This window comes from Nocardia sp. NPDC051463 (genome assembly GCF_040681975.1).
Lineage (GTDB): Bacteria > Actinomycetota > Actinomycetes > Mycobacteriales > Mycobacteriaceae > Nocardia.
On sequence record NZ_JBFBAB010000014.1, the window covers coordinates 55742 to 111796 of the forward strand.

The 56055-nt window shown below is 66.4% G+C and carries 61 protein-coding genes, 1 pseudogene and 1 riboswitch (1 of these 63 running past the window's edge); of the genes and pseudogenes, 21 read left to right on the forward strand and 41 right to left on the reverse strand.

Annotated features, from left to right (window positions below; all coding sequences use genetic code 11):
• Positions 1 to 80 precede the first annotated feature (80 nt).
• Positions 81 to 527 carry an NUDIX domain-containing protein gene (locus tag AB0M74_RS19530; RefSeq protein ID WP_366527668.1) on the reverse strand — a complete coding sequence of 149 codons (447 nt, stop codon included), beginning with the start codon at positions 525 to 527 and terminating at the stop codon, positions 81 to 83.
• A gap of 37 nt (positions 528 to 564) precedes the next feature.
• Here AB0M74_RS19530 and AB0M74_RS19535 point away from each other — a divergent pair, with 37 nt between their 5' ends.
• Both AB0M74_RS19535 and AB0M74_RS19540 read left to right on the forward strand, forming a co-directional pair.
• Entirely contained in the window at positions 565 to 777 is a 213-nt protein-coding gene (locus tag AB0M74_RS19535) for a hypothetical protein (protein WP_366527669.1), read from the forward strand.
• On the forward strand, positions 774 to 1211 hold the full coding sequence (locus AB0M74_RS19540) for a PIN domain-containing protein (protein WP_366527670.1): 438 nt from the start codon (positions 774 to 776) through the stop codon (positions 1209 to 1211). The genes AB0M74_RS19535 and AB0M74_RS19540 overlap by 4 nt, the downstream gene beginning before the upstream one ends.
• Before the next feature lie 95 nt (positions 1212 to 1306).
• Here the strand turns inward: AB0M74_RS19540 and AB0M74_RS19545 are convergent, their stop codons facing one another.
• The 6 genes from AB0M74_RS19545 to AB0M74_RS19570 all read right to left on the reverse strand — a co-directional run bounded on the left by AB0M74_RS19545 (position 1307) and on the right by AB0M74_RS19570 (position 8353).
• On the reverse strand, positions 1307 to 2485 hold the full coding sequence (locus AB0M74_RS19545) for a lipid-transfer protein (RefSeq protein ID WP_366527671.1): 1179 nt from the start codon (positions 2483 to 2485) through the stop codon (positions 1307 to 1309).
• The gene (locus AB0M74_RS19550) at positions 2478 to 2879 is read right to left on the reverse strand and encodes a MaoC family dehydratase (RefSeq protein WP_366527672.1); all 402 of its coding nucleotides are present in this window, start codon (positions 2877 to 2879) and stop codon (positions 2478 to 2480) included. The genes AB0M74_RS19545 and AB0M74_RS19550 overlap by 8 nt, the downstream gene beginning before the upstream one ends.
• A complete protein-coding gene (locus AB0M74_RS19555; protein WP_366527761.1) occupies positions 2876 to 3802 on the reverse strand; it encodes a bifunctional MaoC family dehydratase N-terminal/OB-fold nucleic acid binding domain-containing protein in 927 nt (308 codons plus the stop codon). The genes AB0M74_RS19550 and AB0M74_RS19555 overlap by 4 nt, the downstream gene beginning before the upstream one ends.
• A gap of 34 nt (positions 3803 to 3836) precedes the next feature.
• Positions 3837 to 4997, reverse strand: a complete 1161-nt coding sequence (locus AB0M74_RS19560) for an acyl-CoA dehydrogenase family protein (RefSeq protein ID WP_366527673.1) — start codon at positions 4995 to 4997, stop codon at positions 3837 to 3839.
• Positions 4982 to 6046, reverse strand: a complete 1065-nt coding sequence (locus tag AB0M74_RS19565; RefSeq protein WP_366527674.1) for an acyl-CoA dehydrogenase family protein — start codon at positions 6044 to 6046, stop codon at positions 4982 to 4984. Before AB0M74_RS19565 ends, AB0M74_RS19560 begins: the two co-directional genes overlap by 16 nt.
• A gap of 78 nt (positions 6047 to 6124) precedes the next feature.
• Entirely contained in the window at positions 6125 to 8353 is a 2229-nt protein-coding gene (locus AB0M74_RS19570) for an acyl-CoA dehydrogenase (RefSeq protein ID WP_366527675.1), read from the reverse strand.
• 162 nt (positions 8354 to 8515) lie between these two features.
• Between AB0M74_RS19570 and kstR the strand changes: the two genes are divergently transcribed.
• The 7 genes from kstR (at position 8516) to AB0M74_RS19605 (ending at position 17688) form a co-directional block, all read left to right on the forward strand.
• Positions 8516 to 9244, forward strand: coding sequence for a cholesterol catabolism transcriptional regulator KstR (kstR, locus tag AB0M74_RS19575; RefSeq protein ID WP_366527676.1), 729 nt, complete (start codon positions 8516 to 8518; stop codon positions 9242 to 9244).
• 282 nt (positions 9245 to 9526) lie between these two features.
• Entirely contained in the window at positions 9527 to 12097 is a 2571-nt protein-coding gene (gene otsB / locus AB0M74_RS19580; protein WP_366527677.1) for a trehalose-phosphatase, read from the forward strand.
• 245 nt (positions 12098 to 12342) lie between these two features.
• Complete coding sequence (locus AB0M74_RS19585; protein ID WP_366527762.1) at positions 12343 to 13206, forward strand: zinc ABC transporter substrate-binding protein; 864 nt, start codon at positions 12343 to 12345, stop codon at positions 13204 to 13206.
• 180 nt (positions 13207 to 13386) lie between these two features.
• Positions 13387 to 14274: an ATP-binding cassette domain-containing protein gene (locus AB0M74_RS19590; RefSeq protein WP_366527763.1), complete on the forward strand. Its 888-nt coding sequence runs from the start codon at positions 13387 to 13389 to the stop codon at positions 14272 to 14274.
• A complete protein-coding gene (locus AB0M74_RS19595; protein ID WP_366527678.1) occupies positions 14271 to 15140 on the forward strand; it encodes a metal ABC transporter permease in 870 nt (289 codons plus the stop codon). The genes AB0M74_RS19590 and AB0M74_RS19595 overlap by 4 nt, the downstream gene beginning before the upstream one ends.
• 421 nt (positions 15141 to 15561) lie before the next feature.
• Positions 15562 to 16737, forward strand: a complete 1176-nt coding sequence (locus AB0M74_RS19600; RefSeq protein WP_366527679.1) for an acyl-CoA dehydrogenase family protein — start codon at positions 15562 to 15564, stop codon at positions 16735 to 16737.
• 141 nt (positions 16738 to 16878) lie between these two features.
• Positions 16879 to 17688 (forward strand): enoyl-CoA hydratase-related protein, encoded by an 810-nt coding sequence (locus tag AB0M74_RS19605; RefSeq protein ID WP_366527680.1) that lies wholly within the window; start codon positions 16879 to 16881, stop codon positions 17686 to 17688.
• A 3-nt stretch (positions 17689 to 17691) separates the two neighbouring features.
• Here AB0M74_RS19605 and AB0M74_RS19610 read toward each other — a convergent pair whose 3' ends face one another.
• The 6 genes from AB0M74_RS19610 to carD form a co-directional block, all read right to left on the reverse strand.
• Positions 17692 to 17970 (reverse strand): DUF4190 domain-containing protein, encoded by a 279-nt coding sequence (locus AB0M74_RS19610; protein WP_366527681.1) that lies wholly within the window; start codon positions 17968 to 17970, stop codon positions 17692 to 17694.
• 79 nt (positions 17971 to 18049) lie between these two features.
• Positions 18050 to 19030 (reverse strand): 23S rRNA (guanosine(2251)-2'-O)-methyltransferase RlmB, encoded by a 981-nt coding sequence (rlmB, locus tag AB0M74_RS19615; protein WP_366527682.1) that lies wholly within the window; start codon positions 19028 to 19030, stop codon positions 18050 to 18052.
• On the reverse strand, positions 19030 to 20457 hold the full coding sequence (gene cysS / locus AB0M74_RS19620; protein ID WP_366527683.1) for a cysteine--tRNA ligase: 1428 nt from the start codon (positions 20455 to 20457) through the stop codon (positions 19030 to 19032). Before cysS ends, rlmB begins: the two co-directional genes overlap by 1 nt.
• Before the next feature lie 66 nt (positions 20458 to 20523).
• Positions 20524 to 20991, reverse strand: coding sequence for a 2-C-methyl-D-erythritol 2,4-cyclodiphosphate synthase (gene ispF / locus AB0M74_RS19625; RefSeq protein ID WP_366527764.1), 468 nt, complete (start codon positions 20989 to 20991; stop codon positions 20524 to 20526).
• Between the two features lie 2 nt (positions 20992 to 20993).
• On the reverse strand, positions 20994 to 21692 hold the full coding sequence (ispD, locus tag AB0M74_RS19630; protein WP_366527684.1) for a 2-C-methyl-D-erythritol 4-phosphate cytidylyltransferase: 699 nt from the start codon (positions 21690 to 21692) through the stop codon (positions 20994 to 20996).
• Positions 21693 to 21694: 2 nt separating this feature from the next.
• Positions 21695 to 22183 carry an RNA polymerase-binding transcription factor CarD gene (gene carD / locus AB0M74_RS19635; protein WP_011206964.1) on the reverse strand — a complete coding sequence of 163 codons (489 nt, stop codon included), beginning with the start codon at positions 22181 to 22183 and terminating at the stop codon, positions 21695 to 21697.
• Positions 22184 to 22525: 342 nt separating this feature from the next.
• Here carD and AB0M74_RS19640 point away from each other — a divergent pair, with 342 nt between their 5' ends.
• Entirely contained in the window at positions 22526 to 23212 is a 687-nt protein-coding gene (locus AB0M74_RS19640) for a hypothetical protein (RefSeq protein WP_366527685.1), read from the forward strand.
• 112 nt (positions 23213 to 23324) lie between these two features.
• A complete protein-coding gene (gene radA / locus AB0M74_RS19645) occupies positions 23325 to 24731 on the forward strand; it encodes a DNA repair protein RadA (protein WP_366527686.1) in 1407 nt (468 codons plus the stop codon).
• A gap of 341 nt (positions 24732 to 25072) precedes the next feature.
• Here radA and AB0M74_RS19650 read toward each other — a convergent pair whose 3' ends face one another.
• Both AB0M74_RS19650 and AB0M74_RS19655 read right to left on the reverse strand, forming a co-directional pair.
• Positions 25073 to 25747 carry a hypothetical protein gene (locus AB0M74_RS19650; RefSeq protein WP_366527687.1) on the reverse strand — a complete coding sequence of 225 codons (675 nt, stop codon included), beginning with the start codon at positions 25745 to 25747 and terminating at the stop codon, positions 25073 to 25075.
• Between the two features lie 122 nt (positions 25748 to 25869).
• On the reverse strand, positions 25870 to 26493 hold the full coding sequence (locus AB0M74_RS19655; protein ID WP_366527688.1) for a carbonic anhydrase: 624 nt from the start codon (positions 26491 to 26493) through the stop codon (positions 25870 to 25872).
• A 156-nt stretch (positions 26494 to 26649) separates the two neighbouring features.
• On the opposite strand from AB0M74_RS19655, the gene AB0M74_RS19660 reads away from it, so the two are divergent.
• Positions 26650 to 27540: an A/G-specific adenine glycosylase gene (locus AB0M74_RS19660; protein ID WP_366527765.1), complete on the forward strand. Its 891-nt coding sequence runs from the start codon at positions 26650 to 26652 to the stop codon at positions 27538 to 27540.
• Positions 27541 to 27543: 3 nt separating this feature from the next.
• Here the strand turns inward: AB0M74_RS19660 and AB0M74_RS19665 are convergent, their stop codons facing one another.
• Positions 27544 to 28287 (reverse strand): alpha/beta hydrolase, encoded by a 744-nt coding sequence (locus AB0M74_RS19665; RefSeq protein WP_366527689.1) that lies wholly within the window; start codon positions 28285 to 28287, stop codon positions 27544 to 27546.
• 98 nt (positions 28288 to 28385) lie between these two features.
• Between AB0M74_RS19665 and mhuD the strand changes: the two genes are divergently transcribed.
• The 4 genes from mhuD to AB0M74_RS19685 all read left to right on the forward strand — a co-directional run bounded on the left by mhuD (position 28386) and on the right by AB0M74_RS19685 (position 30512).
• Positions 28386 to 28700, forward strand: a complete 315-nt coding sequence (mhuD, locus tag AB0M74_RS19670) for a mycobilin-forming heme oxygenase MhuD (RefSeq protein WP_366527690.1) — start codon at positions 28386 to 28388, stop codon at positions 28698 to 28700.
• A gap of 67 nt (positions 28701 to 28767) precedes the next feature.
• Positions 28768 to 28935, forward strand: a riboswitch (cobalamin riboswitch).
• A gap of 30 nt (positions 28936 to 28965) precedes the next feature.
• Entirely contained in the window at positions 28966 to 29160 is a 195-nt protein-coding gene (locus AB0M74_RS19675) for a CbtB-domain containing protein (protein ID WP_328408545.1), read from the forward strand.
• Positions 29151 to 29975 carry a CbtA family protein gene (locus AB0M74_RS19680; protein WP_366527691.1) on the forward strand — a complete coding sequence of 275 codons (825 nt, stop codon included), beginning with the start codon at positions 29151 to 29153 and terminating at the stop codon, positions 29973 to 29975. Before AB0M74_RS19675 ends, AB0M74_RS19680 begins: the two co-directional genes overlap by 10 nt.
• A 36-nt stretch (positions 29976 to 30011) precedes the next feature.
• Positions 30012 to 30512: a hypothetical protein gene (locus AB0M74_RS19685; protein WP_366527692.1), complete on the forward strand. Its 501-nt coding sequence runs from the start codon at positions 30012 to 30014 to the stop codon at positions 30510 to 30512.
• A gap of 65 nt (positions 30513 to 30577) precedes the next feature.
• Here the strand turns inward: AB0M74_RS19685 and AB0M74_RS19690 are convergent, their stop codons facing one another.
• From AB0M74_RS19690 to AB0M74_RS19705, 4 genes and pseudogenes are all read right to left on the reverse strand, one after another.
• Complete coding sequence (locus AB0M74_RS19690) at positions 30578 to 31018, reverse strand: OsmC family peroxiredoxin (protein ID WP_366527693.1); 441 nt, start codon at positions 31016 to 31018, stop codon at positions 30578 to 30580.
• Positions 31019 to 31560: 542 nt separating this feature from the next.
• Positions 31561 to 31703: pseudogene (locus AB0M74_RS19695) on the reverse strand (transposase); the annotation flags it as partial.
• Positions 31704 to 31767: 64 nt separating this feature from the next.
• On the reverse strand, positions 31768 to 32088 hold the full coding sequence (locus tag AB0M74_RS19700) for a multidrug efflux SMR transporter (protein ID WP_366527694.1): 321 nt from the start codon (positions 32086 to 32088) through the stop codon (positions 31768 to 31770).
• A complete protein-coding gene (locus tag AB0M74_RS19705; protein WP_366527695.1) occupies positions 32088 to 32735 on the reverse strand; it encodes an NAD(P)H-dependent oxidoreductase in 648 nt (215 codons plus the stop codon). The genes AB0M74_RS19700 and AB0M74_RS19705 overlap by 1 nt, the downstream gene beginning before the upstream one ends.
• 110 nt (positions 32736 to 32845) lie before the next feature.
• On the opposite strand from AB0M74_RS19705, the gene AB0M74_RS19710 reads away from it, so the two are divergent.
• A complete protein-coding gene (locus tag AB0M74_RS19710; protein ID WP_366527696.1) occupies positions 32846 to 33481 on the forward strand; it encodes a helix-turn-helix domain-containing protein in 636 nt (211 codons plus the stop codon).
• Positions 33482 to 33577: 96 nt separating this feature from the next.
• Here the strand turns inward: AB0M74_RS19710 and AB0M74_RS19715 are convergent, their stop codons facing one another.
• On the reverse strand, positions 33578 to 34441 hold the full coding sequence (locus AB0M74_RS19715; RefSeq protein WP_366527697.1) for an ABC transporter permease: 864 nt from the start codon (positions 34439 to 34441) through the stop codon (positions 33578 to 33580).
• Positions 34438 to 35340, reverse strand: coding sequence for an ABC transporter ATP-binding protein (locus tag AB0M74_RS19720; RefSeq protein WP_366527698.1), 903 nt, complete (start codon positions 35338 to 35340; stop codon positions 34438 to 34440). The genes AB0M74_RS19715 and AB0M74_RS19720 overlap by 4 nt, the downstream gene beginning before the upstream one ends.
• Positions 35341 to 35487: 147 nt before the next feature.
• On the opposite strand from AB0M74_RS19720, the gene AB0M74_RS19725 reads away from it, so the two are divergent.
• From AB0M74_RS19725 to AB0M74_RS19740, 4 genes are all read left to right on the forward strand, one after another.
• Entirely contained in the window at positions 35488 to 36852 is a 1365-nt protein-coding gene (locus AB0M74_RS19725) for a histidine kinase (RefSeq protein WP_366527699.1), read from the forward strand.
• Positions 36852 to 37538, forward strand: a complete 687-nt coding sequence (locus AB0M74_RS19730; RefSeq protein WP_366527700.1) for a response regulator transcription factor — start codon at positions 36852 to 36854, stop codon at positions 37536 to 37538. Before AB0M74_RS19725 ends, AB0M74_RS19730 begins: the two co-directional genes overlap by 1 nt.
• A gap of 168 nt (positions 37539 to 37706) precedes the next feature.
• A complete protein-coding gene (locus tag AB0M74_RS19735) occupies positions 37707 to 37976 on the forward strand; it encodes a hypothetical protein (protein ID WP_366527701.1) in 270 nt (89 codons plus the stop codon).
• 29 nt (positions 37977 to 38005) lie between these two features.
• Entirely contained in the window at positions 38006 to 38803 is a 798-nt protein-coding gene (locus tag AB0M74_RS19740; RefSeq protein ID WP_366527702.1) for an LLM class flavin-dependent oxidoreductase, read from the forward strand.
• Between the two features lie 64 nt (positions 38804 to 38867).
• Here the strand turns inward: AB0M74_RS19740 and AB0M74_RS19745 are convergent, their stop codons facing one another.
• The 19 genes from AB0M74_RS19745 to ftsH all read right to left on the reverse strand — a co-directional run.
• Entirely contained in the window at positions 38868 to 41432 is a 2565-nt protein-coding gene (locus tag AB0M74_RS19745) for an ATP-dependent Clp protease ATP-binding subunit (protein ID WP_366527703.1), read from the reverse strand.
• 269 nt (positions 41433 to 41701) lie between these two features.
• A complete protein-coding gene (locus AB0M74_RS19750; protein ID WP_366527704.1) occupies positions 41702 to 42643 on the reverse strand; it encodes an alpha/beta fold hydrolase in 942 nt (313 codons plus the stop codon).
• A 75-nt stretch (positions 42644 to 42718) separates the two neighbouring features.
• On the reverse strand, positions 42719 to 43390 hold the full coding sequence (locus AB0M74_RS19755; RefSeq protein ID WP_366527705.1) for an anthrone oxygenase family protein: 672 nt from the start codon (positions 43388 to 43390) through the stop codon (positions 42719 to 42721).
• 173 nt (positions 43391 to 43563) lie between these two features.
• Entirely contained in the window at positions 43564 to 44124 is a 561-nt protein-coding gene (locus AB0M74_RS19760; RefSeq protein WP_366527766.1) for an FHA domain-containing protein, read from the reverse strand.
• Between the two features lie 277 nt (positions 44125 to 44401).
• Positions 44402 to 44761, reverse strand: a complete 360-nt coding sequence (locus AB0M74_RS19765; RefSeq protein WP_366527706.1) for an Lsr2 family protein — start codon at positions 44759 to 44761, stop codon at positions 44402 to 44404.
• 116 nt (positions 44762 to 44877) lie between these two features.
• Positions 44878 to 46344, reverse strand: a complete 1467-nt coding sequence (gene lysS, locus AB0M74_RS19770; RefSeq protein ID WP_366527767.1) for a lysine--tRNA ligase — start codon at positions 46342 to 46344, stop codon at positions 44878 to 44880.
• Positions 46345 to 46641: 297 nt separating this feature from the next.
• Positions 46642 to 47064 (reverse strand): rhodanese-like domain-containing protein, encoded by a 423-nt coding sequence (locus AB0M74_RS19775; protein WP_366527768.1) that lies wholly within the window; start codon positions 47062 to 47064, stop codon positions 46642 to 46644.
• A gap of 8 nt (positions 47065 to 47072) precedes the next feature.
• Entirely contained in the window at positions 47073 to 47693 is a 621-nt protein-coding gene (locus tag AB0M74_RS19780; RefSeq protein ID WP_366527707.1) for a cysteine dioxygenase family protein, read from the reverse strand.
• 183 nt (positions 47694 to 47876) lie between these two features.
• Positions 47877 to 48674, reverse strand: a complete 798-nt coding sequence (locus tag AB0M74_RS19785; RefSeq protein ID WP_366527708.1) for a type III pantothenate kinase — start codon at positions 48672 to 48674, stop codon at positions 47877 to 47879.
• Between the two features lie 5 nt (positions 48675 to 48679).
• Positions 48680 to 49171 carry an aspartate 1-decarboxylase gene (gene panD / locus AB0M74_RS19790; RefSeq protein WP_366527709.1) on the reverse strand — a complete coding sequence of 164 codons (492 nt, stop codon included), beginning with the start codon at positions 49169 to 49171 and terminating at the stop codon, positions 48680 to 48682.
• Positions 49172 to 49186: 15 nt separating this feature from the next.
• The gene (panC, locus tag AB0M74_RS19795) at positions 49187 to 50143 is read right to left on the reverse strand and encodes a pantoate--beta-alanine ligase (RefSeq protein WP_366527769.1); all 957 of its coding nucleotides are present in this window, start codon (positions 50141 to 50143) and stop codon (positions 49187 to 49189) included.
• The gene (locus tag AB0M74_RS19800) at positions 50140 to 51060 is read right to left on the reverse strand and encodes a DUF2520 domain-containing protein (protein ID WP_366527770.1); all 921 of its coding nucleotides are present in this window, start codon (positions 51058 to 51060) and stop codon (positions 50140 to 50142) included. Before AB0M74_RS19800 ends, panC begins: the two co-directional genes overlap by 4 nt.
• Before the next feature lie 197 nt (positions 51061 to 51257).
• Positions 51258 to 52235, reverse strand: a complete 978-nt coding sequence (locus AB0M74_RS19805) for a DUF6779 domain-containing protein (RefSeq protein ID WP_366527710.1) — start codon at positions 52233 to 52235, stop codon at positions 51258 to 51260.
• A gap of 70 nt (positions 52236 to 52305) precedes the next feature.
• A complete protein-coding gene (locus AB0M74_RS19810; RefSeq protein WP_366527711.1) occupies positions 52306 to 52782 on the reverse strand; it encodes a DUF3180 domain-containing protein in 477 nt (158 codons plus the stop codon).
• Positions 52779 to 53324: a 2-amino-4-hydroxy-6-hydroxymethyldihydropteridine diphosphokinase gene (gene folK / locus AB0M74_RS19815; protein ID WP_366527771.1), complete on the reverse strand. Its 546-nt coding sequence runs from the start codon at positions 53322 to 53324 to the stop codon at positions 52779 to 52781. Before folK ends, AB0M74_RS19810 begins: the two co-directional genes overlap by 4 nt.
• Positions 53325 to 53432: 108 nt before the next feature.
• Positions 53433 to 53804, reverse strand: coding sequence for a dihydroneopterin aldolase (gene folB, locus AB0M74_RS19820; protein WP_366527712.1), 372 nt, complete (start codon positions 53802 to 53804; stop codon positions 53433 to 53435).
• Positions 53801 to 54628 (reverse strand): dihydropteroate synthase, encoded by an 828-nt coding sequence (gene folP, locus AB0M74_RS19825; protein ID WP_366527772.1) that lies wholly within the window; start codon positions 54626 to 54628, stop codon positions 53801 to 53803. The genes folB and folP overlap by 4 nt, the downstream gene beginning before the upstream one ends.
• 62 nt (positions 54629 to 54690) lie before the next feature.
• The gene (folE, locus tag AB0M74_RS19830; RefSeq protein ID WP_366527773.1) at positions 54691 to 55272 is read right to left on the reverse strand and encodes a GTP cyclohydrolase I FolE; all 582 of its coding nucleotides are present in this window, start codon (positions 55270 to 55272) and stop codon (positions 54691 to 54693) included.
• 278 nt (positions 55273 to 55550) lie between these two features.
• A protein-coding gene (gene ftsH / locus AB0M74_RS19835) for an ATP-dependent zinc metalloprotease FtsH (RefSeq protein ID WP_366527713.1) crosses the window boundary here: on the reverse strand, positions 55551 to 56055 show its 3' portion. 1901 nt of this gene lie beyond the right edge of the window; only the last 505 of its 2406 coding nucleotides appear in the window; its start codon lies off the right edge, out of view — the gene reads right to left on this strand; the stop codon is at positions 55551 to 55553.

The window sequence follows — 56055 nt, forward strand, 5'->3', positions numbered from 1 at the left end:
GGGCAGGGCTGGTCGCGCCCCGTGCCGCGTGGCGAGTGTGGCCGGCGAAACGGATCGAGCACACCTGGCGGTCGCCGACATCAAGACCGGTGGTTCCAGCCGCGCTCGCTGTAGGTGCTGCCACTGGCAAACGCGCGAATGCCGGCGAGCGGATAACGGATGATCGCTTCCTCAGGTAGAGCAGCGAGTGGAAACCAGCGAAGCTCGTAGCACTTGTCCGGCTCCCGGTTGACCGGGTCTCCGGTCCAGCGCAGCGCCTCGAAGAAAAGCCCGAGCCGAGCTTCGCGACCGGAGCCGATCACATGGGCGACGTGAAAGAGACGAAGGTCCGCAGGGTCGATGACGATGCCGACCTCCTCGTGCGCCTCACGCGCCGCCGCGACGGCCGCGGACTCACCCGCTTCGAGCTTGCCGGCGGGCAGATGCCACAGGCCATCGAACTCGTCGTCGCTACGTCGCCTGCTGAGCAACAGCTCACCACCGCGGATGACCAGGACATGAACATCGACGAGGTGCCGGTCGGTCATCGAACTCCTCCCAGGACAGATCGGTATACTCTGCGGTATGACCGCCACAACCATCAAGGTACCGAAGGCAACCCGTGACAGGCTGCATCGGCTAGCGGCAGCCCACGGGTTGACGCTGGCACAGCAGATCGACAAGCTGATCGACGAAACTGCAGCGAGACCACGCCCGACAACCGGCGGGTACCGCAGCAGCGGACCACTCACCGCCGAGGAAATCGATACAGAGCTCGCCCGAGGTTTCGGCGAGTGACGGCGCTCATCGTCGACACCAGCGCAATCCTGGCTGCATTCGATGAGGCCTACCCTGAACAACCGGCCATCTCACGAATCCTCGGCCATGCTGAGGACATGCTCGTCGTCTCACCGTTCATCGTCGCCGAAGCTGATGACATGCTGTCATCCCGACTCGGAGCAGACGCGGCTAAAGCCTTCGGCCAGGATATCGTGACAGGCGCGTACGAACTGGCGGAGTGGGCTGCGGAAGACCACGCCGTAGCAGCGGCCATCACTCGCCGGTTCGATGGCCCACAGGAGTACATCGGGATCGCAGATGCATCCAATGTCGTCCTTGCCGACCGGTACCGCACGACTTCGATCGTCACTCTCGACCAGCGGCACTTCCGTCAACTCAAACCGCTATGGGGAGCAGACCATTTCACCCTGCTCCCCTACGACGCGGACTGAGGTGTCGCGCTTCAGTCACGCAGGTCGCCGCGCCTGAGCCGCTGATCTGGCACCTCGGGACAGCCTTGCGCGGCCGACCAACCCCCGGGATCAGGTCAATTCGCGCTGAGCACCAGACCCGAGGTAGGCACCCCTGTCCCCGCGGTGACCAGGATGTTCGCGACATTGTCGACCGGGTTGACCGACGTGCCACGAATTTGGCGGACCGCCTCGGCGATACCGTTCATGCCGTGAATGTAGGCCTCACCGAGTTGGCCGCCGTGCGTGTTCAGCGGAAGGCGGCCGCCCACTTCGATGGCTCCGTCGGCGATGAAGTCCCTGGCCTCGCCGCGACCGCAGAAACCGAGTTCCTCCAATTGCATGAGGACGAACGGGGTGAAGTGGTCGTAGAGGATGGCGGCTTGCATATCGTCGGGGCGTAACCCGCTCTGCGCCCAGAGCTGCGCACCGACAAGACCCATCTCCGGTAGACCTGTCATGGCGTCGCGGTAATAGCTGGTCATCACATACTGGTCAGCACCGGAACCCTGTGCGGCAGCAGCGATTACAGCCGGACGCTGCGGAAGATCGCGGGCGCGTTCGGCACTGGTGACAACGATCGCGACCCCGCCGTCGGACTCCTGACAGCAGTCGAGCAGATGCAGTGGTTCGGCGATCCAGCGCGAATTCTGGTGCTCTTCCAGCGTGATCGGTTTGCCATAGAAGAAAGCGTTCGGGTTCACCGCGGCATGCTTGCGGTCGGCGACGGCCACCCGCCCGAAATCCTCGCTCGTCGCTCCGTACACATGCATATAGCGGCGGGCGACCATGGCCACCTGGGCGGCCGGAGTGCCGAGCCCCTGCGGGTAGGACCAGCCCGCGTCGATACCCGATGAGGTCGGTGCGGTGGCCAGCGCCGTGGAGAACTGGCCGAAGCGCGACACCGAGCGCTCGTTGAACGCCCGATAGGCGACGACCACATCGGCGACTCCAGTGGCGACCGCCATCGCCGCCTGCTGGATGGTGGCGCAGGCCGCGCCACCGCCGTAACCGATGTGGCTGAAGAACTTCAACTGTGGAATCCCGACGGCACGCGCGACAGCGGCCTGGGTGTTGGTGTCCATGGTGAAGGTCGTCAGGCCGTCGACATCGGCGGGCGTGAGGCCCGCATCGGCGAGCGCCGCGGTGACCGCCTCGGCCGCCAGCCGCAGTTCGCTGCGCCCGGAGTCCTTGGAGAAGTCGGTGGCACCGATCCCGACGATGGCCGCGCGGCCCGAGATACCCTGCTCAGTCATTCGAACCCCGATAGGAGATAACGGCTTTCGCCGTAATGTGGTCGCCGAGGCTATCCTTGCCGACGATGTCGATGTGGACCTCGTCGCCTGCCACCTCGGTCACCGTGCCGGAAAGGGTCAGGGTGTCACCGGAATACAGCGGAACACCCAGCCGCAGCGCGATCGACTTCACGACAGCGCGCGGACCGGCCCAATCGGTGACGAAACGCTGCACCAGCCCGGTGTCGGTGAGGATATTGACGAAGATGTCCTTGGAACCACGGGCGATCGCCTTGTCCCTGTCGTGATGGACGTCCTGAAAATCTCTGGTGGCCAGGGCCGTGCTGACCACAAAGGTCGGGTCGGCCTCGATGACCAGCTCCGGCAGCACGGTGCCGACCTGCACGGCGGTCATGCGCACACCCGCCAGACCGGTAGCACGGCCTCGTCGTCGAGCTTGTCGAACTCGACCTCTACCGGCATTCCGATCTTCACTTCGGCGGGGTCGATGCCGCGTAGTTCACCGAGCATGCGCACGCCTTCCTCCAATTCGACGAGCGCCACGACGAACGGCAGCTGCCGACCGGGCACTTTCGGAGCGTGATGCACGACGTAGCTGAATACTTCGCCGCGTCCCGAGGCCACCACATAGTCGGTCTGCTCGGACTTGTCTTTCCAGATCGCCGGGATCGGCGGGTGCCGCAACGTGCCGTCGGGCAGCTGTTGGATGCGCAGCTCGCCTGCTTTGGTGCCTTCCCAGAAGAACTCGGTGTCCCAGGAGACCAGCGGCTTGACGCGAGCCCCCTCGGGTTCTTTCGGTGCGGCACCGGTGCCGGGCGCGAACTTCAACAGCCGGAAGAGCATCTCGGCGACGACCTCGTCGCCGACCTGCCAGCTGGTTCGGAAGGTGACGAACCAACCCTCCCCCAGCGCGGTCCGCTTGGGGCCGCGGATCTCGGCCAGCCTGCTCGTCACCGAAACCTGCTCACCGACAGTGAGATACCGGTGATAGGTCTGCTGACAGTCGGTGGCGACCACCGAGGTGTAGCCCGCACCATCGAGCAGCTCGCTGACCTCGGCCATCGGATCGTCGGCCGGGCGCGAACCATTGAGCCCGAACATCGTCCACACCTGGGCCATAGCGGGCGGTGCGACCGTGCCGGGGAAACCGGCGGCCCGTGCGGCTTCTTCGTCGACGTAGATGGGATTGGCATCCCCGAGCGCCTCGACCCAGTTGTTGATCATCGGCTGGTTCACCGGGTCACGCCCGGGGCGTGGCGCGCAGTCCCCGGCCGCGATGATGCGCTCGGCGGCGGCGGTAATCGCTTCCGGAGTCATAATTTCCGGCACACGCGGCTCCTTTGGTTGTTCACTATCGAGGTACTCGCGGCAACTGCAGCCCCGATGAGGCGACCAGTTCGCGCATCACCTCGTTGACGCCGCCGCCGAAGGTCACCACCAGGTTCTGTTTGGTTCTGCGGTCGAGCCAGGTCAGTAATTCGGCGGTGGCCGGATCGGCGGGATCGCCGTAGCGGCCGATGATTTCCTCGGCGAGCCTGCCCGCCTCTTGCAGCGCTTCGGTGGAGAACACCTTGGTCGCCGACGCATCGGCGATCACGGCGGCCTGGTCACCGTCGACAGTGGCCGCCACCTGCCAGTTCAGCAGCTCGTTCAGCCGGACCATGGCGTGGATACGGCCGAGCGAACGGCGCACATCGGCCTCGGCGAGCACACCACGCGGCTGCGCCCAGTCGCGCACCCTGTCGTAGAGCTGCTCGATCTTGCCCGACGGGCCGAGGCTCACCCGCTCGTGGTTGAGCTGGGTGGTGATCAGCCTCCACCCTTGGTTCTCCGCGCCGACCAACATGTTCGCCGGGACGTGGACGTTGTCGAAGTAGGTCGCGTTGGTGTGGTGGGCGCCGTCGCAGGTGATGATCGGGGTCCAGGAATAACCGGGGTCGGTGGTGTCGACGATCAGGATCGTGATGCCGCGATGCCGCGACTCGGCCGATCCGGTCCGACACGCCAGCCAGACGAAGTCGGCCTCGTGCGCACCGGTGGTGAAGATCTTCTGCCCGTTGACGATCCAGTCGCCGGCCTCGTCGCGCACGGCACTGGTCCGCAGCGAGGCCAGGTCGGTGCCCGCTTCGGGTTCGGAATAACCGATCGCGAAATGGATATCACCGGAGAGGATCCCGGGCAGGAACTTCGCCTTCTGCTCGTCGGTGCCGAATTGCTGCAGCGTCGGCCCGACGGTCAACAGCGTCACCAGCGGCAGTGGCACGTCCGCGCGGACGGCTTCATTGAAGAAGATCTGCTGCTCCATTGGACCGAAGCCCTGGCCGCCGTATTCCTTGGGCCAGCCGACACCGAGCCAGCCGTCGGCACCCATCCGGCGCACCACCGCGCGGTAGGCGTCGCCGTGCCGGTTGACCGCCATCTCAGCTTCCTCTTCAGCAGTCACGAGATCGGCGAAGTACGAACGCAATTCATCGCGCAGCTTGCGCTGCTCCGCGGTCAGGTCGATGAACATCTTGCCCCCAATCGATCGAGTCGGAAGGATTCGCCGCCGAGCCAGCGCGCGATGTCTTTGGCCTGCGAGTAGTAGCGGTGCATCGGGTGGGTGATGTCGACGCCGAGACCGCCGTGCAGGTGATGACACTTCTGCATGGCCGCGGGCAATTCCGACGCCACCGTGTAGGCCAGGACATCGAGATCGTCGTCGATCCGCTCCTGGTGTGCCTGGCCGGGATCGTCGTGCGCCAACGCCCAGTTCGCCGATACGGCCGCCGCGTGCAGGGTGCGCGAGACGACATACAGATCGGCGATCTGCTGGGCGACCGCCTGGAATTCGGCAAGCGGTCTGTTGAACTGTCTGCGCGTGCGGACATGTTCGGCGGTCAAGACGAGCGCGCCCTTCAGCAGCCCGTCCGCGACGGAGCCGATCGACGCGACCGCGAGCCGGTGCAGCTCCGCGATGCCGCCGGGCAGCAATCGCTCGGCCGGAATCTCGACATTGTCCAGACGCACACTGCACTCGGGAATGCCGCCGGACACCGGCGACGGTGTCAGCGTGATGCCCTCGGCATCCGATTCGACAAGCGCGATACCGGAATCAGTGGGAATCAGCAGCCAGCGCGCAAGGTCCGCGTAGGGCACCGCCACCTTGTGGCCGGTGATGCGGACCGAATCGCCTTCGGTGACCGCCGTGGTTTCCGGTTTGACGACAAACGGGTTGGCCGGCTCGCTCAACGCCGCAGTGAGTACGGCGCCCTTGGCCACTTCGGGGAACACCTGCTCGGCAACACTCTCGGGCAGCGCGCCCATCAGCGCGAGCAGCCCGAAACCGAGCGTCGACACGGCGGGCACCGCCACCGCGTCGGTGGCCAGCTCGGTGAGCAGCACCGCTACTTCCGGCAGGCCCATGCCATCACCACCGAAGCGCTCCGGCAAGGCGACCGACAGCAATCCGCTGTCTACGAGCTTCGGCCACAGCTCGATATCACGTGCCGGTTCATGCTCCAGCAAACTCACGACGACCTCGGCCACGGCGTCCTGGCCCTCGTCCCTGGTGAAGTCCACGCTTTTCTCCAGTTGAACTCTGTATCGCTCCGCGATTCGATGGGGGGTGGTGGTCGGGTGACGGGTGGGACTCGTCGACTAGCTGTCCGTGTCGCGGGGTAATCCGAGGATCCGCTCACCAGCCACGGTCAGCAAAATCTGCTCGGTACCCCCAGCGATCGACAAACAGCGTGTGAGCAGGAACTCTTTTGCCACTTCCGAGTCCTGCGCACCGATAGCACCTGCCGTCTCCACGGCGAATTCGGCGACCGCCTGGCGATGGCGAACACCGACGAGTTTGCGCACGCTGCTCTGTGCGCCGGGATCGCCACCCGCCAGCATCCGCACCGCGGCGCGCTGCTCGAGCAATAGGCCGGCGATCGCGTCGGCGACGAATCCGCCGAGTCGATCGTTCAGCAGCTCCGCCCCGGGTCCTGTCGCGGGCAGCTTGGCGATGAGCTCCTCGAGCACCGGCCCGATTCCGTTGCCGCCCATGGCGACCCGCTCGGTCGACAGGGTGGAACGGGCGATCTTCCAGCCGTTGTTCAGCGCGCCGACCAAGCCATCGTCGGGAACGAAGACATCGTCGAGGAATACCTCGCTGAAGCGCGCCTCACCGGTGATCTGCACGAGCGGGCGCACTTCCAGCCCCGCGCTGTGCATATCGACGACGAAGTAGCTGATGCCACGATGTTTGGGCAGTTCGGCATCGGTGCGCGCCAGGCAGATCGCCCAGTTCGCCGTGTCGCCCAACGATGTCCACACCTTCTGGCCGCGCAGCACCCAGCCGCCGTCGACCTTCTTGGCGGTGGTGCGCAGAGCGGCCAGATCCGAACCGGCTCCCGGTTCACTGAAGAGCTGACACCAAATGACCTCGCCGCGCAGTGTGGGCCACGCGAATCGTTCGATCTGCTCCGGAGTGCCGTGCTGCAGCAGGGTGGGCACCGCCCAGCCGCCGATCGCCAGGTCCGGCGATTCCAGCCCGGCGCGGCGCAGTTCCTCCGAAATCACCAGCCCCGTCATCGGATCCGCGCCACGGCCATAGGGCGCGGGCCAGTGCGGCATGACGAGACCGGCCTCGACCATGGCGTCGCGTCGCTGCTCTGCGGGCAGCGCGGCGATACGGGCCACCTCGGTGGCCAGTTCGTTCACGCCGCCGTCGCCGTCAGCGACACCGTCGGCGGTGTCCGATTTGCGGCGTTCCCGGCCCCCGTCGTGGTCACGCTCCGCTACCGCCTCCGGGCCCGTCGCTCGCGCCGCGGCGAAGACCCTGTCCGCGCCGGTGGCACGGCGGTGGCCCGCGCGGGTCAACTCGGTCACTCTGGCCCGCCAGCGGGCCGAACCACCGAGCAGTTGCCGCAGGGCGAGCGCGCGGCGCAGATAGAAGTGCGCGTCGTGCTCCCAGGTGAATCCGATGCCGCCGAGCACCTGGATGCAGTCCTTCGCGGTGTCGACCGCGGCATCGAGGGAAATCGTCGCGGCGATCGCGGCCGCGATCGGCAGCTCGGCCCCGCCCTCGTCCACCGCGGCGGCGGCGTCGGCGGCGACGGCACGGATCAGCTCGGCCCGGCACAGCATCCAGGCGCAAATATGTTTGACCGCTTGGAAAGACCCGATCCGACGCCCGAATTGCTCACGCACCTTGGCGTATTCGACCGCAGTCTCCAGACACCAGCCGGCCAGCCCGGCAAGCTCGGCGGCAACGAGCACCACCACGAGATCCTCGACCGGGTGGGGCGAATCGAACACGAGCTCGGCGGGCACCCGCACCTCGGCGCAGTGCACCTTGGCCAGCGGGGTGCTCGGATCCAACGGCGGCAGCGATTCGACCCGCAGACCGTCGGCATCCGCCGGAATCAGGCACCAGCGTTGCCCATTCGGCGTCTGCACCGGCAGCAGCACCGCGGTGTCAGGCGCCGCGCCGAGCACCGAATCCCAGACACCGGTGAGCAGCACCTCATCCGCCGCGGCCGGTACGCTCACCGCGGATTCGACAACGAAGTCGAGCGCGACACCGCACGGCAGATCCTCGTCGATAGCGCCCCCGGTGACCAGATTCGCCAATGCCGTTGCCAGCACCGGTCCACCCACCAGATCGTGCGCTGCTTGTTCGATGAGAACAGCGAGGTCGGCGACCGATCCGCCCGCGCCGCCCGCATCCTCGGCGACCGCGACCCGGAAAATCCCGAGGTCCGCGAGCGCGGGCCAGTACGCGTGCCAGAAGTTTGTGGCATCGTCGCGCATTGTTGCAATTGGATGCACCGATCCGGCCCATCCACGCATCGACTCCTGAACGGCTTTATGCTCGTCAGTGGTGGCGATGGTCACACTCCGTACCGCCTCTCCGGCGTGACTCCCACACCTAGAACATGTTCTAATATCCTAGCTGGGCGGAAGTCAAGAGACGACCTCGCCTTGCGGGTCGAAAGCGCACGCCAACGACCCAAAAGCAAGCCGATCACACGACGTTTCCGGAAAGGACTCTCATCAATGGCCAGTCCCTCCCGATCTCAGCCTGCCGATTCGAGCCCGACGGCGCGAGCGACGGCCACGGAGGCGGTAGCGGAGCGTGACCACGCAGGGGCCCGCGAACGCCGCCAATCGAATACGGCACCACCTACCACGACAGTCACCACGCTCAGTGAGGACGAGCTGAGTTCGGCCGCACAACGGGAACGTCGAAAGCGAATTCTGGACGCGACCCTGGCGCTGGCTTCCAAAGGCGGATACGACGCGGTGCAGATGCGCGCGGTGGCCGAACGCGCCGATGTCGCGGTCGGGACGCTGTATCGGTATTTCCCCTCCAAGGTGCATCTGCTCGTCTCGGCGCTGTCGCGGGAATTCGAGCAGATCGAAGGCAAACGCAAGCCACTGGCCGGACAGTCGCCGCGCGAACGCATGCATCTGCTGCTCACCCAGATCACCAGGATGATGCAGCGCGACCCGCTGCTCACCGAGGCCATGACCAGAGCCTTCATGTTCGCCGACGCGTCGGCGGCCGCCGAGGTCGACCGGGTCGGCAAGGTGATGGATCGGGTGTTCGCACGTGCCATGAACGACGGCGAGCCCAACGAACGCCAGCTGGCGATTGCGCGGGTCATCAGCGACGTGTGGCTGTCGAACCTGGTGGCCTGGCTTACCAGGCGCGCCTCGGCGACCGATGTCACCGAGCGCCTGGAATTGACGGTCGATCTCCTGTTGGGTGAAAACCGCAAGTAAAGCCGAGCCGGCACCCGGACGAGCGCGGATCCAGTTGACTCCAGGCAACTCCGCCGGACGGGCTCACCACCACCGGGAGCACCTACACACGGGTCGTCCGAAGTGAGCCGGCCCACGCTGGAAGTTGGGTAAGAGCACGCCAGCTGGGAGAATCCAGTAGATGGTCGACAAGCCAGGACGCAATCGTGCGCACGCACACCGGCGCGCGTATGTGCGGCAAATTAAACACAGTATTGTTCACCGCGCCCCTGAAAAAACTCCTCCGATCACTAGGTTGGATGCGTGAGCGCACAGGATCTGCCACTGGAACTTCGCCGTGCCTTGTCGACGGTCGCGCGCGTGCCACGGCTTTTGGTCGCATCGGACTACGACGGGACAATCGCGCCCATCGTGTCCGACCCGACGAAAGCTTTTCCCCACCGGGAATCGGTGAGCGCGCTGCGCGCGCTCGCCGGCCTCACCGGTACGACCGCTGCCGTTATTTCCGGCCGCGCGCTGCGGGATCTCGCCGCACTGTCTCGACTCCCCGTCGAGGTGCAACTCATCGGTAGCCACGGCTCGGAATTCGATGTCGGCTTCGTGCATGCCATCGACAACGACGCGAAGCAGCTGCTGCAAGAAGTGCAGACGTCTCTTTCCCAGATCGCCGCGGACAACCCCGGCGCCTCGGTGGAGATCAAGCCTGCCAGCGTCGCGTTGCATGTGCGCAATGCCAGCCCGGAAATCGGCCTCCGCGCGCTCAAACAGGTCAGGCAAGGGCCGGCCTGTTGGGTCGGCGTGCAGGTGACCGAGGGCAAGGAAGTCATCGAACTCGCGGTGATCCAGACCGACAAGGGTGTCGCGCTCGATACCGTCCGACACCAGGAGGGCGCGTCCGCCGCGGTGTTCTTCGGTGACGACGTCACCGACGAGAAGGCCTTCCGCATGCTCTCGGGCCCCGATGTCGGTATCAAGGTCGGCAAGGGCGAGAGTCTGGCCAAGTTCCGGGTCGACAACACCGAGTGCGTGTCGTGGGCGCTGGCCTTCCTGCTCGAAGAGCGGCGTACCTGGTTGGCGGGCGCGAGCGCGCCGCGCATCGAGCGCCTGACCATGCTGTCGAGTCCACGCTCGGTCGCGCTGCTGACGCCGGACGCGACGGTCACCTGGTTCTGCCATCCGGAACCGGATTCGGCGGCGGTGTTCGCGCACCTGCTCGGCGGACCCGAGGCCGGCCACTTCACCATCGCTCCGGAACGGCCGGGGCTGCCGCTCTCGCAGCGCTACATCGACGGCACCATGACCGTCGAAACCCGTTGGGCCAGTCTGCAAGTGGTCGACTACCTGCCGCACGACGTCGCGCCGACCAGGACCGACCTGACCAGGGTGATCACCGGTGACGCGAAGGCTGTCGTCACCTTCGCGCCGCGACCGGAATTCGGCCAGGTGCCGGTAACCATCGAATGCGAGCCGACCGGGCTGCGGGTGCTCGGCACCAACGATCCGATGGTGCTGCGCTCCCCCGGCGTGGAATGGCAGATCCTGACCGACGGCACGCACAGCTCGGCACGCGCCGTAGTCGATCCGTCCGACGGTCCGATCGTGCTGGAAATGCGCTGTGGTACGCAGGATCTCGCCCCTGCCATGAGCAGCGAGCCCGAACGGCGAAGGGACGCAGAGGGTTACTGGTCCCGGTGGGCGGCCAAGCTCGAATTGCCGCCGCTGAAGCCAGATCTGATGAAGCGCTCCGCTCTCACCCTGCGCGGGCTCGTGCACGCGCCATCGGGCTCCATCCTGGCTGCCGCGACCACCTCGTTGCCCGAAGACATCGGCGGCGTGCGCAACTGGGACTACCGCTACTGCTGGCTGCGGGATGCCTCGCTGACCGCCCAGGCGCTGGTGTCACTCGGCTCACTCACCGAGGCCGAGGAATTCCTCGGCTGGGTGCACCGGGTACTCGAGACCTTGCCCGGCCCGGAGCGCCTGCACCCGCTGTACACGTTGTACGGCGAGACCCTGCCGCCCGAGGCCTCGATCGATCAGCTCCCGGGTTATGCGGGATCACGACCGGTGCGCGTCGGCAACGCCGCGAATATGCAGGTGCAGCTGGACGTTTTCGGTCCGATCGTCGACCTCATCGCGTCGCTGGCCCATGGCCGCGAGCACCAGGGGGTCACCGATCCGGCACAGGTGCTGCCGGATGCCGACTGGGAGCTGGTGCACGCCATGGTCTCCGCGGTGCAGCGGCGCTGGCAAGAACCCGACCACGGCATCTGGGAGATCCGCGGCAACCCGCGCCACCACGTGTACTCCAAGGTGATGGGCTGGTTGACCATCGACAGGGCGATCACGTTGGCGCAGAAGTTCGATCGGCCGATCGATCCGGTCTGGGTCACGTTGCGCGACACCATCGCCGACGAGGTCAAGACCAAGGGCTGGAACGAAGAGGTCCAGTCCTACACCGCGGCCTACGACGGCACCGACCTGGACGCGGCCACCCTGCACATCGGTCTCAGCGGGCTCATCGATCCTTCCGATCCCCGGTTCGCGGCGACGGTCGTGGCCACCGAGGCCGAGCTGCGCAGCGGCTCGACGGTCTACCGGTACCACCACGACGACGGCCTGCCCGGCGGCGAGGGTGGCTTCCACCTGTGCGCGGCCTGGCTGGTCGAGGCGTATCTGCTGATCGGCAAGCGCTCGGACGCCGAGGCGTTGTTCGCCCAGCTGGTCGATGTCGCGGGCCCGACCGGCCTGCTCAGCGAGGAGTACGACCCGGTGGCCGAACGCTCGCTCGGCAACCACCCGCAGGCCTACAGCCATCTCGGCCTGCTGCGTTGCGCCCAGCTGCTCGGCAAGCCGGTCGAGGCGCTCGTCTAGCCCTTTCGACAACCACATGACCCCGGGCCCGCGAACGATCCCCGTTCGCGGGCTCGGCTCGTATTCGGGTGACGCAGGAAACACCGACTCGTGCTCAGCGGGGACTCTTGCTAAAGTAAAACGGTAACGATTTCCATTATGATCTAGAGCACTGCCGCCAGCGACTACTTGCGGGTCGGTCGGAACACAGCGCTGCGAGATCCAGAGCGCCGCCAGGAGTACCCCGCGTGAGATCCCGAATTGCCATGAAATTCGCAGGCATCAGCGTGGGAGTGGCCGCCGCACTCACCCTCACCGCGTGCGGTGCCTCGAAGGACTCCGATACACCGAACGTTGTCACATCGACGAATGTGTGGGGCGGCATAGCCGCGACCATCGCGGGGCCGGACGCCACCGTGACAGCCATCGTCAGCGATCCGTCGGCCGATCCGCACTCCCACGAGACCTCCGCTGTCGAGTCCGCCAGGATCAGCGATGCCGACCTGGTCGTCTACAACGGTGGCGGCTACGACGAGTTCATCGAGAAAGCCGTATCCGGCACGGACAAGCGCATCGTCGACGCCTTCGAATCCCGCACCGACAAGAGCGACGAGAACGAGCACGTCTTCTACGACCTGAGCACCGTCGGTACGGTCGCCGACCGGATCGCCACAGCACTCGGCGAGATCGACCCGGCACACGCGGCCGCATACACCGACCGCGCCGCGGCGTTCAAGAGCCGGCTGGGCGCGATCACCGCGATCGCCACCAAGATCGCCGCCGAGCACCCGAAAACGCCAGTGCTGCAATCCGAACCGCTCGCGCACTACCTGCTCGCCGCCGCGGGCACCGCGGATCTGACCCCGCACGATTTCCAGGAAGCGATCGAGCAGGAGACCGACCCCGCCCCCGCCGCTGTCGCCGCGACCCAGGATCTGCTGACCGGCAAGAAGGTCCGCGCCTTGGTCTACAACGTGCAGACCCAGGACAAGATCACCAAGAATCTGCGCTCGTTGGCGGAGTCGGCGAACCTGCCGGTCGTCGAAGTAACCGAAACCCTGCCCGAGGGCTTGGATTACATTCAGTGGCAGACCAATAACGCCCAGGCTCTCGCCGCGGCGTTGCGATGACATCGCCGGAGGCCGAGCCGATTCGGCCGGCGACCGTGCCGATGTCGGCGAGAACCGCGCTGCCGCGGCCGGTGGCCGAGCCTGCGCTACCGGGGTCGAGCCCGATGCAGGCGGAGATGGGCCGAGATGAGTGAGAGAACTGCGCTGACCGAACATATCGAACGGCAGGTGCCATCGCGGATGAGCAGCGATGCGGTGGCTGTCCATCTCGACGCCGCGCGGATGTCGTTCGGCGACCGCACGCTCTGGCAGGGACTGGATCTCGACGTTCGACAAGGCGAATTCGTCGCGGTGCTCGGGCCGAACGGATCCGGCAAGACCTCGCTGCTGAAGGTGCTGCTCGGACAGCTCGCCCTCAGCTCGGGAACCGCCGAAATCGCAGGCGCGCCCGCCCGCGCGGGCAATCCCGACATCGGCTATGTGCCACAACAGAAGACCATCGACGCAGGCGTGCAGCTTCGCGGCGTCGACCTGGTCGGACTCGGCGTCGACGGACACCGATGGGGACTGGGGTTGCGCGGGCGCGCGGAACGCAAGCGCAAGGTCGCGGACGCCATCGCCGACGTCGGCGCCGAGAAATTCGCCTACGCGCCACTGGAATCCATGTCCGGCGGCGAACAGCAGCGGCTGCGGGTCGCACAGGCACTGGTCGGCGATCCCAAGGTACTGCTCTGTGACGAGCCGTTGCTCAGCCTGGACCTGGCCAACCAGCGCCTGGTCTCCGAGCTGATCGACCGGCGTAGACGCACCCACGCCACCGCGGTGCTGTTCGTGACGCACGAGATCAATCCGATTCTGCCCCTGGTGGATCGGGTGCTGTACCTGGTGGACGGGAAGTTCCGGATCGGAACGCCGGACGAAGTGATGACTTCGGCGGTGCTGTCGGAGCTGTATCAGACCGAGGTCGATGTGCTGCGGGTACGCGGCAGGCTGGTCGTGGTCGGCACCGGAGACACGATGGACGCGCTCGGCGCGGCAGGGGCCCAGCATTGCCACGGCAGCGTGCCTGCTGAGACCGAAACGCGGCTTTCCACCACCGAGACCGAGTCGAGCGGGGTTCGTTCGTGATCGACAAACTCTCGGGTGTGGTGTCGAAGATGTTCGACTTCTCCACCACCGTCGACCTGCTGTCCTACTCCTTCGTCCAGCAGGCGGTACTGGCCGCCGCCCTGCTCGGACTGCTGGCAGGCGCCATCGGCCCGCTGATCATCAGCAGGCAGATGTCGTTCGCGGTGCACGGCACCAGCGAGCTGTCGCTGACCGGTGCGGCCGCCGCCCTACTTGCCGGGATCGGGGTCGGCCTCGGCGCGATCGTCGGCTCTGTGGTGGCCGCGGTGCTGTTCGGTGTGCTCGGAACCAAAGCGCGGGAACGCGATTCGGTGATCGCGGTGGTGCTGTCGTTCGGGCTCGGGCTCTCGGTGCTGTTCCTCTGGCTCGGTCCCGAACGCGCCGGATCGAAGTTCTCGCTGCTGACCGGCCAGGTCGTCAGCGTCGGCTATAGCGGCCTCGCACTGCTGGCCACCTGCACGGTGCTGGTGCTCGCCGTGCTCGCCATGGTCTATCGGCCACTGCTGTTCGCCAGCTCCGATCCCGAGGTCGCACTGGCCCGCGGCGTACCGGTGCGGGCGCTGTCGGTGGTGTTCGCCGTCATGCTCGGCATCACCGCCGCGTTCGGCGTGCAGATCGTCGGGGCCCTGCTGGTGCTCGCGCTGCTGATCACCCCGGCAGCGGCGGCGGCCCAGCTGACCGCGAATCCGGTGCGTGCCACCGTGCTTGCCGTAGTGTTCGCCGAGATCGCCGCTGTCGGCGGCATTCTGCTGTCGCTCGCGCCCGGCGTTCCGGTGTCGACGTTCGTCACGACGATCTCGTTCCTGATCTACCTGATCTGCCGGGTGGTCGGGTCGCGCCGCCGCCGGGTCGCCCGGATCGCCTGAGCGCCTCACGTCACGTCGAACCGCTCGACCCCTCGAATACCAACCGGGAATTCGCCAAGCGCTACAACGCCGTCGACAAGCTGGTGACCTCCGACAACGCCACGCTGCTGCCGCTGTAGGGCTGTGGGCGGACAACCCTCGCATCGTCGGCCGGGCCCCGATCGGCCTTCGTCCTACGCGTCGAGCGACATTGATGTTGACGACGATGATCTCCGCATCGGAAATTCTCTGTGTTGTGCACGTCTTCGTGGCGTACATCGACCGGCGAAGCACCACCGGATTCTCGATACATCTGGTGAACTCGGCTGCCCACGAGTCGGCGCGATCGACAGCCCGGACAGCTGAGGGCGGGTGCCTTCAGTAGTGCTGCGGAGATTTCGTATGCTCGACGCACGCACCCCCGAACGAATGGTGACCAACGATGATCGACTTCACGATTCCCGCCGAACTCGCCGCCGAACGCGATCGGGTACGCCAGTTCGTTATCGACAAGATCGTTCCGTTCGAGCGTGACCCGCGGCTGACCTCGCACGGCCCGACCGATGAGCTCAGGCAGGAACTCGTCGAACTGGCCCGCGCCGAGAAGCTGCTGACCATCCAGGCCCCGGAGTCCCTCGGCGGTCGCGGGCTCACGCACATCGAGCAGGCCGTGATCTACGAGGCGGCGGGCTGGTCCACCCTCGGCCCGGTCGCCATGAACTGTGCCGCGCCCGACGAGGGCAATATGTTCCTGCTTTCCAAGATCGCCAACCCCGAACAGGTCGAACGCCACCTCGCCCCCGCGGTCGCCGGCCACCAGCGCACCGTCTTCGCGATGACCGAACCGGACGGCGCGGGCTCGGACCCGGGCCAGCTGGCCACCACCGCGACCTTCGACGGCGAGAACTTCACCATCAACGGCCGCAAGTGGCTGATCACCGGCGCCGACGGCGCGAAGACCTGGATCATCATGGCCAAGGTCGCACCGAACCCGCACGTGCCGGAAGGCCCGACGCTGTTCCTGACCGACGGCGACCAACCCGGCATCGTCATCGAACGCACCATGAACACGATGGACCGCAACTACGTCGGTGGCCACGGCGTCGTCCGCTTCGACAACCTCACCCTGCCCACATCGGCACTGCTCGGCGAGACCGGCCAGGCGCTGCGCTACGCCCAGCTGCGGCTGGCCCCCGCCCGGCTCACCCACTGCATGCGCTGGCTCGGCGCGGCCGAGCGGGCACAGAGCATCGCAGTCGATTACGCCAAGACCCGCACCGCATTCGGCAAGCCGATCGGCGACCACGAAGGCGTGTCGTTCATGTTGGCGGACAACGAGATCGCACTGCACCAGTGCCGCCTGACCATCTGGCACGCCTGCTGGCTGATGGACCAGGGCGAGAAGGCGCGACACGAAAGCTCTATCGCCAAAGCCTTCGTCTCCGAAGAACTGTTCAAGGTCGCCGACCGATGCGTGCAGGTGCTCGGCGGCATCGGCATCAGCGACGAGACCGTGGTCGAAATGATCTTCCGCGACATGCGCGCGTTCCGCCTCTACGACGGCCCCACCGAGGTCCACAAGTACGCCATCGGCCGCAAAGTCTTGCGCAGTAACTGAGCCGTGCACCAGGCGAAATCACGAGCGTCACGCCTGACGGCCCACTGGGCACGATGACACCTTCCGAGCGAAGCGAGACCCAGCACTAGAGTTCGCAGCGCCGCAGGCGCTGCACATCAAACTCCACTACCATCCAGTGGCATGAGTCCGGAATTGCTCGTCGATGTCTCTGCGGGCATCGCCGTGCTCACGCTCAATCGTCCCGCTCAGCAGAACGCCGTCACGCCGGCGATGGCTGCCGAACTCAGTGCCGCGCTAGCACGCTGCGACGCCGAGGATGCGATACGCGCGGTCGTCGTGACCGGCACGCCGCCCGCGTTCTGCGCGGGCGCTGATCTTTCCAGCCGGGTGGGTGAGGTCAGCGCGACCATCGACCCGCCACCGTGGCGGGTGCGTAAACCGGTGATCGCCGCGGTGAACGGCCACGCGGTCGGTATCGGGCTCGCGCTGGCTCTACAGTGCGATCTGCGGTACATGGCGCGGGATGCGGTCTACGGGCTCAACCAGGTGCGCCGCGGCGTGCTCGCCGATGGCTACGCGCACTGGACGCTGCCGCGGCTGGTCGGTATGGCCAATGCCGCGGACATCATGCTGACCGGCCGGACCTTCGATGGCGACGAGGCCAAGGCGATGGGCCTCGCCAACGGCTGCCTGCCCGCGGGCGAGGTGGTGCCGACCGCGCTGGCGATCGCGCACGATATCGCGAACGGGTCGGCGCCGCTGCCGGTCGCGTTGTCCAAGCGACTGTTGTGGGAGGGGCTCGGAATGAGCCCGACCGTGGTCGGCAAACTCGAGGGCGACCTGAACGAGCGCGTCGCCAAGAGTATCGATGGCGGCGAGGCGATGGCGGCCTTCCGCGATCGCAGACAACCCCACTGGACCGGCAGCATCAGCGAGGAGTGGCCCGCGTGGGACCACACGGGCACATCCGAGCGCCCGAGCCTCGATTGATGTCTACGCGTTGCCGCCGATCATGATCATCAGGACGAGCACGGCCCAGCAGACCATCAGGATCGTGCCGATGATGCCCAGGACGTACCCGACCATCACCTGAACACGGCCGCCGAAGGCGCCGCCGGATTCCTCGATCTGGTCGAGGGCGCGTTTGCCGAGAGCCCAGGCCACCGGCCCGAGCAGACCACAGCAGATCAGACTGGCCGCGCCCAGGAACAACACAGCCGTCGCATTCGGATGTTCGACCGGCTGGCCGATGGGCTGGTTGGGTATCACCACCGTCCGAATTCTACGGGGCGAGAGCCACTTTGCCGCTCAATGGCGTGCCCGAGTTTGTCGGACTGTGTCGAGTCGTCGCTCAGGCGCGGCGCTGGCGGGCGATCTCGGAGAGCACCACACCCGCCGCGACCGAGGCGTTCAGCGATTCCACCGGGCCCGCCATCGGGATGCCGAGGATCGAGTCACAGGTCTCGCGGACCAGCCGCGACAAGCCCTTACCTTCCGAACCGACCACGATGACGGTCGGCTCGCGGCCGTCGAAGTTGTCGAGGGTGGTGTCGCCACCCGCGTCGAGGCCGACGATCTGGCAGCCCTGGGCGGCCCAATCCTTCAGTGTGCGAGTCAGGTTCGTGGCCCGGGCGACCGGGAGCCTGGCCGCGGCGCCCGCACTGGTGCGCCAGGCCACCGCCGAGACACTCGCACTGCGGCGCTGCGGGATCAGCACGCCCTGCCCGCCGAACGCCGCCACCGAGCGGATCACGGCGCCCAGGTTGCGCGGGTCGGAAATATTGTCCAGCGCCACCAGGAGGGCGGGCTCGGCCGATTCCCGTACCTTGGCGATCAGATCGTCCGGATGCGCATACCGGTACGGCGGCACCTGCAACCCGACGCCTTGATGCAAACCGTTGGCGCTCAGTCGATCCAGATCGGTGCGCGGTACCTCGAGGATGGAGATGCCCGCGTCGGCGGCGATCTTCACGCTCTCGGTCAGCCGCTCATCGTTCTCGGTGCCGACCGCGACGTACAACGCCGTCGCGGGCACACCGGCACGCAGGCATTCGACGACCGGATTACGGCCGAGCACCATCTCCGGCGCGTCGTCGCTCTTGCGTCCTGCCGCGCGACCTGCCGCACCGCGTGGACCCGGACGCCCCTTCGCCTCGGCCTTCGCCTTGGCGGCGGCCCGCTTGGCCGCGGGATGCTTGGTGCGCTCGACGGCGGGCGGCGTCGCACCGCGCCCCTCGAGGCCGCGGCGGCGTTGCCCACCAGAGCCGACGACCGCGCCTTTTTTGGTGCCGCCCTTACGAATTGCGCCTCGACGCTGTGAGTTGCCTGCCATCAGTTCGCCTTTCCACTCTGCACCGCGCCAGGCGATGATGTTGTAGCGGCCAGCGACCATTCCGGACCGTCAGGGGTGTCTGTCACTTCGATGCCCGCGGCATGCAACCGGTCGCGCGCGGCATCGGCGCTCGCCCAATCCTTGTCGGCGCGCGCCTGCTGGCGGCGCTCGAGCTCCGCACGCACCAGCACCTCGAGCGCATCGAGTGCTACCGAGTTGTCCTCGGGGGTGTACCAATGCGGATCGAGCGGATCGACGCCGAGGATGCCGAGCATGGCGCGCAGTTGGCCGGCCATATCCCGGGCGGTGTCGATCGAGCCGACCTCCAGCGCCTTGTTGCCCTCGTGGACCACCGAGTGGATCTCGGCCAGCGCCTTCGGTACGGCGAGGTCGTCATCAATGGCGGCGGCGAAGGCGTCGGTCCACTTCCCAACCGGGATGTCACCCGCCCGCTCCACGACCCGATGTATGAAGGCCTCGATGCGCTGATAGGACTGCGCGGCGTCGTGCAGCGCCTTGTCCGAGTACTCCAACATCGAGCGGTAGTGCGCGCTGCCGAGATAGAACCGAAGTTCTACGGCCCGAACCTGTTTGAGCACATTCGGCACGGAAAGCACATTGCCGAGCGACTTGGACATCTTCTCGCCGCCCATGGTCACCCAGCCGTTGTGCAGCCAGTAGCGCGCGAAGCCGTCACCGGCGGCCTTGGACTGGGCGATCTCGTTCTCGTGGTGCGGGAACACCAGATCCATACCGCCGCAATGGATATCGAACTCGGGGCCGAGATAGAACTCGGCCATCGCGGAGCATTCCAGGTGCCAGCCGGGGCGGCCGGGACCCCACGGCGACGGCCAAGACGGCTCGCCCGGCTTGGCGGCCTTCCACAAGGTGAAGTCGCGGGCGTCGCGCTTGCCGTGGCCCAGGCTCTCGCCTTGGTGCACATCGTCGATCCGGTGACCCGACAGCTTGCCGTAATCCGGATAGCTGAGCACGTCGAAGTAGACGTTGCCCTCCGAGGCGTAGGCGTGCCCGCGCTCGATCAGGCGCTGCATCAGATCGACCATCTGCGTGATGTGGCCGGTGGCCCGCGGCTCCGCCGACGGCGGCAGCACACCGAGCAGGCAGTACGCACGATCGAAGGCCCGCTCATAGGTCGAGGCCCATTCCCACCACGGCCGGTCGGCCTGGGCGGCTTTGGTCAGGATCTTGTCCTCGATGTCGGTGACATTCCGGATGAACCAGACGTCGTAGTCGTGTGCGAGCAGCCAGCGCCGCAGCACATCGAACGCGACTCCGCTGCGCACATGACCGATGTGCGGTTCACCCTGAACGGTGGCGCCACAGAGATACACCGAAGCACGGCCGGGGACCAAGGGCGCGAAATCGCGCACGGTCCGCGTGTCGGTGTCAAAGAGGCGCAGAGTCACGACCGTCGATACTAGCTGGTGTACCTGCGGGTTCACGGCCCGGCTCGGGGTGTGACCGGCCGGATGCTATACCCGCGTCTCCAGCAACGCGGTAGCCACTGCCGCGACACCCTCGCCGCGACCCGTGAGACCCAGTCCGTCCGTGGTTGTTCCGGAGACCGAGACCGGTGCGTCGAGCAGTTCGCCGAGCACCTGTTGCGCCTCGGCGCGGCGCGGACCGATCTTGGGTCGATTGCCGATGACCTGCACCGCCGCATTGACAATGCCGAAGCCCGCTTCGTCCAACAACCTGCGCACTTCCTCGAGCATCGCCGCGCCGGAAACGCCCTCCCACTCGGGCCTTCCGGTGCCGAACACCGCACCCACGTCGCCGAGTCCGGCCGCCGAGAGCAGCGCGTCACACAACGCGTGGGCCGCGACATCGCCGTCGGAGTGACCCGCGCAGCCGTCGTCGCCGTCGAAGAGCAATCCGGCCATCCAGCAGGGCCGGCCCGGCTCGACGGGGTGCACATCACTGCCGATGCCGACCCGCATGCTCACGAGGTCCTCGCGTCCATGCGGTCGAGCACCGCCTGCGCCAGCAGGAGATCGAGCGGAGTGGTGATCTTGAAAGCCAATGGGTCTCCGGGAATCGTGCGCACCTGGGTGCCGAGTAGCTCGACGAGCCCGGCGTCGTCGGTGGCCTGGACATCGGTCGCATAGGCAGCGCGCAACAGATCGGCAGCGAAGCCCTGCGGGGTCTGGATGGCGCGTAGGCCCGCTCGATCGGGCGTGCCTGTCACTGCGCCGTGCGAATCGACGGATTTGATGGTGTCGACAACCGGCAGCGCGGGGACCACCGCACGGTGGCCCGCGCGCAACTCGGTGGCGACCCGCACGATCAGCTCGGGCGGCGTCAGGGCTCGGGCGGCGTCGTGTACGAGGAAGTAGGAGGCGTCCGGCGCTGCGTCGATACCGGCGCGCACCGAGTCGGTGCGCTCGGCGCCGCCGACGACCACCTGCACCGAGTCCGTGGCAGGCAGTAGGGCGACGGCGCTCTCCACGAAATCGGCGGGGACCATGACCACGACTCGGTCGACCGCCCCGGAGGCGATCAGGCCGTCTACGGCCAGTCGGACCATAGGTGTGCCGCCGACTGCGACGAACGCTTTGGGCGTGTTTTCACCCAAACGAACGCCACGGCCGGCGGCAGGTACCAACGCAACGACGCAACCGCCGTTGTGTACAACATTCACGGTCAGGAAGCCGCTGCGAGAACCTCATCGAGCAGCGTCTCGGCCTTGCCGTCATCGGTGCCCTCGGCAAGCGCGAGTTCACCGACAAGGATCTGACGGGCCTTGGCAAGCATGCGCTTCTCGCCCGCGGACAGACCGCGGTCCTGCTCACGACGCCACAGGTCGCGAACGACCTCGGCAACCTTGTTCACATCGCCGGAGGCGAGCTTCTCCAGGTTGGCCTTGTAGCGACGAGACCAGTTAGTCGGTTCTTCGGTGTGCGGCGCCCGCAGCACCTGGAAGACTCGATCGAGACCCTCCTGGCCAACTACGTCACGCACGCCGACGTACTCGGCGTTCTCTGCGGGAACGCGCACAGTCAGGTCACCTTGGGCGACCTTCAGGACCAGATACTCTTTTTGCTCACCCTTGATGGTGCGAGTCTCGATTGCTTCGATCAGCGCCGCTCCGTGGTGGGGGTAAACGACGGTGTCTCCGACCTTAAAAATCATGTGTCCCGTGCCCCTTTCGATGTTCACAGTTTAACATGCGACTCGGTAACGGCGCGATCAACTGTGCAGGTCAGGGCCACAACGAGCGTATCGCAGGGGTTGACAGAACCCACCTGGTGTGCATTACGTTGTGCCAGAACGAGTTAACGACCGGTGCGATTACCACATCGGCCGATTGGCGCGAACAGCAGCACCACGGCAACCCGTCGACATTCGACCGAACTGTTATCAACCACCCGCGAGTCGCGAGCCCCCGCGCCCGCCCGGTTGAGCCAACTACTACGCTCCCTAGTTACTACTCTCCCTAGCGGAGTGTGCCCGGTCGACATGGAGGGACAACCCGTGACTGCCCTGAAAGCTGTGACCGCCTCGAAGGGGGCGCGACGTCGCATGGTGACGGTTGCCGCACTCGCCGCCGGAGCGGCGCTCGCACTGTCCGGCTGCGGTGCAGGCCAGATCTCACAGACCGCGGCGCAGGTCGCGGCTGTGAACGGCAACCACGCCGACATCAACAAGATCTCGCTGCGCAACGTGCACATCGTCTACCCCGGCGAGGGCTACAACAATGCGCAGGGCGGCAAGGCGCTCATCGCGCTGTCGGTCATCAACAACAGCGAGTCGGTTCCGGACGAGCTCACCAGCATCACCACCGACCTCGGCCCCGTGAAGATCACCGGGCCCGCGGGTGACGCGAAGTTCGAGATCGCGCCGCAGCAGACCGTTGTCGCCGGAGCGTCCACCGAGCACGGTGCGGCCAAGCCCGATGCCCATGACGCGACGCCGACGACCGGGCACGGTGCGCCCGCCACCGGCGACAAGCCGTCCCAGGACCCGGCCGCCAAGCCTGCGACCATCGAGATCAGCGGCCTGACCAGGGACATCACCCCCGGTCTCACCTACGCCGTCAAGTTCAATTTCAAGCAGGGCGGCACCATTCAGGTCCAGGTGCCCGTCGATGCGGGCACCGGAACCGAGCGGCACGAGTCCGACAAGTCCGGCGCCGCCGAGCCCGCCAAGGGCGGCCACTGAGCTGGTTGTGACCCGCCGTCGCGCGGAGTGAACACGGCTGTCGCGCATGGCGCGGCAGCCGTGTTCTTTTCTGTCCAGCCCGGTTGTCGGACGTGGTACGTAAGGTGCGCCTGTGGCAAAGACCAAGTCGATCTTCCAGTGCTCGGCCTGCAGGCACGAAGTCGCCAAGTGGGTGGGTAAATGCCCGGAGTGCGGCGCATGGGGCACGGTGAACGAGGTAGCCGGGTCGGCGGGCGGTCCGAACGCACCCGCAGGGCGACGGGCGATGCTGCCCAGCACTGCGGCGGCGCCGATCTCGCAGATCGATTCGAAGGTGACACAGGCCAGGCCGACCGGCGTCTCGGAGCTCGATCGGGTGCTCGGCGGCGGCATCGTTCCGGGATCGGTCGTGCTGCTGTCCGGCGAGCCGGGGGTCGGCAAGTCGACACTGCTGCTCGAGGTCGCCCATCGCTGGGCCGATCAGCGCGACGAGAAATCGCTGTACGTCACCGCGGAGGAGTCGGCCGGTCAGGTCCGGCTACGCGCCGACCGGACCGGCGCGGTGCACGAGCGGGTCTATCTCGCGGCGGAGTCGGATCTTTCGGTGGTGCTCGGGCATGTCGAGCAGGTGCGTCCTTCGCTGCTCGTCGTCGACTCGGTGCAGACCATGCTCGCGCCCGAGGTGGACGGAACCATCGGCGGCGTCACCCAGGTGCGCGCGGTGGCCGCGGCGCTGACCTCGCTGGCCAAGGCGAGCGGGATCGCGGTGCTGCTCGTCGGGCACGTCACCAAGGATGGCAACATCGCGGGGCCGCGCACCCTGGAACACCTGGTGGATGTCGTGCTGCAGTTCGAGGGCGACAAAAACTCCACGCTGCGCATGGTGCGCGGCATCAAGAACCGCTTCGGCGGCGCCGACGAAGTCGGCTGCTTCGAACTGCACGACGACGGCATCGCCTGCGTCAGCGACCCGTCCGGGCTGTTTCTGCACCATCGCACCGATTCGGTACCCGGCACCGCGGTCACCGTTGCGATGGACGGCAAACGGCCGCTGGTAGCGGAGGTCCAGGGGCTCACGGTGAATACCGAGATTCCGCAGCCACGCCGAGCGGTCAGCGGACTCGACTACAACCGGGTGGCGATGGTCCTTGCCGTCCTGCAGAGCCGCGGCCGGGTCTTCCTCGGCAAACACGACGTCTATGCCGCGACGGTCGGCGGCATGCGACTGCTGGAGCCCGCCGCGGACCTGGCCATCGCGCTGGCCATCGCCAGCGCCGAATCCGACATCGCGCTGCCACCCGGCTGGGTGATCCTCGGCGAGGTCGGCCTGGCAGGCGAGGTGCGCAAGGTGACCGGAATCGCGCGCAGACTGGCCGAAGCCGAACGACTCGGCTTCACCACCGCTCTGGTGCCACCCGGATTGGAGAGATCCAAGAGCGGCATGAAAGTCCACGAAGTCACCGACCTGAAATCGGCTATCCGCCTCGCCAGCCTCCGCAAACCCCGCAAGGCCCCCGCGGAGAAGGCAGCGGATTTCTGACCCGTGCATCCACCACGCTGGCGGCATCGCTACCGATACCCCCACTGGTTACCGGACCAACTCCGAGCAGAACGAACTCGCGAGCCCAGGAGCGCAAGGCCCGGTCATGCCGAATGCGCCCAAGGCACATCCACCGAAGTCACAAATCTCCGCTGCCAACACGCCCACTCGGCATGATGATGTCTTCCGAGCGCAGCGAGACCGAGCATTAGAGTTCGCGGCCCGTCTCGCTTCCGAGCCGTCGAAGCGCACGCGCCGAAGGCGCAAGTCTCGACGGCTCGGAAGCGAGACCAAGGGGGCCGCGAACACGCAGCGCCGAAGGCGCTGCCAAAAAACACAGCTCAAGCGATGTTGAAAGGCTCTACCGAGCTACGTACCGAACCGAGTTGCGCGACAACCGCATACGCGCCCGCAGGCACCGGCACACGGTCGCCCGCACAGTTGGGCTGCGACGTCGAACCGGACCAGGTGACAGTGAAGGCCGCCTGTTCGCCGCGGTTCAGAGTCCGCACGTCGGGTTGACCATCCGGGTAGCAGTCGGTGCTCGACCACAGCCTGCGCTGGCCGTCGAGGGTGAGCACGGAAACCTGCTGGAGTCCCGAGCCGACATCGCGTGAGCACGGCGCCGTCGAGATATTCGTGATCACGATGCCGAACACCGGAGTCTCACCGGTTTTGTAGGTGGGCTGCTCCACCGTCACCCGCACGGCGAGCGACTGATCCGGGCACTGACCCTGCGCCACCGGGTTACTACTCGGCGTCGCGGCCGCCGTGCCGGAAGGCTTCGGTGCGCTCGATTCCGCGCTTGTCGACGGCTTGGCCGACGAGCCTTCGGCAGCCTTGGTCACCGACGACGAGCTCGCCGCCGCCTTGGTGCTGCCGGGGGCATCACCGCCACGCGCGAACATCACCACCAGCCAGATCACCAGCGCGAGCGCCACGACCAGGACTCCGATGGCGAGAACGCGGCGACGCCAATAGATCTCCGGAGGCAGCGGTCCATTCGGTTCCAGCACGCCTCAACGGTAAGGGCACGATCGGGCGCAGCGACTCAGGGCTCCGGCGTGTCGGTGCGGAAAAGGCGAACGTGGCGACCGAATTCTGCCCCACACGCTGGGGAAACGCTCCGGGGATCGATTCAGACGAGCTCGCCGATGTTCCCGACGACACGCTGCAGCTCCACCCGGCCGTCGGCCAGCTTGTAGGTGACGCAGGCGATCGCGCACTCGCCGGTGGCCACCCGCTGCGAAATGATCATCGAGCGCTGCATGAGCAGCCTGCTGGTTTCCACCACGTGCCTGGCCTCCATCTCGTCGACGGTGGACAGGCCCTCCCTGCGACCGATCAGAATCGACGGCGTGACCCGCTCGACCACACTGCGAATGAACCCGCCCGGCACCTCACCGCCGTCCAGCGCGTCGATGGTGGCCTTCACCGCGCCACAGCTGTCGTGTCCGAGCACCACGATGAGCGGCACGTTCAGCACCTGCACGCCGTACTCGATCGAACCGAGCACCGAACTGTCGACCACGTGGCCTGCGGTACGCACGACGAACATGTCGCCGAGGCCCTGGTCGAAGATCAGCTCGGCCGCGACGCGAGAGTCTCCACAACCGAACAGAATTGCGGACGGGTGCTGGCCACTGACGAGCTTGGCTCGGTCCACGGCGCCCTGGCTAGGATGCAGCAGATTGCCGTTGACGAAGCGCTCGTTGCCCTCGCGGAGGGATTTCCAGGCACTGACCGGGTTGGAATCAGGCATACCGACCATTGTGCACATCAAATTGGTTACCAGCGAGTTCGCATCGTTACGGGTTGGCAAATATCGACTGGCCGAAACACACGAGGAACGGTGAGGGCGGTGCCGAAGAGCGGCGCAGCGCACAAGGGCGCGGGCGCACCCAGCACGAGCAAATCGGTGCACAAGAGCATCGACGCTGAGGTGTTGCTGGACTGGTATGAGCACACCGCGCGGGATCTACCGTGGCGCAAGGCCGAGGTAACGGCGTGGCAGATTCTGATGAGCGAGATCATGCTGCAGCAGACGCCGGTGGTGCGAGTCGAGCCGATCTGGCGTGCCTGGGTAGCCCGCTGGCCGGTGCCCTCGGCGATGGCGGCCTCGTCGCAGGCCGAAGTGCTGCGCGCATGGGGCAAGCTCGGATATCCGCGCCGCGCACTGCGGCTGCACGAATGCGCGCGAGTGCTTGCCGAGCAATACGACGACGAGGTGCCCACCGACGTCGATCTACTTCTCGGACTGCCCGGGATCGGTGCGTACACCGCGCGTGCGGTGGCCTGCTTCGCCTACGGTCAGCGAGTACCGGTGGTGGACACCAATGTTCGCCGGGTCGTGGCCCGTGCGGTGCACGGCCGCGCGGAAGCGGGCAACCCGTCCTCGCGCGATCTACCCGAGACCGAGGCGCTGCTGCCGCGGCAGATCGATCGGGCTGCGGTATTTTCCGCGGCACTGATGGAACTCGGTGCGACGGTGTGCACCGCACGAACCCCGGACTGCGAACGCTGCCCGCTGCCGCGGTGCGCGTGGGTGGCCGCGGGCAGGCCGGCGTCAGAGGTGGTTCGGCGCACCCAGAAGTACGAGGGCACCGACCGGCAGGCGCGGGGCAGGCTGCTCGATGTGCTGCGTGACGCCACCGGGCCGGTGGAACGGGTGCGCCTCGACCTGGCCTGGACTCGCGACCCGGGCCAACGCGACCGCGCCCTGGATTCGCTGCTCGTCGACGGACTGATCGAGCAGACCGCCGAGGGCCTGTTCGCGCTCGCGGGCGAGGGCGGGCAACCGGTCGCTTGACCGCTACGCGCCGAGTACCCGGCGCAGGAATACCTCGACCTCGGCGCGGTACCGCTCGGGCTGGTCAGCGTGCACGAGGTGGCCGGAGTTCGGGATCTTCACATACACGGCGTCGGGGTGGACGGCGGCCATCTGCCGCATCTGCCCCGCCGGCGTAATGGTGAATTCGCCCTCGATCAGCAAAGCGGGCACCGTGATCGCCTTCCACTGCGCCCAGAAATCGCGGGTCCCCCACTCTTCGGAAATATCACGGAAGGTCGCGACCGAACCGTGCAGCCGATAGCCGTCCGCCCCGCGCTCGAACGAATTCAGGAAATACCGCCCAGCGACCGGACCGAAAAAGTCCAGCACCGCGTCCTCGTCCGGAAACGGCGGCCACGCCTCGATCATCGCCGCCCAATCCTGGGCCGTCCGTCCGGTGAAATCCGGTGCAATATCCTCGACAACCAGCGCACGGACCCGATCGGGATAGTGCGAAGCAAAGACCCACCCGTGCAGCCCGCCCATCGAATGCCCGATCACAACCATGGGCTCCGAGATCTGTGCAGTCGCCGCCGCCAAGTCTTCGATGAACGCCTCGGTAGTGAGTTCGGCGGGCGCCGGTCGACCGTGTCCGGCAGCATCGAACGTATAGACATGCCCGAACCCCCGCAGCCACTCCAGCTGACCACCCCAGGTGCGCGCACTGCCCATCAACCCGTGCAACAGCAGGATCGGTACCCCTGCCCCACCTTCGTCATGCAACACTCTGCTGATTGTGCAGCGCGTGTGCCCTCGTGTGTTCACGACCCCCTGATGGCTTGCGCGTGCTGACCGATCGATCGGCAAAACGTATTGTCGAACCCATGCCAGTTGTGAAGATCAACGCAATCGAGGTTCCTGAAGGCGCAGGCCCCGAGTTGGAAAAGCGGTTCGCTCACCGCGCGCATGCGGTCGAGGGCTCGCCGGGATTCCTCGGCTTCCAATTGTTGCGCCCCGTCGCCGGCGAGAATCGCTACTTCGTTGTCACGCAGTGGGATTCGGAGGAATCCTTCACAGCGTGGCGGGACGGGCCTGCGCGTGAGGCACATGCGGGCGAGCGGCAGAAGCCGGTTTCCACAGGTGCGTCGCTGTTGGAATTCGAGGTTGTGCTCGACGTCGCCGCGAAACCCGCTTCCTGAGGCGAGACCGGCGCACCCGGCCGGGGGACTCGCCCACCGTTGCGTCGGTAACCCGGCGGCCGTATTGACGTCGGGTGCTCGCAGGTGTCACAGTTCGAGGAGATAAACGCGATGGTGACGCGGTAATTCCGGTGCAAATCCGGAGCGGTCGCGCCACTGTGTTCCATGCATCGAGGGGTCTTTTCGAACCCTGGTGCCGGAAAGCCAGACGCCGGCACCATCGCACCGACCACTCGACGGGACGCGCATCCCTAGGAGGATTCGAATGGCCATCGCGCATTCACCGAGCCGGGCAACCGATTCACTCGCAACACTGCTCATCGCAGTGGGCGTCGTTCTTCTCGCACTTCTCACGCTGTACCTGGTCGGCTTCGATCAGGGAGCCATCTCGCGTAGCGGGATGTTCATGCACGAGCTGATGCACGATGGACGTCACCTACTCGGTGTCCCATGCCACTGAGTTCGTCTATAACGCCGACTGTGTCGGCTGCCGTCCCACTGCTCGGTTCGCTGAAAACCCTGCTGCTGCGTGGCCTGCTGGCCGGCCTCATCGCCGGCCTGCTGGCCGGTACGGTGGGCTACTTCGTCGGCGAGCCCAAGGTGGACGCCGCGATTGCCATCGAAGAGGCCAATTCCGCTGCGGAAGCGGCGCATGCCGAGTCGACCGCAGGACATTCGCACGGTGACGAGGACGAACCGTTGGTGAGCCGGACCGGGCAGAAAGTGGGTCAGTTCCTCGCGCTCGGCCTCGCAGGGATGGCGTTCGGCGCCCTCTTTGCCGCGGCAGCGCATTTCGCGCGTCGCTACACCACACTGTCGGGCCCCAAGCTCGCGATCGGCCTCGCCGTCGGCGGTTGGGCGGCGATCGTGGCCGTGCCGTTCTTCAAGTACCCCGCGAACCCACCCGCGGTGGGTGATCCGGAAACGATCAACGATCGCACTTGGCTGTGGGTGGCGGCGGTGCTGCTCGGCCTCGCGGCCGTCGGTATGGGCGTGTTCGTCTACAAAGCCCTTGCGGGACAGCTCGAGACGTTCCGGCTCATTGCCGGTGTCGGGGCCTTCGCACTGATCGCGGCGGTCGGCTACATCCTGCTGCCGGGCGTGAACGAGGTGAAGGCCGATTTCCCGGCGACCCTGCTGTGGCAGTTCCGGGCGGCCTCGCTGACCGAGTCGGCCACGTTGTGGGCGTGCCTCGGCTTGGGCTTCGCGGCACTCACCGAATTCGCCACGCGCCCTAGCACTCCGGTACGAGAGCAGATCGCTACCGCGGGCTGATCCGCGCTTCGGAAGGTCGCAGGCAGTGTTGGTCTCATGACCGGCACTGCCTTTTCCACGTGGCCAGCACCTTTGCGCGCCGAGCATCGTGTGCGCCCGCCACGCGCTGTTTCGGTGGCATTCACCGGCCTCGTCGCCGCACTGCTCTGCGGCGTCGGTGAGGCCCTCACCTATGTCGCGGTACAGCTCGACAGCCCGAACGCCGATGTGGGTTCCCTCACTACCGGCCTGGCTGTGCGCGGCGGCATCTACCTGGCGGTTCTCGCCGTCGCCATCCGGATGGCGCACGGCGCCCGCTGGGCCCGCATCGTCCTGACCATCGGCATCGGGATAGTCGGACTGGCCTCGCTGATCATCGAGCCCGCGGCCGCCACGTTGTCCGCCAAAGCAATCGGCGACCTCTTCGACAATCTCAGCCCGTCGGCGGTGATCAGCGGAATACTCCGGACCGGACATATTCTCGCCGTCCTGGTCGCGATCCCGGCGATGTACCACCCCACCGCCCGCCGCTACTTTCGCGCGGGCCGGTCATCCTGAGAAACCACTCGGTTCCTCGCACCTGCCGACGGTTGTCGGCAGGTGCGAGGAACCGGACACCCTGCTTACGCGAGCGCGGCGTCCAGCGTGATGTTGTCAACGCCCGCCAGTGCCTTGCTGACCGGGCAGCCCGCCTTCGCGGCGGCGGCCGCCGCGGCGAAACCGTCGGCATCGAGGCCCTCGACCCTGCCGCGGACGGTCAGCTTGATGCCGCTGATGCGGAATCCGCCGTCCGGGTCAGGGCCGAGGGTGACGTCGGCGGTGACGTCCAGGCTCTCCGGGGTGCCGCCCGCATTGGCGATCTGCGCCGAGAGGGCCATCGCGAAGCATGAGGAGTGTGCCGCCGCGATCAGTTCCTCCGGGCTGGTGGTGCCGTCGGCATCGTCGGCGGCACGCTTGGGAAACGACACGTCGTACTTGCCAACGCCAGAGCTGGCCAGCTCGACCTGTCCCGAACCCTCCTGCAGCGAGCCGGTCCAAGCGGTGCGCGCGGTACGTGTGGGCATCACGGTCCTTTCGATGTTGTTACGTGAAACACACCGAACCTACGCCGGTCCCACCTCCCCGCGTCTTCAGGGCTCATCCGCCTCCCCACGAACGCAGGCCAGATTCAGGTGCCACGAGGATGGCATTGGCGCCCGGTGGGTTACCAGTGCGCTCCCTGAGGGCGAACCGAGCCCACCGGGTCCCCCCTTGGCTTTGAACATCAGCAGCGCCATTTGACCCGGATCACCGCCACCGGATGACCAGTCGTCCTCGACATTCCCTACGAAGGCGAGTCCTCGCTGCTCGGGACTGCCGTGAATCCGGTTTCGCCGATCGTGATTACGCATTGCTGGTCGAGCCGGTCCCTATCGTGGAGGGCCTCCACTAGATGAGTGGACATCAGTGTCATCCACCATTCCCATGGCGTTTCCGGCGCGGCTCCACGTTCGGACTCGTCCGCGATGCGCTTGTAGTAGTCGATGATCGCTTTGTCGGCGAAGCGGATCGCGACCGGAGGTTCGAGGGTTACGCCGCGGCGCTTGGCGATCTCCAGCTGCCCCCGGTTATTCCACGGGCCGTAGCCTTCGGGCAGGTCACGCCACGGCGCGCCGGTCCGCAGTTTCCACCGGATCGCGTTGATCACCTGCGGCCACGACCCGATACCGCCAGCATGGGCTCGATCCGAGCCAATGCCCGGTCCGTCAACTCGCCACGCCCAACCACCGTATGCCGCTAACACCAACTGACACAATGAATTACAGGACAGAACCTAGTCCGGGTTGGTGACGCGGGCCAGGACGATGCCCCCGAGGATCAGCGATAGCGAGAGGAGCCTGCCCGCGCTGAGTGGGTCCTTGTTGACCATGACGCCGAGGCCGATCGCGCCAACCGCACCGATGCCGGTGAAGATCGCGTAGGCGGTGCCGACCGGGAGAGTCTGCATGGCTCGCGACAGTAGATAGACCGCTACGGCCCCCAGGACGAAGCAGATGACCGTGGGGACCAGGCGAGTGAAGTTCTCGGTGGGTTTGATGCTCTGCGACCAGATGATTTCCACCACGCCGGCCACGCCGAGGACGATCCAGTTCATCAGTATTCCTTGGCGAGGTCGCGGGCGGTGTCGATGGCGGCACTGTAGGACGCGTCGTGCTCGGCGCGCCGTGTCGCCATGAGTGGGTCCTGACGGGAATTGGCCAGTTCGGCGTTGACGAAGACGGTGTCGGACACCGCGAAGTGGCCTGCGAAGAAGTCGCGCAGAAAGCGCTCCTGGTAGTCGAATGCGGCCTTGGGAGCGCCTGGCGAGTAGGCACCGCCGCGCGCCGTTGTGACGACAAATCGCCTGTGCTCCAATGACATTCGAGGAAACGTCACCTGATCGAGCCACGCCTTGAGCGAGGCGGGGATCGAGTAGTTGTACATCGGGGTACCGATCAGGATCACATCGGCGGCCAGCAGCTCTGCGAGCAATGGGGCGACAATCGCCCAGGCTTCGGCCTGAGCCGGGGTGCGGACCAGCTCCGGGAGCCGATCCAGGTCGGTACTGCCGAGGGCGAGCACCGCGTCGCACAACTCCGTCCATGCCTCGCCGATGAACGGCACCGGATTCGCCGCCAGATCTCGGTACAGGTAGTCACCTTCGGGGTTCTCGGCGCGCCAGGCGTCAGCGAAGGCGGCGCTCACTTCGCGGCTGATCGATTGACGGCGGGCGCTCGCGTCGAGGTGCAGCAGTGTGCTCATTGTCAGGCCTCCCAATTATCTGGACATATTGTCCACTTCTTGTTGGGAACGACATTAACGCTAAGTGGACATCTTGTCCACTTGATTCGGAGTCGACTACAGTCGAAGCCATGGACCCCCGATCCGACCTGCTCGCCGGCATTTCGTCGAGTGCGACACCGCCGGAGGCGAGCACTCCCCCGCACGCCGAACGCACCGACGCGGCACGCAATCGTGCCAAGGTCCTCGCCGCCGCCGCCGAACTGTTCGCCACCCGCGATCCGCGCACCGTGACGATGGATGACATCGCCAAAGCAGCAGGTGTCGGCCGCGGCACGCTCTACCGCCGGTACCCGGACAAGAATTCGATCGCCGTCGCACTACTGGACGAGCACGAGCGCACGCTGCAGGAGAAGTTGCTGCGCGGCGATCCGCCACTCGGGCCGGGCGCACCGCCGGATGAGCGGCTCGCCGCCTTTTACACGGCCATGGTCGAATTGCTCGAAGCGCATGCACATTTAGTGCTCGGTGCCGAAAGCAGCGGGGCACGATTCCGTACCGGTGCATACGGGTTCTGGTATCTGCATGTGCGGTCGCTGCTTGTTGCCGGGGGCATCGCAGATCCCGACGCACTGGTTGATTCCCTGCTCGCACCATTGGCCGCCGAGGTTTTTCAGCATCAACGTGGACGCGGCTCCAGCGCAGCACACATCGCCGAGGCGCTGAGCAGGCTGGCTCATTCCGTCATCAGCACGGCCACGAGTTGACACTTCGCCACTCGTCCGGGCAAGCGGGAAAACGCCGAAACCGCTGACGAACCGGTGTCCGCCAACGGTTTCGAGGTATCCGAATTCCTCCGGCAATCAGACCATGTCCCGCCGGTGCACCAACAACAACGTGCCCGTAACGAACACAGCCGTATAGCAGGCGAGCACGATCAACGACTCGGTCCGCGACAGAATATCGAGCACGCCCGGCGTCGCGGGACCCTGCACCGTGCGCATCGCACCGGCCATCGATCCTGCCGCCGTGCCGGGCAAATGATCGGTGATCACCGTGATCGGCTCGAATATTCCGGCGACACCGCGCAGCAGATTCTCCACAACCAGCACCCAGACCAAGCCGAGCCCTACGGCAAGCGCAGGACCACGAGCGATCGCGCCGATCAGTGCGCCTGCCAGCGTCCACATTCCGAGAATCGCTGTCCCGGTGATGATTCCGTTCACGATCTGCCCGAAACCTGGCAGCGCGAGCGACTGCGATCGAGAGAGCGCGATGATCGACGCGACACCGATATCCGCCGTGAACGCAACGCAGACCAGCGCCACAACCACGAACGCCAGACTCACCACCGCACCGCCGAGCGAGGTGATCCGCGACGGCCCCTGGGTGAAGGTGGTCTTCCAGGTGCCCCAGCCGTATCCGCTGCCGATGGTCAAGGCACCGAGGATGAGCATCAACGCGCCGCCGAACATGGCCATGCCCTGCGTGAAAACTTCCGGGACGGCCGCGGGCAACATTTGCTGCAGCAGTATCTCTTTGGGCTGCCCGTTCGACATACGTGACGATTCACCCGAGCTGTAGGCAAGGTAGTTGAACAGGTACGAAAACGTGAGATTCAACAGAATCCAGGTACCGAGAATGATCCAGAACGCCGGCCACTTCCGCAGCCGGAGCAGCTCAGCGCTGGTGCTCGCCAGCAGATCTTTCCTTGCCTGCCTATTCATTTCGCCGCCTCCAGCTGGGTCATCTCGAAGAAGACCTCTTCGAGGGATTTTTCGTCGATGCGCAGTTCGAGCAGATCCGCGCCTGCCTCGATCACCGCACGGGCGATCGCGGGAGCCTTCTCGGCACCGGATTCGATCCGAATACCACGCGCGGTCAACAGCGCCGAACGATCACCGACCACCTGTCGCACCGCAGACAAGGCCAGTTCGAGCGGCTCGGCGCGCAGCGAGAGTGAAGAGGCGCCGCGCAATTCGGCCACCGTGGATTCCACGAGCAGGTTGCCGCCGGAGATGACGCCGACGCGATCGCAGATCTCCTGCACCTCGCTGAGCATGTGACTCGACAGCAGCACCGTGTGCCCGTCACCGGCGAGAGTGGTGATCAGCTCGCGCATTTCGGCCATGCCCTGCGGGTCGAGGCCGTTCGTCGGCTCGTCGAGGATCAGCAGATCGGGACGGCCGAGCAGGGCCGCGCCTACGCCGAGGCGCTGCTTCATACCGAGGGAATAGGTGCGGAATTTGTCCTCGGCGCGGCCCTCGAGTCCGACCCGCTCGAGCGCCTCCTCGACAGCCCTACGGTCGAGGCCCCGGTATTTCGCGAGCACCCGCAGGTTGTCGCGGCCGGACAGGTAGGGATAAAAACCGGGGCCCTCGATCAGGACACCGATGCGGCGGACCACCGCCGGGTCGCCCGGCAGATGGCCGAGCACGGTCGCGGTGCCGCTGCTCGGGCGGATCAGGCCGACCAGCATGCGCAAGGTGGTCGTCTTGCCCGCACCGTTCGGGCCGAGGAACCCGTAGATCTCACCGGCCCCGACACCCATGCTCACGCGGTCGACGGCGGTGTGGGCGCCGTAGCGTTTGGTCAACCCTGCGGTGACCACGACGGAATCTGTCATGCCCTGAGAATCCGCCCCCGACCAGGTCCGCCACATCCGCCGCGCGGCGCGGGCCGACGTACGTATCCAGGCCTACGCCCGCGAGGTGCCCGGCGAATACGCAGCGCGGCGGACGCTGAGCGCGCAGCAGCCTAATAGGCTGCAGGTGTGACAGCGCCAGGGGAATCGAAACGTGGCCCGGTCGTTCGGGACTGGGGCCTCGCGTTCGTCGTCGGGGTGATCCAGCTTGCCGGTGGGCGCAATGCGAACATCCGCCAAACCGGCGTGCACTCGCTGGACATGCTGGGCTACGCGCTGTTGCTCGTCGGCCCCGTCGCCCTGCTCCTGCGCCGATCACAGCCGCTGCCCGTGCTACTTGTGACGATCGCGTCGTGCGCGGTGTATCTGCTGCGCGGCTACGGTTATGGTCCGATCTTCATTTCGCTGGTGATCGCCTTTGTTTCCGCGGCAGTCATCGGGTCGCGGTGGTTGACTTATCCGCTCGTGCCGGTCGGCTATCTGGCGCTGGTCTGGCCATTGCCCGCGCTGATCGGGCACCCGGCCGACCCGTGGCTGGCTTTCGGGATGATCGCCTGGCTCGGCGTGCTGATTTCGATCGCCGAGGGCATCAGGCAACGACAGGCGGTACTGGTGGCCCGCAGGCAACGGGCCGAAGCCGCCCGCCGCGACGAGGAGGCGCAGCGGCAGCGGCGAGCCAGCGAGGAACGCCTCGCCATCGCCCGCGAGCTGCACGATGTGCTGGCCCACAGCCTTTCGCTGATCAATGTGCAGTCTTCGGTGGCGCTGGAACTGTTCGACAAGAAACCGCAACAGGCGCAGTCGGCGCTGGCCACGATCAAGACCGCGAGCAAGGACGCACTGGCCGAGGTGCATACGTTGTTACAGGCGATTCGCACCGGTGCGGCGGCCGATGCGCAGGCCGAGCCCCCACGCGAACGCACCGACGGCACCGCGCTCGGCTCCACCGCGGGCTGCGATTCGAAACGCGCGCAACGTCATTCGACCGACCCGCACAGCAGGCAGTCCGCATCGCAACCGCCGCTGCTTCGCCCCGCTCCAGCGCCACGGGCGCCCGCACCGAGCATCGAGGATCTGGATACCCTCCTACAGCGGGCCCGCGCCGCCGGTTTGATCGTTGACACCCGGATCATCGGCGCCCCGCACCGACTGCCGAGCGTCATCGACGTGGCGGCGGCGAGGATCATCCAGGAATCGCTCACCAACGTGGCACGGCATGCACCAGGAGCTGCGGCGACAGTGACGGTGCGCTACACAGCAGACTCGGTCGACATCACCGTCGACAACACCCGCCCCACCGGCACCCCATCGAGGTCCGGATCCAGCGGGGGCAACGGCGTCATCGGCATGCGGGAGCGGGCGCACGCGCTCGGCGGTGCACTCACCGCAGGCCCACGGCCCAGCGGCGGATTCCGGGTCGCGGCCCGGCTACCCGTCCGGGAGTCGACCAAGGACGCGGACAAACCCAGCGGTTCCACCACCCAGGAAGTGTGATGACAGACCATGGCACCACCGAGGCGCCGATACGAGTGCTGGTCGTCGACGATCAAGCGCTGGTGCGCGGCGGTTTCGTCGCACTGCTCGATGTCCAGGACGGCATCGAGGTGATCGGTGAGGCCGACAACGGCGAACAGGCCGTGCGGATGGCCCGCAGCCTCACCCCCGATGTGGTGCTGATGGACATCAGGATGCCGATTCTCGACGGACTGACCGCCACCAGAATGATCGCCGAAGACCCGAATCTCGCCGAGGTGAAGGTAGTCGTACTGACCACCTTCGAGCTCGACGAGTACGTCTTCGAGGCCATGCGCGCGGGTGCGACGGGTTTCCTGGTCAAACACACCGAACCGGCCGACCTCGTGCGTGCCATCCGGGTGGTCGCCGCGGGTGACGCACTGCTGTCCCCCGGCGTCACCCGCCGCCTGATCGCCGAATTCGCCGCACACGCCAAACAACCGCCACCCACGGCCTTCACCGAACTCACCGACCGCGAGCGCGAGGTGATGACCCTGGTTGCCGAGGGTCTCACCAATGCCGAGATCGGCGAACGCCTCTTCATGAGCCCGGCCACGGCTCGCACGCACGTGAGCCGGATCCTCACGAAGCTCGACGCCCGCGATCGCACCCAGCTCGTCGTCATGGCCTACGAATCCGGCGTGGTCCGCCCCGGCTGGCAGTAGCGAGCAGCGGCGGCCTCCCCGCAGCAACCCACATTCCGCGCTGACAGAGATCGGGTGTCCGCTACCGATGCGATTGTCGGACGGGCATTTTCGTACGTGTCCAGGCGTAGACCAGGTAGCGCCGCTCGACCGATGCCCAGGTAGGTGTGTGCGGCGCAGGCTCTCGGTATGAACATTTTCACCCAACCCGAAACCCTGACCTTCCTGGCCGAGCACTACGACCACGGCTGGCACCCATGGCCGTTCTTCTGGATCTTCCCGCTGCTGTTCTGGGTCACCTTCCTTGTCGTCGTCTTCGTCGTCCGCCGTCGATTCGTCGGACAGCAGAGCGGGATCGGCGCATTGCGCACAGCGTTCGCGCGCGGCGAGATCACCGAGGACCAGTACCGCAGCAGGTTGGCCGTGCTGCGTGAGTCGAAGCGCCCGGCCGAGAACTGATCCTGCACCGAATCACGGGAGACCCCGCCATGAGCATGAATTTCGGAATTGTCCTCAGCCCGCGCTCGGGACCCGACTGGGTGCGCGCCGTCCAAGGCGCCGAGCAACAGGGCTATCGGACGATCCTGATGCCGGACACCCTCAACACCCCGTCGCCCTTTCCAGCGCTCGCAGCCGCGGCCGCGGTGACCACCACGATACGACTGCGAACGAATGTGATTGCCGCACCCCTGCGCACCATTACCACCACCGTGCGGGAAACCACAGCGCTGCAACTGCTTTCCGACGGACGGTTCGAGCTCGGCATCGGGTCGGGGCGCCCGGAGGCCCGCTCGGAGGCCGACCGGCTCGGCATTCCGTGGGGCTCGGCGAACGAGCGACGCGGCATCCTCGCCGCAGTGGTCGCCGCGGTGCGCGCACAGGTCGACCCGACCCCGCCGATCGTCGTCGCGGCCAACGGCCCGCGAATGCTCGCCGCCGCAGCCGAATTCGCCGACCGTATCCTGCTGGCAGCGAGCCCGCAGGCCACCGAGGAGCAGCTGGCAGAGATGGTGCGCGTGGTGCGCGACAACACCGATCGCGACATTCGCTTCACCCACCAGTTGGTCGGCATCGGCGACCGGCTCCCGTATTGGCTCGGCACACACCTCGGCCTCACCGCCGACGGACTACGGGCGGACGGGGCAGCGGGTGTGCTGGATTCCGATCCAGCCGCGATCGTCGATGTGCTCGAATACCGACGGGAGAAATACGGAATCGACGAACTGGTCGTCCCCGGCGACCTTGCCCGCGACTTCACACCGATACTGCCCAGCTTCGCGCAGTAGCACGAAAAAGGCCTTCCCCCACCGGAAGCCGGTGGGAGAAGGCCTTTTCGATGCGGCTCGGAGCTTATTCGCCCGAAGCAGCTGCCTCGGGGGTGCCTTCGCCTGCGGCGGTCAGCACGACTTCCGGCTTCTCTTCGGTGGCGGGCTCCTTGGTCAGCTTCGCCTTGCCGGTGAAGGTGAACTTGGCGTCCTCGCCCGAGCCTTCGCCGTCCCAGCCCTCGACATCGACCACAATGGTCTGTCCTGGGCCGATCTCGCCGAAGAGGATCTTCTCCGAGAGCTGATCCTCGATCTCGCGCTGGATGGTCCTGCGCAGCGGCCGAGCACCGAGCACGGGATCGAAGCCACGCTTGGCCAGCAGCGCCTTGCCCTGCGGGGCCAGCTCGATCGCCATGTCCTTGTTCTTCAGCTGCGTGGCGACGCGGCCGATCATCAGGTCCACCATCTGCACGATCTGCTCGGTCGTGAGCTGGTGGAAGACGATGACGTCGTCGATGCGGTTGAGGAACTCAGGGCGGAAGTGCTTCTTGAGCTCGTCGTTGACCTTGAGCTTCATCCGCTCGTAGTTCGACCCCTCGGCGTTGCTCTGGGTGAAGCCCAGGCCAACGGCCTTGGAGATGTCCGAGGTACCCAGGTTCGAGGTGAAGATCAGCACGGTGTTCTTGAAGTCGACCGTGCGACCCTGGCCGTCGGTGAGGCGACCGTCTTCGAGGACCTGCAACAGGGTGTTGTAGATCTCCTGGTGCGCCTTTTCGATCTCGTCGAACAGAACCACGGAGAACGGCTTGCGGCGCACCTTCTCGGTGAGCTGGCCGCCCTCTTCGTAGCCGACGTACCCGGGAGGGGCACCGAAGAGCCGCGATGCGGTGAAGCGGTCGTGGAACTCGCCCATGTCGATCTGGATGAGCGCGTCGTCGTCGCCGAACAGGAAGTTCGCCAGCGACTTGGCAAGCTCGGTCTTACCGACGCCGGACGGGCCGGCGAAGATGAACGAGCCGGACGGACGCTTCGGATCCTTCAGGCCGGCGCGAGTACGACGGATCGCCTTGGAGACGGCCTTGACGGCATCCTCCTGGCCGATGATCCGCTTGTGCAGCTCGTCCTCCATGCGGAGCAGACGGGTGGTCTCCTCCTCGGTGAGCTTGAAGACGGGGATGCCGGTCCAGTTGGCGAGCACCTCCGCGATCTGCTCGTCGTCGACCTCGGCAACCACGTCGAGATCACCGGAGCGCCACTGCTTTTCGCGCTCGGCGCGCTTGGCGACCAGCTGCTTTTCCTTGTCGCGCAGGCGCGCCGCCTTCTCGAAGTCCTGCGCGTCGATGGCGCTTTCCTTCTCCCGGCGCGCATCGGCGATCTTGTCGTCGAATTCACGCAGGTCCGGCGGAGCGGTCATGCGACGGATGCGCATGCGCGCACCGGCCTCGTCGATCAGGTCGATCGCCTTGTCCGGCAGGAACCGGTCGTTGATGTAGCGGTCGGCCAGCGTCGCGGCGGCGACGAGGGCACCGTCGGTGATGGACACCCGGTGATGCGCCTCGTAGCGGTCACGCAGACCCTTGAGGATGTTGATGGTGTGCTCGACCGTCGGCTCGCCGACCTGCACAGGCTGGAACCGGCGCTCGAGTGCGGCGTCCTTCTCGATGTACTTGCGGTACTCGTCGAGGGTGGTCGCACCGATGGTCTGCAGCTCGCCACGGGCCAGCTTCGGCTTCAGGATCGAGGCCGCGTCGATCGCGCCCTCGGCGGCACCCGCACCCACGAGCGTGTGCAGCTCGTCGATGAACAGGATGATGTCGCCGCGGGTGTTGATCTCCTTGAGCACCTTCTTCAGGCGCTCTTCGAAATCACCGCGGTAGCGGCTGCCCGCGACCAGGGAACCCAGGTCGAGGGTGTAGAGCTGCTTGTCCTTGAGGGTCTCGGGGACCTCGCCGTTGACGATGGCCTGCGCGAGGCCCTCGACGACAGCCGTCTTACCGACACCGGGCTCGCCGATCAGCACGGGGTTGTTCTTGGTGCGGCGGCTCAGCACCTGCATCACGCGCTCGATTTCCTTCGAGCGGCCGATGACCGGGTCGAGCTTGCCTTCGAGGGCGGCCTGGGTCAGGTTGCGACCGAACTGGTCGAGCACCAGCGAAGTGGACGGGGTGCCCGCCTCACCACGCGACCCGGATCCCTCGACCGGCTCCTTGCCCTGGTAACCGGACAGCAGCTGGATGACCTGCTGGCGCACGCGGTTGAGATCCGCGCCCAGCTTGACCAGCACCTGTGCCGCGACGCCCTCACCCTCACGGATCAGGCCGAGCAGAATGTGCTCGGTGCCGATGTAGTTGTGACCGAGCTGCAGCGCTTCGCGCAGACTCAGCTCCAGCACCTTCTTGGCACGCGGGGTGAACGGGATGTGACCGGACGGCGCCTGCTGGCCCTGACCGATGATCTCCTCCACCTGGCTGCGCACACCCTCCAGCGAAATACCGAGGGACTCCAGCGACTTCGCTGCGACACCCTCGCCCTCGTGGATCAACCCAAGCAGGATGTGCTCGGTGCCGATGTAGTTGTGGTTGAGCATCCGGGCCTCTTCTTGGGCCAGGACAACGACACGCCTCGCGCGGTCGGTGAACCTCTCGAACATCGCTCCCTCACTCTCCTGCTTCGACGTCTATGGCGTCCGACGCTTCAGTGTTCGACTGTGGCGCCAGCCTGCCATGAAGCCCGGGGGTTGCGGCCCCCGCCTCTACTCTAGTTGGCAGGGGTTCCCGCCGCCTCCAGTCCACCCTATTGCGGACCAGCGGCGGCACGGTCATTCACTCATAACGTGAACGTTGCGGGATTCGTTTCCACCGAGGTTTTGCCCTCAGCGAACACCGGACCCGACCGGGCCCTCGGCTCGCCGCGTGAGCGCTACCCCGTGAAGGGGGGAACGAACTCGCACCCGACGTCCCGCGGGTGGGAAGGGTCGAGTGCGTTGAGCACGTAACGTGCCGCCCGTGGGCTGCCTGCAATCGCCAGATGATCGGAGTAGTCCAGCGCGCACCCGTCCTGAACAACAATGTTAGTTGCGTTCGGCCCCGGGACGAGGCCCGAGGTGTACGGGACGACGATCTCGTCGTGCGCGGTGACGATATTGGTGTAGGTGATGGTCGGCACATAGACGCCATCACTGTTGAGCTGGGTCAGGAAGGGCGAACCCTGGAGAAGTTGTACACAGGCCTGACACAGCGCACCCACCGTCGCCTCGAATGCCGGCCCGAGCCCGAGCCGGTCGGCGTATGCGACGATCTCGCTCGCGCCGCCCGCATTGGTGCCGCGCCATGCCGGTGCGATTGATACGTACTTATCGATCTTGTCGGCGCCACCGAGTCGCTTCGCGTAGTAGTTCGGCACCACCGTGCCCTGGGAATGCCCGACTACATCGACTCGGCTCGCACCGGTGGCCGCGAGGACGCGATCGACGAACGCGCCGAACTGTGCCGCCCCCTGCTCCATAGGAAGCATCCCTCCGACGGCCGAGAGGGGCCAAGGCAGCCCGTGCGCGCCGTAGGTCAACGAATAGACGCAGTAGCCCTCATTGGCCAGCAGCGGCGCATACACGCCCCAATTCGTCTGTGCGCCACCACCGGTGCCGTGGGCGAGGACGACCGGATTCGGATGCTCGGCGCTCGGGCGGCACGACCAGTCATCAGCGCCCGGCAGCGAGCCACCGTGGTCGATCAGTTCGGCGGGGATCCCGGAGAAGAAGTTGTAGTCGACCGCATAACGCTCCGCATGCGCGGAACTCGCCGCGCTGATCCACAGCGCGGCGAGCACGATTGCGATGAATGCGGCGCCTGGAGCCCGTCGCATGATGCCTCCCGAATTGGAACGTGTTCCAGGAAGCTACCGCGCGTTCGGCCCCGACAGGGGCGAAACCGCGGACTATCAGGCCCGGCGGTAACCCGGGGCGCCGAATTGTGCGGAGTACTGGTTGTCCGCCTGCGGCGCGGAGAACTGACCGGGCACCTGCGGCTGCGCGCTCTGCTGCGGCGCCTGCTGAGCGACGAACCGGCCCGGCGCCGAGCCGACCGGCGAACCGGCCACGGCGGCGGTGTTGCGTGCGTGCTGCATACCGGCGACGAAGAGCGCGCCGATCAGCGCGAGGAAGGCCAGGGTGTGGAACACGGCGCGCACGATATTCCAACGAACCCATGCGGATTCGAAATCGGCGCGAACCTGCGCCAGATCGACGATCGACGCCGGGTCACCCGCGGCGGCGAGCTGATCGTTCAGCGGGACGTTCGATCCGGAGGTCACCGCGAAGGCAATGATGTTGAGCACCAAGGCCACTGCGATCCAGATCAGCGTGGTGCGATGCTCCTTGCCCAAGTGCAGCGCCGCCGCCAGGACGGAGAAGGCGACGGTGCCCATGAACCCGATCATGAACACCGGGTTGATGATCACCACATTGATCTTCTGCATCACATCGATCATGGCGCGGTCATCGGTGCGACCGAGCGCGGGCATCACCGAGTTCGCGTAGGCGTAGAAAAGGCCTGCGATCAGGCCGGTAGTGAGCGTGGCCGCCACCAGTGCAGCGATCCGAAAGGCGGTCATGGTTTTCTCCTACCGTAAAACTGCCGGAGCCCTCGTCGCTCCGTGCCATAACTCTTAGTCAACAGCCTCCGCGCACGACTCTCCATGGCTGAGACGCTCGGCCGACTACGCGATCGTCTACACCCGGCGCAGCGCGCACCAAGAGAGGGCGCACCAAAAGAGGGAAGGACGGCTCACAAATCCCGGTCGGAAATCAGACCACTTTGCATGGCGAGGCCGGCGAGGCGAACCCTCTTGAGGTTCTGCGGAAGACTTTCCACGCCGAACTTCGCGAACAGCGCACGCAAATGTGTCTTGATCGCATCGACGCTGAGGAACAGTTCGTCCGCGATCTGCTGATTGGAGGCGGGGGTGGCGAAGCCCGCCCCGTTCTTGTACGGACGGCACAGTGCGATCAGCACCGCGCGCTGCGTCTCGGTGAGCGAGCGCAATGTCGGTATCGAGCCGGTCGAGGTCCTGGTGGCCTCGTCGGCCTCGCTACCGAAATCGTGGAATGACACCAGCGAGGTGCCGACCCGAATTCGATCGCCCGCCATCAGCCTGCGTCTGCCGACCAACCGCTCACCGTTGATGAAGGTGCCGTTGCGGGACAGGCCGTCGTCGACGATGGTCCAATGCGCACCGAGATACTCGACGGCCGCGTGCAGGCGGGAGACCTCGGCGTCCCAGGGCAACGCCAAATCGGCCTGCGGGGAACGGCCGATGGTGATGCGTTGCCGGTCCGCGGTGAGCATCAGCTCCTGCTGACGTCCCTCGTCATCAGTGAATCGCAACAATGATCCGACGAATGCAGTCACTGCCCCGATACCCCATCTCTCCAAACCGTCAGTGACATCGTCTGCACAGTTTCCATGGTGCCGCGTCCCGGTTCGGCGAGCAAGATCGCGTCGGCCCGGCGCGGCGGCGTCACCGCATGGGGTCTTCTTGCCATATCGAAGACCTATCAAATAAACAAGCTGCCGCCCGGGCGTCGCACGATTTGCCCGGACGGCAGCCCGAAAATTGAGAAACTCAGGCCTTCGCGGCCTTGTTGTACGCATCGGTGATGTCGGCGGAGATTCGCCCCCGCGCGGACACCTTGTGGCCATTACGGCGCGCCCACTCGCGAATTGCAGCACTTTGTTCACGATCGATCGAGACCCGGCTCTTCGGGCTTCCCGCCGCCGCGACCGCGGCCTTGACGCGACGCCGGCCGCTTACACGCCGAGCACTCGAAACCCACTCTTCCAGCCCGTCGCGCAGCTTCGCCGCATTTGCCGACGACAGGTCGATCTCGTACGAAACACCGTCGATCGCAAACTCGATGGTCTCGTCCGCGATGGACTCACCATCGACATCGTCGATCAGGCTAACGGTGACCTTCTTTGCCATGAGATGAACGTCCTCTCGAAATCGTGCGACCCGCATACTAGGCCGATTACCCGAGGCAAGAATACCCCGAATTTCGAAAATTCCAAGACGAGGAGCTGCGGTATGGAATCCGACGGTCAGCGAGTGACTGGACGCACAATTGGGAACAGTATCGTTTCGCGGATTCCCAATCCCGTGAGTGCCATCAACAACCGATCGATTCCCATACCCGTACCCGTTGTCGGAGGCATGCCGTGCTCCATCGCGGCAAGGAAGTCCTCGTCCAGGACCATGGCCTCGTCGTCACCCTGCGCAGCCAACCGCGCTTGGTCGACGAACCGCTCGCGCTGGATCACCGGGTCGACCAACTCCGAATAGCCCGTTGCCAACTCGAAGCCGCGCACATAGAGGTCCCACTTCTCGGTAACTCCAGGATTGCTCCGATGCTGTCTGGTGAGCGGCGAGGTCTCCACCGGGAAGTCGCGCACGAATGTGGGGGCGTACAACTTGTCGCCGTACTGGTGTTCCCACAGTTCTTCTACAAGTTTGCCGTGGCCATAGCCCTTGCCTTCCGGAATTTCCAGACCGACCCGATCGGCAAGTGCGCGTAATTCCGAAACCGATGTTTCCGGAGTGACTGATACACCCAGTGCATCAGACAGCGAGGGGTACATCTCGACCGTTGTCCACTCACCGCGCAGATCATATTCGGTGCCATCCGCAAGAGTCACCACCTGCGTGCCGAACACCTCCTGCGCAACTTCCTGTACCAATTCTCGGGTCATGCGCTGTGCATCGTCGTAAGTGCCGTATGCCTGGTATGTTTCCAGCATCGCGAACTCCGGCGAATGCGTAGAGTCCGAGCCCTCGTTGCGGAAGTTCCTGTTGATCTCGAAGACGTGCTCCAGGCCGCCGACCACACACCTCTTGAGGAACAGTTCCGGCGCAATTCGCAGGTAGAGGTCCATATCGAGGGCATTCGAACGCGTGACGAACGGCCGGGCCGCCGCACCACCGTGCAGTGTCTGCAGCATCGGCGTCTCGACCTCGAGGAACCCGCGACGCTCCAAGGCATTGCGCAGCGCACGCACGACCGCGACCCTGGTCCGGGCCATTTCCCTGGCCTCGGGACGCACGATCAGGTCGACATAGCGCTGCCGAACCCGGGACTCCTCGTTCATCTCCTTGTGCGCGACCGGCAGCGGCCGCAGCGACTTGGCGGCCATGGACCAGGAATCGGCCATAACACTCAATTCGCCGGTCCGCGACGAGATGACCTCGCCGTGCACGAAAACGAAGTCACCGAGGTCCACATCGGACTTCCACGCCGCGAGCGCATCGGCACCGACACCGTTCAGGCTGATCATCGCCTGCAGCTTGGTGCCGTTGCCCTCTTGCAGTGTCGCGAAACATAGCTTGCCGGTATTACGCATGAATATGACGCGGCCCGCGACACCGGCCTGCAGGCCGGTCTGCGTGTCCGCCTCCAGATCCGGATAGGCCGACCGAATTTCAGCGAGGGTATGCGTACGGGGCACGACGACCGGATATGCCTCACCACCGTCGGCGAGCAGGCGCTCGCGCTTCTCCCTGCGAATCCGTATCTGCTCCGGTGCGTCATCTACTTCGGACGCGGTTGGGCTTGATTGCTCCGCAGGAACCGAACCCGCAGAGCTACCGGACGAGGGCGTGTTCGGGGTGCTCACATCCAACAACACTAGCGGGCACCGGAAATCGTTTTGCGAGCCGCCCGTGCACTACCGCGGAGTAACGAGCCTACCTCGGTTCCCGCGCGCGACCGCGACCGATTTTTCGCAGGCCGAGATCGCCCGCGAGACCAGGTCGTAGACGAAACCTACTGTGCCACGGACTATTTCAAGATAGAACTAAATCGTCGGCAATTACAGCGAGGCGAGCGCGTCCACCGCACGCGCGAAGTGCGGCGCCTGGATTCCGATGGTGAGCAGGCTCGCCGCCTTCATCGCCTGGTAGCCGCCGATCACGTCGGTCGCCCGGCGCAGTCCGAGTTGCTGCAACGCGGCGGCGGCGAGACTGGAGGTATAGCCCTCCGAGCAGACGATGATCCATTCCACATCGTGATCGGCGGCCAGCGCCAAACGCGCGGAACTGGTCGGGTCCAATCGCCATTCCAGAACATTGCGCTCGATCACCAGGGCGCCGGGCAGCGAGCCTTCACGACCGCGCTGGGCTTGGGGACGGATGTCCACCAGAATCGCGCCCCGTGCGAGCGCCTCCGGCAATTCGAACGCATAGATCCGGTTCAGCTGGGCCCGCGCGTTGTCGAGCATCTGGTCGATGGTCAAACGGGTCATTACATATCGCCTTCGGGCTGGTCGGTGAGGACGGTTCGGGTGCGCCGCAAGGTGCCGTGGCCGGTGACCTCGTAATAGGACATAGCGGTGAGCGGCGGCGAATAGGCATGCACGCTGAGCGTCGGATCGAGGGGGCCGACGGACTCGGCGGTGTTGTCGGTAACCGGACGTGGGCCGGCAGGCGCCCGCATGACGTCGTGCACCCATCCGATCGGGAACGAGGCCTGATCACCCGCCGTGAGCGTGCGGCGCCGTAGTTCCGTTCCGTTCCAACGATATTCGGAGAGAGCGCCACTGAGTACGGTCAAGGCGCCGAGCGATCCGGCGTGATCGTGCAATTCGGTGGATTTGCCGGGGGTCCAGCTGATCAGCCAGACATCGACCTCGTCGTCGGCGAGCAGCCTGGTCGCCCAGCGTTCGTCGGCAGGCCACACCCCGTCAGCGGGAAGCCGATGGTCGTAGCGGCCGCTGAGCACGTCCTCGGCGCCCTCGTCGGTCAGCCGAAGCAGATCGGCGGGACGCAGGCGGGTCGGCAGTGCGGGTGCGACAGCACGATCCAGCGGCGGGGTAGCCGAAAAGGCGTCCCGTGCGGACGAAAGGGGAAGAACAGAGGAACGCATGAGCGAATCTCCAGGAAGTGTGTCGACGGTCGAGGGACTTGGTCAGCCTCGAACGGTCGAGGCTGGATCAGCCTCGACAACACTCCTGGGTGCGCACGCGGAAATACACGGTTGCGAGTGTAGCAGAGCGCGAACCGCCCACTCGATCTCCTTTCGCCTTCCCAATAGCGGAAAGCGTGGACATCAAGCAGTTCCCTTCCTGCGCTGGTTGCGTTCGTAGACCAGGCGCAGGCCGGTCAGGGTCAGATGCGGCTGGTGATGGTCGATTGTTTCGGACTCAGGGACGATCAGTGGCGCGCTCGCACCGGTTGCGACGATCGTCACATCGTCACCGGCGAAGGCGTCGAATTCGTCGCGTATCCGATCGATCAGGCCGTCGACCAAGCCCGCGAAACCGAAAATCGCGCCGGACTGGATAGCCTCCACGGTGTTCTTGCCTACCACCGAGCGCGGGCGCGCCAACTCCACCCGGCGCAGCGCGGCACGCTCGATCAGCGCCTCGCTGGAAATCTCCACACCGGGCGCGAGCACCCCGCCGAGGAATTCGCCCTTCGCCGAAACCAGATCGACGGTGGTCGCCGTGCCGAAATCGACCACAATCGCGGCGGTGCCGTAGAGATGGTGTGCGGCAAGGGTATTCACGATGCGGTCGGCACCGATTTCCTTGGGGTTGTCCACGAGCAGCGGAATTCCGGTGCGCACACCGGGTTCCACCACCACGTGCGGCAGATTCTCCCAATAGCGATGCAGCATCGTTCGAATCTCGCGCAGCACCGGCGGAACCGTCGACAGCGCCGAGACCCCGACGATTTCCTCTGCCTGTGCGCCGACGAGACCGCGCACCTGCATGGCGAACTCGTCCGCGGTCAGCAGTGGATTGGTGTGCATCCGCCAGTGCCTGGCGAGCTTCGCGTGGGTGCCGCTGCCGGAGAACAGGCCCAGCTCGATGCTGGTATTGCGGACATCGATGGCCAGCAGCATGGCCGTCAGATGTGCCCGACGGGCACGGAGGCGGCCGCCTGCGAATCCACGGCGGGCCCGACGAAGGTCGCCTCGCACACTGCGGCGGTCAGCATGCGCGGGGTGACCAGGCCGGAGCCCTCCGGTGCGTGCGCCGGATCCGAGCCGAGGTCGGTCGGACGGTTGGCGCCGTCGACGAAGACAACCTTCGGGGCGTACTCGCGGATCTCGGCCTCGTCCATCATTCCGTAGGCGATCAAAATGACCAGGTCACCCGGGTGGACGAGGTGGGCTGCGGCGCCATTGATTCCGATCACGCCGGAACCGCGCTCGCCCGCGATCACATAGGTCTCCAGGCGGGCGCCGTTGTCGATATCGACGATGCAGACCTGCTCGCCCTCGAGCAGATCGGCGGCATCGAGCAGGTCCTGGTCGACGGTCACCGAGCCGACGTAGTGCAGGTCGGCATGGGTCACCGTGGCACGGTGGATCTTCGACTTCATCATGGTGCGCAACATCGTCGTCGCCCTTTCCTAAATGTTGGCCTGGGCAGGCTGGGAGTCGTCCGCGGCTGCGCGCGAATCGGGAAGTGTGGGATGACCGCCGTCGACCGGCGCACCGAGCGCGACGGCCGTGTTGTCGATCAGCCGGGTGGCGCCGACCTTCGCCGCGACGAGCAGCCGGGCATTTCCGTTGGCAGGTGCGGGCCCGAGGGTCGATGACCGCAATTCGAGATAGTCGAGCTCGACGCCTGCCGCGGCATCGAGGACACCGCGCGCCGCGGCGAGCACGGCGTCCGCGCCGAGTCCGCCCGCGTGCTTGCCCGCGGCCAGCGCCGCCGAGAGAGCGAGCGCCGATTCCCGTTGCGCCGCATCGAGGTACCGATTGCGGGAAGATAGCGCGAGACCATCGGGCTCGCGGACGGTGGGCAGCGCGACGATCTTCACATCGAAGTTCAGGTCGCGAACCAGCTGCCGGATCAGCGTGAGTTGCTGATAGTCCTTCTCGCCGAAGAATGCCTCGGTCGGCTTCGCGATCTGCAACAGCTTGGCGACCACGGTCAGCACACCCGCGAAATGCGTCGGGCGGCTTGCGCCTTCCAGCTCCGCGCCGACCGGACCGGGGTACACCGTGGTCCGCATGCCGTCCGGGTACATATCGGCCGCGCTGGGTGCGAACACCAATTCCACGCCCTCCTTGCGGAGCAGCTCGACATCGGCGTCCAGGGTGCGAGGGTATTTGTCCAGGTCCTCGCCCGCACCGAACTGCAAGGGATTCACGAAGATCGAGACGATCACGACCTGGTTGGTCCGCTTGGCACGGCGCACGATCTCTAGGTGCCCCTCGTGCAGTGCACCCATCGTCGGTACCAGGCCCACGGTGCGTCCGACGCCGCGTAGCGCTTTCGAGACCGCTTGGATCACGGCGGGATCGTGGTGCACGGTCAGCTCGCCCGGCCGGAAGGTACCGCGCAATTTCGGATCCACTATCGGCGTCCTTCCAGTAGTTCGATCAAAGCGGGATTGGTGTTGGCGCGCTCGGCCGTGCGCAGCGACAGTGCGCGATATCCCGCGGCCAGCCGGGCATCGACGGCTTCCAGCGCGGCCAGATGCGCGACAACGGCGTCCGCGTCACCACGGGCCACCGGGCCGGTGAGCGCGGATTGGCCGCGGCGCAGGGCATTGTCGAGCGCGGCGGAAGCCAGCGGGGCAAGCAGCCGCTCCGCCAGACCGTTCGGCTGATCGTCGACGAGCTGCTGGCCGAGCAGACCGGGACCCGACAGCGCGGTGCGCAGCGCGGCGACCGCGTCGACAATGACCGTCACGAGATGATTGCTGCCGTGGGCCAGCGCCGCGTGATAGAGCTGGCGGTTCTCCTCCTGGACGCGGACCGGTTCGCCGCCCATTTCGATCACGAGGGCCTGCGCGATGGCGAAACCGACCTCGTCGGCCGCGGTGACCCCGAAACAGGCGTTGCCGAGTCGGGCCAGGTCCTCGTCGTGCCCGGTGAACGTCATCGCGGGATGGATAGCCAGCGGCAGTGCGCCCAGCGCCGCGAGCGGAGCGAGTACCGCAACGCCATTGGCGCCCGAGGTGTGCGCGACGATCGTGCCGGGCCGCACCACGCCCGCGGAGGCGAGACCACGAACCAACCCGGCCAATTCGGCATCGGGCACCGCGAGCAGCAGCAACTCGCTGCGGGCCGCCACCTGTTCGACGGGCAGGATCTCGGAATCGGGCAGCCTGGTACGCGCCCGCTGCACGGAGGCATCGGAAATCGCGGCGACGCCGAACACCACGTGCCCGGCGCGCTCGAGTGCCGCACCGAGTGCCGAGCCGACGCGCCCTGCCGAGACGATTCCTACCGTCAGTCGTGCGGGCGCGGGGTCCAAGCCCGCGGGCTCGATGCCGGCCCGCGCCGGCTCGTTGCCAGAACTCGAGGTCAACGTTGTCCTCTCGAAGTGCGATGGCCGGACACTCGTCCGTCCCAGCGCTTGATCCGTTCCAGTCCCGCCATGCGGGTACCGGACGTTACGTCACGAGGATATCGGCCTCGGGTTTGCCGATGCCATGCGGCACCGGCGTGATCTACACCGCAGTGGCGCTACCTGCGACCGTTCTTCTCCGACTGCAGGTTGGCCATGATCTCGGCCACCGAGAGACGCCGCGAGGAATTGCCGGAGTCCGCGTCGGGGTCGACGCGGCGGCGCCTGCGGGAGGTCGGGGTGCCGACCGGTGGCGCGGAGGTGGTGGCGCGGGCCTGCTGCTCCTGCGGCTGGGGCGCCTGCTGCTCCTGCGGCTGGATCGGGGCCGGGGCCGGGGGTTCTTCGGTGAAGGCATCGGCCCAGCCGTACGCCGACTGGAACGGCTCGAAGTCCCGATCGGTGTCGGTATCGGTGAGCTCGGCGTCGCTGAGTCCGTCGTCGAACTCCAGTGGGACCACGGCGGTCTCGGCGGTCACCGGTTCGTCGAAGGGGCTTGCGAACATCGGCGGCTCGGGATGATCTGCGACGAATACCGGCGTGACACTGCTACGTGGTTGCTCGGGGCCCGCGTAACCACGACCGCCGGCATTCGCAGAGCTATCGTTCGCCGGATCCGCGACGGCGCTGGGGAGCTCGTGAATCCGGGTCGCGTCCGCGCGCAGCGCGGGCCGGTCCATCGGCAGGTCGCCGTCGAAGAGACGCTGCAGGCTCTGCCGGAGCACGGTGAGTTCGGCCCGGAGCGCGGCGATCTCGGTGGCGTCCGCCCCCACCTCCGCGCGCACCCGCGACTCGATGCCGAGCTCGTATTCGCGGCGGGCGGTGATCTCGCGCTCCAACTGTAGCTCGTACACCGTCTGCAGGTCGCGGACCTTCGCCTTGTCGATCGTGGCCTCTTTGCGGTACCGCGTGGCAGCCAAGGCGCCGACAACAGCCGCCCACAGGGCCGCAACGAGGCCGATGCGGACAAATTGCAGACTGTCGCTGAAAACCAGGAAAACGCTGGCAACCAGACCGAGCAGAATCAAGACACCAATGAACAGCTTTCCCGCCTCGTCCCGCCGCCGACGGGAAGTGCTGCTACGGGAGGGTGAAACCATGGACGCCAGGGTAGCGCGGATGGCGAGCCGCGTTACCAATCAGCCGTGGTAATTCCACCAAGAAGGCTTGCTAGGTAGTTGCCGGATCGTCCGAGGGGTCATCAGGCGCACGACAGCAATACTCGAGCCACAACGCCGCAGCAACCAGCGCCACCCCCGCGAGCATGCCGACGACCGCGCTGGGACTGTCCGCGGCCGCCGCGCGCAACGTGCCACGCTGCGGCAACACCCAGCACAGGAAACCCAGCCAGACGCCGGCCGCGAGCGACCCCACCTGGGCGGACGCCTTCGCCAGCGCGACCGCGCGGGCCGCGGTGATCGGATGCAACTGGTGGGCGCCGTCACCGATCTCGTGGTCGTTGACCCGACCGCGGATCACGAAGGCGAGGGCCACCTCGATCGCGGCCACCGGATATAACGACGCGCCGGCAAAGGTCGAGATCGGCGGGAAATTGCTGTAGGTCAGCCGGGTGGCAATCCACGCGATGACGGCCGCGATGACGACATTCGCCAGCAGATCCCAGATTCGGGTCGGTTTGAGCTTCACGACAACGACCCCTCCGCAGGCTTGGCCGGTGCCAACGAAAACTCGGTCGCTCGCACACCGGCGCGTTCGGCGGCGTCCAGTCCATCGAGCAGATCGCGCACCGGCACAAGGCTGCCGTCGACCTCGAGTACCGCGTCCGGTTCGACGTCCAGCCACGGGATGAGGACGAACGCCCGATTGTGCGCCTGCGGGTGCGGCAGTGTCAGTTCCGGATCCGTGCTGCGGCAGGCGGTGCCGCCCGCTTCGGCACACCAGATCACATCGACGTCGAGAGTCCTTGCGCCCCAGCGCACCTCACGAACACGATCGGCAGCCTGCTCCAGCCGCCTGCCGCCGAGTAGCCAATCTCGGCAGCCGAACTCCGGATCGTCCACCAGCACAACGGCATTCAGATAGTCCTCCTGTTCGACCCCGCCCCACGGCGCGGTCGAATACACCGGCGACACCGCGACGACCCGCGGTCGGAAACCGTCGATCACACTGCGCAGATGGGCCAGCCGGTCCCCCAGGTTCGACCCGATCGAGAGCACGGCCCTGCTCACGACCGCACCCCGCTCGCGCTCGGCCGCTTGGTGCGCACCGCGCACTGTGACATGGTCGGCTCGCTCACGAACACACCTCGCCGGTCATCGGCGCATCGTCGTGGAACCTCACGCGGCGTGCTCCCGGTGCCGCGCGGTGACGACACGCACGTCCGCGAAGGTATGCGGAATCGGCGCGGACGGTTTGTGCACCACCACCTCGACCGACCGGATGCGCGGGTCGGTCATCACATCGTCGGCGATCTCGGAGACCACCGTCTCGATCAGATTGCGCGGCGGGCCCTGGATGATGCGCACGGCCCGCTCGGCCAGTCTGCCGTAATCGACGGTGGCCGCAAGGTCGTCGGACGCAGCGGCGGCAGCGAATTCGACCGACACCGTGAGGTCGACGATGAACTCCTGCCCGTCCCGGCGTTCGTGCTCGAATACTCCGTGATGGCCGAAGGCACGCAGGCCACGTAACTCGATTCGGTCGCTCATCGGTCGGCTCCTCGCGAATTCTGCCCGGCGGCGCGTTGCCAGGCGTCGGTGACGGCAATCGCGTCCAGGGAAGCGCGGACATCGTGCACGCGCACGCCCCAGGCGCCGTGCTGGGCGGCCAGCGCCGATATGGTCGCGGTGGCGGTCTCGCGACCATCCGGTGGGCGGGGGCCCGCGGCATCGGCGAGCAACGCGCCGAGGAAACGTTTGCGTGATGCACCGATGAGAATCGGCAATCCGTTGCCGACCAATGCGGGGAGCGCACCGAGCAGTGCCCAATTGTGTTCGGCGTTCTTGGCGAAACCCAGGCCGGGGTCCAGGATCAGCCTGCCCGGATCGACGCCTGCCGCGACGGCCAGCTCCACCTGCGCGGATAGCTCGGCGAGCACCTCGGCGACCACATCGTCGTACTGGTCGGCGGGTCCGGTGTGCCGATAGTCGGCGCCCGCTCGCCAATGCATGAGAATCCACGGGGCATCAGCCGCGGCAACGACTTTCACCATATCGGGGTCGGAGCGACCACCCGAGACGTCGTTCACCACGCGGACGCCGGCCGCCAGCGCCGCATCGGCCACACTCGCGCGCATGGTGTCGACGCTGGTCGGCACACCGGCGGCAACCAGGCCGCGAATAACGGGAACCACCCGCGCCGCCTCGGTCTCCGGATCGATCCGGATGGCGCCGGGGCGAGTCGATTCGCCCCCCACATCGACGATGTCCGCACCGGCCTCGAACAACTCGATACCGTGCGCGACGGCCAGACCCGGGTCGAGGTACTTGCCGCCGTCGGAGAAGGAATCGCTGGTGACATTGACGACACCCATCACGACGCAGGAACGTCCCCCGCGCGGAGTGACATTCCGGGGACCGGACACCGCGAACTCACTCACTTCCGCAGAATGAGATCGAGAGCCTCCGCCCGCGAGGCGGCATTGGATTGCAGCAGGCCGCGCACCGCGGAGGTGGTGGTGCTTGCGCCCGGCTTGCGGATCCCGCGCATCGCCATGCACAGATGCTCGGCCTCCACCACCACGATCGCGCCGCGCGGGTCCAGCTTGCGCATGACGGCATCGGCGATCTGGCTGGTCAGGCGTTCCTGCACCTGGGGGCGCTTGGCGTAGAGATCGACCAACCGCGCCAGCTTCGACAGTCCGGTCACCCGGCCGTGCGGGCCGGGGATATACCCGACGTGCGCGACGCCGTGGAAGGAGACCAGGTGGTGCTCACAGGTCGAGTACATCGGGATGTCACGCACCAGCACGAGCTCCTGATGGCCCTCGTCGAAGGTGGTATTGAGCACCGAATCCGGCTCGATGTACAGACCGGCGAACATCTCTCGGTAAGCGCGGGCAACGCGGGAGGGGGTGTCGAGCAGGCCGGGACGGTCCGGGTTCTCACCGACCGCGAGCAGCAACTCTCGGATTGCGGCTTCGGCACGGTCCTGGTCGAACGGCCTACCGGTCTCCAGGGCGACGAGTTCCGGCTTGGCAACGGCCGGGCCTGCACCGTTGTGCTCGCTGTTGTCCGACTGGCCGTTCTCCGACCGGCCACCGCCCGACTCCGTTAGCGCGTGGCCGCCGACGTGATTCTTGGCCGACAATCGAGGACACCTCCAAAATCTCGGGTGCCGGCAATTACTCGGCACCCCGATGGTCGAGCCTAATCGTCGCCGGCTGTGGCACGAACGACGGGCCCGAAGGCGGCAGCTTCGGGGGCCACTCAGGTCCCGAGGCTGCCGCCACCGATTCAGTGCCGACCGTTAGGTCCATCCCAATCGCGACTATCGCCCTCGTCGGCCGGGTTGACCCGACCCTGCTCGTCGTAGCCGCCCTGGTCGCCACGGGCGGGACCCGGCTGGCCACCCGGCTGGTTCCACGGCTGCTGATAGCCGTGCCGTGACTGCGGGTCGCCCTGCCCGGGCCGACCGCCGCCGTAGCCCGGTTGTCCGGGCTGCTGCTGTTGCTGCTGCGGTTCGTCCCGCGGCGGCCAGCCCGGCGCCGACCAACCGGCCGGAGCGCCGTAGTCCGGTCGCGAACCGTGCGTCGTCGCGCCACCCTGGCGCGGGTAGGCGGCCGTCGGGGCCTGCGGCAGCGGATAGCCGGTCGCGGGCGGCGTGGGGTAGCCGTACTGCGGCGGGTTCTGGTAGCCCGGTTCCAGGTAGCCGTTGGCAGCGGTGCCCGCGGGTACCGGCGGTACCGGCAACTCCGGCGGCCACGGCTCGCCGCGTTCGGCGGCCAGCTCGCCCGGCGTC

Excerpts from the sequence above, each read along its gene's own strand:
- AB0M74_RS19530 (WP_366527668.1), bottom strand. The coding sequence starts at position 527 with ATGACCGACCGGCACCTCGTCGATGTTCATGTCCTGGTCATCCGCGGT.
- AB0M74_RS19535 (WP_366527669.1), top strand. The coding sequence starts at position 565 with ATGACCGCCACAACCATCAAGGTACCGAAGGCAACCCGTGACAGGCTG.
- AB0M74_RS19545 (WP_366527671.1), bottom strand. The coding sequence starts at position 2,485 with ATGACTGAGCAGGGTATCTCGGGCCGCGCGGCCATCGTCGGGATCGGT.
- AB0M74_RS19550 (WP_366527672.1), bottom strand. The coding sequence starts at position 2,879 with ATGACCGCCGTGCAGGTCGGCACCGTGCTGCCGGAGCTGGTCATCGAG.
- AB0M74_RS19555 (WP_366527761.1), bottom strand. The coding sequence starts at position 3,802 with ATGACTCCGGAAGCGATTACCGCCGCCGCCGAGCGCATCATCGCGGCC.
- AB0M74_RS19560 (WP_366527673.1), bottom strand. The coding sequence starts at position 4,997 with ATGTTCATCGACCTGACCGCGGAGCAGCGCAAGCTGCGCGATGAATTG.
- kstR (WP_366527676.1), top strand. The coding sequence starts at position 8,516 with ATGGCCAGTCCCTCCCGATCTCAGCCTGCCGATTCGAGCCCGACGGCG.
- AB0M74_RS19585 (WP_366527762.1), top strand. The coding sequence starts at position 12,343 with ATGAAATTCGCAGGCATCAGCGTGGGAGTGGCCGCCGCACTCACCCTC.
- AB0M74_RS19590 (WP_366527763.1), top strand. The coding sequence starts at position 13,387 with ATGAGCAGCGATGCGGTGGCTGTCCATCTCGACGCCGCGCGGATGTCG.
- AB0M74_RS19600 (WP_366527679.1), top strand. The coding sequence starts at position 15,562 with ATGATCGACTTCACGATTCCCGCCGAACTCGCCGCCGAACGCGATCGG.
- AB0M74_RS19605 (WP_366527680.1), top strand. The coding sequence starts at position 16,879 with ATGAGTCCGGAATTGCTCGTCGATGTCTCTGCGGGCATCGCCGTGCTC.
- rlmB (WP_366527682.1), bottom strand. The coding sequence starts at position 19,030 with ATGGCAGGCAACTCACAGCGTCGAGGCGCAATTCGTAAGGGCGGCACC.
- ispF (WP_366527764.1), bottom strand. The coding sequence starts at position 20,991 with ATGCGGGTCGGCATCGGCAGTGATGTGCACCCCGTCGAGCCGGGCCGG.
- carD (WP_011206964.1), bottom strand. The coding sequence starts at position 22,183 with ATGATTTTTAAGGTCGGAGACACCGTCGTTTACCCCCACCACGGAGCG.
- AB0M74_RS19655 (WP_366527688.1), bottom strand. The coding sequence starts at position 26,493 with ATGCCTGATTCCAACCCGGTCAGTGCCTGGAAATCCCTCCGCGAGGGC.
- mhuD (WP_366527690.1), top strand. The coding sequence starts at position 28,386 with ATGCCAGTTGTGAAGATCAACGCAATCGAGGTTCCTGAAGGCGCAGGC.
- AB0M74_RS19675 (WP_328408545.1), top strand. The coding sequence starts at position 28,966 with ATGGCCATCGCGCATTCACCGAGCCGGGCAACCGATTCACTCGCAACA.
- AB0M74_RS19680 (WP_366527691.1), top strand. The coding sequence starts at position 29,151 with ATGCCACTGAGTTCGTCTATAACGCCGACTGTGTCGGCTGCCGTCCCA.
- AB0M74_RS19685 (WP_366527692.1), top strand. The coding sequence starts at position 30,012 with ATGACCGGCACTGCCTTTTCCACGTGGCCAGCACCTTTGCGCGCCGAG.
- AB0M74_RS19690 (WP_366527693.1), bottom strand. The coding sequence starts at position 31,018 with ATGCCCACACGTACCGCGCGCACCGCTTGGACCGGCTCGCTGCAGGAG.
- AB0M74_RS19700 (WP_366527694.1), bottom strand. The coding sequence starts at position 32,088 with ATGAACTGGATCGTCCTCGGCGTGGCCGGCGTGGTGGAAATCATCTGG.
- AB0M74_RS19705 (WP_366527695.1), bottom strand. The coding sequence starts at position 32,735 with ATGAGCACACTGCTGCACCTCGACGCGAGCGCCCGCCGTCAATCGATC.
- AB0M74_RS19710 (WP_366527696.1), top strand. The coding sequence starts at position 32,846 with ATGGACCCCCGATCCGACCTGCTCGCCGGCATTTCGTCGAGTGCGACA.
- AB0M74_RS19715 (WP_366527697.1), bottom strand. The coding sequence starts at position 34,441 with ATGAATAGGCAGGCAAGGAAAGATCTGCTGGCGAGCACCAGCGCTGAG.
- AB0M74_RS19720 (WP_366527698.1), bottom strand. The coding sequence starts at position 35,340 with ATGACAGATTCCGTCGTGGTCACCGCAGGGTTGACCAAACGCTACGGC.
- AB0M74_RS19730 (WP_366527700.1), top strand. The coding sequence starts at position 36,852 with ATGACAGACCATGGCACCACCGAGGCGCCGATACGAGTGCTGGTCGTC.
- AB0M74_RS19735 (WP_366527701.1), top strand. The coding sequence starts at position 37,707 with ATGAACATTTTCACCCAACCCGAAACCCTGACCTTCCTGGCCGAGCAC.
- AB0M74_RS19740 (WP_366527702.1), top strand. The coding sequence starts at position 38,006 with ATGAGCATGAATTTCGGAATTGTCCTCAGCCCGCGCTCGGGACCCGAC.
- AB0M74_RS19745 (WP_366527703.1), bottom strand. The coding sequence starts at position 41,432 with ATGTTCGAGAGGTTCACCGACCGCGCGAGGCGTGTCGTTGTCCTGGCC.
- AB0M74_RS19750 (WP_366527704.1), bottom strand. The coding sequence starts at position 42,643 with ATGCGACGGGCTCCAGGCGCCGCATTCATCGCAATCGTGCTCGCCGCG.
- AB0M74_RS19755 (WP_366527705.1), bottom strand. The coding sequence starts at position 43,390 with ATGACCGCCTTTCGGATCGCTGCACTGGTGGCGGCCACGCTCACTACC.
- AB0M74_RS19760 (WP_366527766.1), bottom strand. The coding sequence starts at position 44,124 with ATGCTCACCGCGGACCGGCAACGCATCACCATCGGCCGTTCCCCGCAG.
- AB0M74_RS19765 (WP_366527706.1), bottom strand. The coding sequence starts at position 44,761 with ATGGCAAAGAAGGTCACCGTTAGCCTGATCGACGATGTCGATGGTGAG.
- AB0M74_RS19780 (WP_366527707.1), bottom strand. The coding sequence starts at position 47,693 with ATGCGTTCCTCTGTTCTTCCCCTTTCGTCCGCACGGGACGCCTTTTCG.
- AB0M74_RS19785 (WP_366527708.1), bottom strand. The coding sequence starts at position 48,674 with ATGCTGCTGGCCATCGATGTCCGCAATACCAGCATCGAGCTGGGCCTG.
- panD (WP_366527709.1), bottom strand. The coding sequence starts at position 49,171 with ATGTTGCGCACCATGATGAAGTCGAAGATCCACCGTGCCACGGTGACC.
- AB0M74_RS19805 (WP_366527710.1), bottom strand. The coding sequence starts at position 52,235 with ATGGTTTCACCCTCCCGTAGCAGCACTTCCCGTCGGCGGCGGGACGAG.
- folB (WP_366527712.1), bottom strand. The coding sequence starts at position 53,804 with ATGAGCGACCGAATCGAGTTACGTGGCCTGCGTGCCTTCGGCCATCAC.
- folP (WP_366527772.1), bottom strand. The coding sequence starts at position 54,628 with ATGGGTGTCGTCAATGTCACCAGCGATTCCTTCTCCGACGGCGGCAAG.